This is a genomic window from Microbacterium sp. UBA7513, from assembly GCF_002478345.1.
Classification (GTDB): Bacteria; Actinomycetota; Actinomycetes; order Actinomycetales; family Microbacteriaceae; genus Microbacterium.
The window spans coordinates 68150-125820 of sequence record NZ_DLNJ01000008.1; the positions used below are offsets into that span (position 1 = coordinate 68150).

Consider the following 57671-nt stretch of genomic DNA (forward strand, 5'->3'; position numbering starts at 1 on the left):
GCTCGCCCCTTCGTCGTCTCCGGACAGCATGCCGGTTTCACCGGTATGAAGCAATTGCAGGCATGACGGCCTGGCGGACCGCTGAGCTATCTTCGCGACATGGCTTCCGCTACCCGATCCCGCCAACGCTCATCAACGCGTCACAAGCTCGCGCTCACGGCAATCGCGATCGTGTGCGCCGGAGCGCTCTCCCTTGCACACGCTCAAGCGGCCAACGCAGCCGTTTACCGGTACAACATCATCAACAAGTCCTCGACAGCGAATGTGACTGGTGCCGTCTTCGCGAGCTGCAAGATCACCACGACTGGTGGCCTCTGCAGCATCTCGAAGGGTAAGAGCGTGACACGAACTGTGCAGGTGAGCCTCGGCGCCAGCCGCGCGGATGTCGCCGCGGGGCTAAGCATCAGTTCGGCGAGCTCGGTGACAACGACCGTTGGCTGCAGTTCCCCTGCCCTCAGAGCAGGCCAAGTATGGAAGGCACGGGCGCTCGGCACCAGACACTCGTACAGGGTTCAGAAACAGGAGTCATACAGGCCGCGCATCGGCCCCACCTATTGGAAGACGGTAGGAACGAGTTCCGTTCTCACGGCTTACAACCCGTATTCCTCAGGGATCTCATGCGGGCTGTAGCGAGGTTATGTGCGTATACGGCGCTCGGCGTGGTCGTCTGCCTGAGCGGGTGTGCCCCATCGGGCCTTCAGATCGATGAGACGGTCGGGGTCTCGTTGGGAATTGTGTATGACCATGTGAGGGAAGAGGCCACGATCCTTATCCAGGACGTCTCCCCGCGGGTCGACCTCGAATCCTCGTTCGTCGATGGAGTAAGCGATCGGTCTGCTTGGGTGGTCGTGTCAAGCTGCGCGAACGATGCCGTCGTCGATGAGGCGTCAACGACGGAGGTAGCCGTGATCCCCAGAGACGCGTACGTGAAGAGTGTGAAGACCGCGATTGCCGCCGGAGGGTTCGCCGATGCCGTGAGTTGCGACGGACTGTCCTTCCGCTGAACCTTGCCCACCTTGCGACTCATTGGTGGCTGTCAGGGCTCGGCGAAAAGCTGGCTCCGGACGCTCGCATGGCGGCGCCGTATCCACCGGCCTCAGGCGCGGCGGAGCTGTGCCGCCGCCGGGCAGTCGAACGGGTCGCGCGCCGCCAGGCCGACGCGGTTGAGGTAGGCGATGACGATCGCGTACGACTGCCCGAGGGACGTCTCCGTGTACGGGATGCCGTTGGCGGCGCAGTAGTCGCGCACGATGCCGCGTGCCTTCGACAGGTGCAGCCGCGACATGTTCGGGAACAGGTGGTGCTCCACCTGGTGGTTAAGGCCGCCCATCAGCCCCGTCACCCACCATCCGCCGCGGATGTTGCGCGACGTGCGCACCTGCTTCGAGAAGAAGTCGAGCTTGGCGTCGGGAGCGATGACCGGCATGCCCTTGTGGTTGGGGGCGAAGGACGCGCCCATGTACACGCCGAAGACCGCGAGCTGCACGCCCAGGAACGCGAAGGCCATGCCGACGGGGAGCAGGAGGAACAGCGGCACGAGAAGGACGGCGAACCGGAGCACGATGAGTCCGAGCTCGATCCAGCGGCCCTTCACGTTCTTCCGCGTCGTCAGGTGCTTCAGGCCGAGGTAGTGCAGGTTGAGCCCCTCGAGCGTCAGGAGGGGGAAGAAGAGCCACCCCTGCTTGCGCGTGATGAGCCGGACGATGCCGCGCGACTGCGCCGCGTCCTCCTCCAGGAAGGAGATGGTATCGACCTGGATGTCTGGGTCCTTGCCGACCTGGTTCGGGTTGCCGTGGTGACGGGTGTGCTTGGAATCCCACCAGTGGTAGCTCATGCCGATGATGCCGGCGAGCACGCGGGCCAGGCGGAAGTTCGTCGGCCCGGTGGACAGGATCTGACGGTGCGCCGCCTCGTGGGCGAGGAAGGCGACCTGCGTGAAGACGACACCGAGGGCCGCGGCGATGAGGAGCTGGAACCAGCTGTCGCCGAGGAGGAGGAAGCCCGCGACGCAGCCGGCGAAGGCGACGACGAGGGCCGCGCCGACCAGTGTGTAGAACACGGGGGTGCGCTGCAGGAGCCCGGTCTCCTTCACGACCTGCTGCACATCGCGGTAGGCCCGCGTGAGCGGGGGGAACTCGGCGTTCCCGGCGTACGTCTGACGAACCGGCCCGAGGGTGGCGGTGACGGTCGGGGAGGATGTGCGGGAGATGATGCTCTCCTGTCGATCGGGAGCCCTTGAGCTGAAGAAGCCAAGGGCGGTTGCCGATCGCTGTGGCCACACTAACCGCGCTCGCATACGCGAGGCGGCATACGACTCAGGCCCGTGCTCGACGCGGCCGCCGACCGCGCGTGCGAGGGAGGGCCGGCGATGCCGCCGGCCGGGCGGGCTGCTGCGCGGCGTCGAGCGCGCGGAAGGCCTCGTCGAGGGACGGGAACGACCCGAGGTCGGCGCCGCGCTCGTCGCGCAGCCGGTGCGCGGATCCGTCGAACTCGACGAATCCGGCGAACTCGCCGTTGCGGGTGGCGACGTGCACGTCGACGTCGGCCTGTTTCCAGGTGAGAGGGATGGAGGAAGGGACGGTGGTGGTACTCATGCTCATTGCTCATTGCTGTGGGGCGGGCGCGCTCGCGCTCCGCACGTGAAGAGACCGAGGGCGGATTCCGCGCGCGTCGATGTGCGTGGTCCGTGGATGGCCCTGATCAGTGGCGACGAGGCGGCCGAGAGGGGGCGAAACGCACACGTTGCACGATCAGCTTAGCAGATCCACGAACCACGCGCCGAGAACCTCAGCTTCCGGGGGGACGACCACTGCCACCCGTGTGCGCGGCGCCGGCGCTCGGCGTGGTCGTCGTGTCGACACCGACCACGAGGGTCGCGGTGTATCCGCCGGTGACGCTCCCCGTCGTCGTGGCGAGCTGCGACACGCCACCGTCGTCCCCGAAGACGTTGTCGGAGGTGAGGGAGATCCGCGCCAGGTTGTCCGCCGATCCGGAGTAGGCAGTCTCCGCATACACCGCGCTGCACGCGTCCTCTGGTAGCGCGAGCTGGGACGTGGCGATCGCGTTCGACGCGTCGGTGATCGAGGCAACGTCCGGATACACCTCGAAGTGGATGTGAGGCCACCGACCCGAGTAGCACCCGGGGAAGACGGAGGTGAAGGACACCTTCCCGTCGTCGTCCGCGACCTGGACACCGCGGAGGTAGGAGACGTCCTCCAGTCCCGATGAGTACAGCGAGTACTCCCCCTGCGCGTTGCAGTGCCACGCGTAGACCGCGACGCCGGCGAACGGCACCCCTCCGTTCGCGAGGTCGAGGATCTGCAGTTCGAAGGAGAGCGGCACGCCGTCGGCTGTGGCGCCGCCGTCGATGGACGAGCGGATGTCCTGGCGGATGATTCCGGCTTCGTCGAGGATGTCAGGGCCGTTCGAGCCGTCGCCCGGGTAGGGACCGGCGGTCTCGTCCGGGATCTCGGCGACCGCGGCGTCCGTCGCGGTCGCGGTGGTGCTGGGGGTGGGAGCGGCCGTGCTCGATGACGACCCGGTGGCGGCAGGCGCGCAGGCGGCGAGCACGACGGCACCGAGGCCGAGCCCGCCGCCGATCAGCAGCCCGCGACGGCTCATCAACGTCCGGAGGTCGAAGGCGACGCCCTGGTCGACGACCTCTTCGTCCGCGCGGTCCAGCAGCCGTCCTTCGTACATGGGGCCCTGCGGGGTGGGGGTCGGTTCGGGGATGCGGCTCATGATGTGCTCCTCTCGAGCGTCGGCGGCGTTGCCCCATGCTCGACGGGTGAGCAATCAAGAAGCTATGCGTGATCCCTGCGGCTCCTGTGGAGTCAGGAGCAGAGCGGAGGATGCGGGGACATCGCTCCGCTCTGCGGCGCTGGCGCTCGAAGAACTCGGCGGACAACGCAGGGCCGGGGCGATGGGGGAATCGCGCGCGCGGCCACGAAGACGGCCATCATGCAGGGGACATGCACGGCCGTAGCCCATCCAGTGGAACACGCCGCTTGGCACCTGTCAAGTTTTTCCCGGACAGCTGTCCAGAGCGCGCGAGATGCCATAGCATTACCCGCACCGATTCCGAAGGGGACGAGACCAGGGGACAGCATGACGACAGCGGACAAGCGCGCGGAACGCGCAGGGGTGGACAAGTTCGCGCTGCGCCGACGGGCGCTGGCCGAAGCGGCTTTGGAGGCGATCGCCGAGCGGGGATTCGCGCGGACGGGCCTTCGGGAGATCGCGCAGCACTCAGAGCTCTCCCACGGGTCGCTGCACTATTACTTCACCGACAAGAACGACCTCATCGCAGAGGCCGTGCGGATATCCAAGGGAGGGCTCGGCGACCGCTACCTCGCCGTGCTGGAGAGGGCCGAGACCGCGGAGGAACTGGCGGCCGGGGCCGCCGAGGAGCTCGCCAGGAGCGTGCACGACGACGCCCGCCTGCACCGGCTCTGGTACGACCTCCGCAACCAGTCCCTGTTCGAGTCGGGCTTCGGCGACACGATCGCCGAAGTCGAGGCCGACCTGCAGGATGCCATCTGGCGCGTGGTCGAGCGCTACTCCGAGCTCTGCGGGCGCCCCTGTCGCTTCACGCCGCTCTTCGCGTACGCGCTCACGGACGGCATGCTCCAGCACGCCCTCATCCGGCACCTGCGCGGCGACGGCGAGGCGATCGCGCGCCTGCGCCGCGAGTGCCGGGAACTCTTTGCCGCCAGTGTGTGACGCCGCGGATCACTCATCCGTGACGACGGTTCCCCGAGCAACGGGCGGCCGGATGACCAGCACGATCACGATCGCGACCATCACCGCTGCCGTCAGCGCCACCGGCACGGGCACGAACGGGTCGAGCAGGACGAGCAGCGCCCCCACCGGGATGACGGTGTTGACGACCCTGTCGGCGTTGTCCCGGATGGCGACCCACCAGATGCCGATGAGGAACACGGCGATCGGCACGGACACTGTGAACGTGGCGGCCATCGGGGCGAGGTGGCTCTCCCCCGTCAGCACATCCAGCTCCACCTCGATGCCGGCGGAGAAGGCGGCAGCCGCCGCGAACACGAAGAAGTGGGTGTAGCCGTAGCGCAGGGAACGGCCGAGGGTGGTGATGGACCGGTGGTGGGGCGGCCAGAAGTAGATCCACCACAGGGCCGCCGTCACGACGAATGCGAGGGCCGAGATCGCCAGGAGCGACCCAAGGGCCTCGACCTCATCCACCGCATCGATGATCGCGTTGGCAGAGGCGAGAAGGCTCTCACCGAGCACGATGAGGGTGAACAGACCGTAGCGCTCGGTGATGTGGTGCGGATGCCACGGCGTCTGGTCGCGGCGCTCGGCGATCACGGGGACGGCGATCTCGATGAGGGCGAAGACGACGAAGGCCGCGAGCTGGACGGGCCCTGAGGGGATGAGCAGGAACAGTATCCACAGCACCTGCACGGCGGCGATGCCGCCGGCGTATCGCAGCGCGACGGAACGGAGCGGCCCCGCGGTCCGGGACGCACGCAGCCACTGCGCGACCACGGCGATGCGCATCACGACGTAGCCGATCACCGGGAGGGTGAAGTCTCCCTCGTTGAAGGCCCCGGGGATCCCTGCGGCCAGGACGAGGACGCCCGCCATCTGGACGAAGGTGGCGATCCGGTACGGCCAGTCGTCGGTGTCGAAGGACGTGGCGAACCAGGTGAAGTTCATCCACGCCCACCAGATCGCGAAGAAGAGCATCGCGTACGAGGTGATCCCGTGGAGGAAGTCGCCGTGACTCAGGGTGTGATGCAGTTGCGCCGACGCGATGCTCACCGCTACCACGAAGACGAGATCGAAGAAGAGCTCCAGCGGACTCGCGGCGCGGTGCGGCTGACCGGGGTCGCGCGGCCGCATGGGCTGCAGACGGAAGCGAGGAGTCGAAGTCGGATGCGCAGTCACCGCGACAGACTAGCTCCCGGCTTCTTCTCCCCGGGCGGTATGCCGGAACGGATCCCCCTCCTGCGCGGCATGCGCTTCCATCCGGCGGCCGAATCCGCTACAGTGATCACCGTCTGCAGTGCCTGCTGCACGCCTCGTCGGTTTGGGACGACGAGGACACCTTCTCGATGTGGGATCGGGAAGCACCAGCAGGACCCGAGGGGTCGGGACGCAGACATGTCCGTGAACGTGGGGTTCACGGTCTGGGGAAAACTGGGGAAACGATGGCGCACTGGGGTTATTTGCGTACATTCACGGCTCAAGGGGCCTCGGCATGACTTCCGTCGAGGATGCTCTGAGCATCGCTCGTACGGGTTTCACGCCGATCACGGCTCCGCGGGCGACCGCGTCGGTGACGCATGCGGCGAGCACGCCGCGTGTCTCGGCGACGCTCGAACGACGCCGTCAGTGGGAGCGTCGCTATCGGATGCGGCTGCGGATCACGGATGCGGCTGTCATCCTGATCGCCGTCGCGCTGACGGCAGCAGTCCAGCTGATCAACGGGGTCGCGGTGATCGAGACCGTGCGCAACGCCGCATTGCTGGGTCTCGCCTGGTACCTGATGCTGTCGGCGCTCAACAGCCGAGCCGCCGCCATCTTCGGGTCAGGGGCCACCGAGTACCGCCGCGTCGCACACGCGGCCGGGCTCGCCTTCGGCATCACCGCCATCGCGGGCGTGCTCCTGGAGTGGGAAGGGCTGCAGCCGCTGTTCTTCATCGCGCTCCCCGTGGGCATGCTCGGTCTCCTCTTCGCCCGCTGGACCTGGCGTCGCTGGCTGCAGCGGCAGCGCCTGTCCGGGCGGTTCGCGTCGAGGACGATGGTGGTCGGCGCCACCGAGGACGTCGAGTATGTGATCGACTCCCTGCAGAAGGGCGGGGAGAACGGCTATCACGTCGTGGGGACGACGCTGCTGGATCGCAATGCCGGCGCGCTCAGGATCGGGGAGAGCATCTACCCGGTCGTGGGCGATCTCGACACCGTCGCCGCCGCGGCGGCACAGCTCGGGGCGGACACCATCATCGTGGCGAGCCGCCCCGAGGGGTCCCCCGACTTCGTCAAGCAGCTCAGCTGGCAGCTCGAGGGCACCGCCGCCGAGCTCATCCTCTCGAGCCGTCTGACGGATGTCGCAGGCCCTCGCATCTCTCTGCGCCAGGTCGACGGTCTGCCGCTGATCCAGGTGAAGATCCCGACCTACGAGGGCGGCGTCCACCTGCTCAAGCGCGCCCTCGATGTCGTCGTCGCCACGATCGCACTGATCCCGATCGCGCTGCTCACCCCGGTGCTCAGCGCGCTCATCAAGCTCGACTCGCCCGGCCCGGTGTTCTTCTTCCAGGAGCGCGTGGGACGGGACGGCCGCCGGTTCAAGATGGTCAAGTTCCGGTCGATGCGCACCGACGCGGAGAAGCAGCTCGCGGCGCTCAAGGACCACAACGAGGGCGCCGGCCTGCTCTTCAAGATGAAGGACGACCCGCGCGTGACCCGCGTCGGGAAGGTGCTGCGCAAGCTGTCGCTGGATGAGCTTCCGCAGTTCTGGAACGTGCTGGTCGGGGACATGAGCGTCGTCGGCCCGCGTCCGCCGCTGCCGAGCGAGGTCACCGCCTACGACGGCACTGTGTTCCGCCGTCTTTACATCAAGCCCGGTATCACCGGCCTGTGGCAGGTCTCCGGACGCAGCGACCTCTCGTGGGACGAGAGCGTGCGGCTCGACCTGCGCTATGTGGAGAACTGGTCCGTCATGAACGACCTTCAGATCATGTGGCGCACGGCGAAGGTCATGGCGCAGCCGAGCGGGGCATACTGAGCGGATGAGCACTACGACACCCCTCACGATCGCGATGGTGGGGACCCGAGGCGTGCCTGCCGCCTACGGCGGGTTCGAGACGGCCATCGAGGAGGTCGGCCGCCGCCTGGCCGACCGTGGGCACGACGTCGTCGTGTACACCCGCGGTTCCGAGCACCGGGAAAAGGAGTACCTCGGCATGCGGGTGGTGCACCTCCCCGCCGTCCCCGTGAAGCAGGTCGAGACGCTCAGCCACACCGGGCTCTCGGCCCTGCACCTGCTCGTCCACCGCCGCCCCGATGCGACCTTCGTCTTCAATGCCGCGAACTCGCCGTTCCTGCCCCTGCTCCGGCTGCGCCGGGCGCCCGTCGCCCTGCACATGGACGGTCTCGAGTGGCGTCGTTCGAAGTGGGGTCCGCGCGGCAAGGCCTACTACCGCTGGGCCGAGCAGTTCGGCGTCCGCACCGCCGACGCGCTCATCGCCGATGCCCCCGGCATCTCCGACTACTACCGTCACCAGTTCGACGTGCCGACGGAGCTGATCCGCTACGGCGCGCCGATCCTCGAGGAGCCGCCGACGCATCGTCTGGCCGAGATGGACCTCGCTCCCGGCGGCTACCACCTCGTCGTCGCGCGGTTCGAGCCGGAGAACCACGTGCTCGAGATCGTCCGCGGCTACCGGGCCAGCGCCGCGCGCCTGCCGCTCGTGGTCGTCGGGTCCGCGCCGTACGCGGCCGGGTACATCCAGGAGATCCGGAACGCCGCCGAGGGCGACGAGCGGATCCACCTGGTCGGCGGCGTCTACAACCAGGAGCTCCTCGACGCGCTCTACGCCCACGCCGCCACCTACCTGCACGGTCACTCGGTCGGCGGCACCAACCCGTCGCTCCTCCGTGCCATGGGAGCGGGCACGGCGGTGATCGGCTACGAGGTGCCCTTCAACCGCGAGGTGCTCGACGGCAACGGGTGGTTCTTCACCGATGCGGACGACGTCGCCGCGCATGTGACCGCCGCCGAGGCTGATGTGGCCACGCGCGACGCGCATGCCGCAGCCGTGCAGGAGATCGCCCGGACCCGATTCCGGTGGGACGACGTGGCCGACGAGTACGAAGACCTCGCTCGCCGCCTCGCCGAGGGCTCCAGCATCCATTCCTCCGCCCGGCGGGCACGTCGACGGAGCACGGACTGGGTCCCCACCCCCGCGGACGCGGCCCGATGATCGCGGGAGATAACCGCAAGACCGTCCTCCTGGTGCATCCGGGCGCGGAGATGTTCGGGTCCGACCGCATGCTCCTCGAGAGCGCGACCGGCCTCGTCGAGGCGGGAGCCCGCGTCGTGGTCGCCCTGCCGAGCACGGGTCTCCTCGTCGCGCCGCTGCGAGAGGCCGGCGCGGAGGTCGTCATCCTGCCGATGCTCGTGCTGCGCAAGGTCCTGCTCACCCCGCGGGGACTGCCGCGCCTCTTCCGCGACACGTTCCGCGGTCTCGGCTCCGCGTGGCGGCTGATCGGACGCCTCCGCCCCGACGCGGTCTACGTGTCGACCATCATCATTCCGCAGTGGCCTCTTGTCGCCCGGCTCCGGGGCACGCGCGCGGTCAGCCATGTGCACGAGGCCGAAGCGTCCGGCAACCCGCTGGTGAACCGGCTTCTCTATGCGCCGCATCTCGCCTCCGCCCGGACCCTGGTGAACAGCCGCTTCAGCCTGGACACGATCCGGCGCGCGCTGCCGACTCTCGCCGACCGGACCCGCGTGGTGGCCAACGGCGTCGCATCACCCGAGCACCCTGCTCGGCCGCGTCCCCGCCTCGATGGTCCCCTCCGGGTGCTCTACGTGGGCCGGCTGTCGCCGCGGAAGGGTCCCGACCTCGTCATCGACGCCGCCGCCGCGCTTCAGGCGGCGGGCCGTCCGGTCGAGGTCACGCTGCTCGGCGCGGTCTTCGAGGGGTACGAGTGGTTCGAGCGCGATCTGCGCGCACGCGCCGCCGCGACCGGCGTCCCCGTCACCTTCGCCGGCTTCCACCCCGACATCTGGCCCTTCCTCGCCGACGCCGACGTCCTGGTCGTGCCGTCCCGGGTGGACGAGCCGTTCGGCAACACGGCCGTCGAGGGCGTGCTCGGTCTCCGCCCGGTCATCGCGAGCGACAGCAGCGGCCTGCGAGAGGCCGCGGGCGGATACGCGACGGCGCACCTGGTCGCTCCGGACGATGCCGACGCGATCGCGACCGCGCTCGAGGAGGTCCGCGAGCGCTGGGACGACCACGTGGCCGGCGTCGCGGCGAGTCGCGACGAAGCCCTGCGTCGGCACGCTCCCGCGGTCTACCGCGCCGGCGTCACCGCCGGCGTCCTGGACTGACCCCCGCGGATCACACCGATGCGGGGGTGTCGGCGGTCAGCCGCGCCCGGTTGCGCACGATGTAGATCGAGAACGGGATCAGCTGGCAGACCAGCAGCGCGAACGCGACCCCGATCAGCGGTCCGACGATGCCGAGGATCGGCGTGAGCACGAACGCGAGGATGATGCCGACCGCGGCCATGCTGAGCGTCGGGATCACTTGGAAACGGATCCCGGGCTTGTCCATGATGAACATCCCCAGCGGGTACACGGCCGCGGTGAGCATGATCATGAGCCCGAACGCGAAGATCGTGGTCGGCCGCACCTCCAGCTCCCCCTGGGTGATGAATCCGAACAGCCACGGACCGACGAGCCACACCACGACGGTCGCGAGGGCGACCGCCGTGGCGAACAGCGCGGACAGCAGGAATGGCCCGCGGCGCAGGTCGCCCTGGTGCCGCATCCGCGCGAAGTGCGGCCAGAGGGCGAGTCCGCCGGCCATCACGAGGCCGTTGAGCGCGAAGAACACCTGGCCCGCCACCCCGTACTCCGCGACGTCGGTCGGGCCGCCGAGCTGGGCGATCACATAGCGCTGCGACCCCACCGCGATGGGGTAGGTCACCATCTGCGCCAGCATCGGCCAGCCGACGTCCATGACCCGGACGCCCGGGAACCGTCGCGGCCGCAGCACCATGCGTGCGGCCTCGGGGATCAGCGGAGAGGTGGTGCGTGCGGTGATGAGCACGCCCAGGATCGAGACGATGAGAGACGCCGCGAAGGACGCCATCGCCGCATAGGAGTGGAGGTCGTCGCCGCCGAACGTGAGGAGCAGCCAGACGCCGGCGAGGGTGAGTGGCGAGATGAGGCCCTGCAGCAGGATCACGATGTGGTTCTTCCGCTGCCCGAGCATGATCCGCGCCCAGATCCCGAGCGGGATCCCGAGGCAGAAGATGGTCACGCAGAAGAACGCCGCGAGCGACGCCCCCGGCTGCTGCCCGGCGTCGCCGAAGATGAGCTCCCAGGCTCCGGTGGCGAGGAGCACGGTGTTGATCGCCATCGCGGAGGCGGCGAACAGCAGCAGCACCCGACCGACGGAGGTCAGCTGGTAGCGCAGCCTCTCGTCCGTCCGGACGTCGTCGCTCGTGGCCACGGCGTTCACGAGCACGGCGCCGCTGCCCAGGTCGGTGAAGGTCAGCAGCGACGGGATCGTGGTGAGCAGCGTGTAGAGGGCGAAGCTGCCGACGCCCGCGTCCCCGATAATCATCCGTGTCGTGAGAACGCCGCAGACCAGCGCGATGACCATCGTCAGCGCGCGGGCGCCGACAGCGAGAAGAGAACCCATACCTAGATCGTCACCGCGGCAGGGCTCCCAGCGTCGCGCTGTTGCCGGGGAGTCGCGATACCGAGGCGATATCCGCCGGAACCGGCACTGCCACTGCGGCCTGCCGCTGCGCCTGTGCGGGGACCAGTGCGTATGTCGCGGACACCACGGAGGCTCCCTGTACGAACTGCGAGCGGCGGTCCTGGCCCGTCGCCGCCGTGAAGGCCGCGAGGGTGTCGGCCACCGCCGGATCCCGCGAGACGGATCCCTTCGACCACGCCGAGAACCATCGGGGTGTGCCCGGGGCGGTGCGGTGGTAGAGGTTGCCGTTCACGCTCGACATCATCTGCGCACCCGTGAAGGTGGTCGAGTAGTCCTGCACGCAGACCAGGCAGTTGCCGGCGCTCTCCGCCATGACGTTGTTCGACATCACGGTGTTGCGCACGATCCACGGCGCCAGCGGCGCGTACCGCGTGCGTGGATCATGGCCGGCCGCGTTCGGGTCGGAGGCTCGACGAGCGTCCTGACCGATGCTGATGTTCCGGTTGGCATTGCCCACGAAGGTGTTGTTCCAGATCTTCACGTTTCCGGAGTTCAGGACGAACAGTCCGAAATCGCCGTTGCGCGCGATGATGTTGTCCGCGACGACCGCCCGCTCGGAGAGTTCGACCATGACGCCGTGGCCGGTGTTGCCGATCACGTCGTTGCCCGTGAAGACGATGTCGATCACCGACTCGTCGAACCAGGGACCACGCCCGGCGTTCCCGGTGAAGGCGCTGTCGGAGACGGTCACACCCCGCGTCCGGGTGACCTTGAACGCCCCGGATACCGGGGAGTGGTTGAAGCGCTCGGCGTTGTTGCCGACGGAGAGCATCTGCTTCACCTTCAAGCCGTCGGCCTGGCTGGCCCCACCGCCGAGAAGCCCGTTGCCGATCAACGAGACCCGCGTCAGCGTCGTCCGGGGCGCCCAGGAGTAGAAGCCGGTCGTCGAGTTGTCCCGGATGGTCACGTCGGCCAGTGTGATGTCGCTCGCCGCGGCGATGACCGTCCCCATCTGGGGCACGCTGGTGGCATATCGCCGCACGCCGATGCCACGCACCTCGGATCCGGCGGAGCGGATCGAGAGGGCCTGCGTGAGGACGCTCGCCTCCACGGACTTGCCGGTGGGATCCGTGCCGATCACGAGCCGCTTCGCCTTGTCGTCGACGAAGAACGTCCCGGCGACCACCTGTGCGGCAGAACCGACCTCCCGCAGCTGCACGCCCGCGACCCACACCTGGTCCGGATGCGCGGCCATGGGGTACGCGGGATCGACGAAGCGCCACTCCGCCTGGGCATTGTCCGGCGCGCCCTTCGTGTACGTGGGGCTCGAGTCGAGCGCCGTCCCCCACCCGTCCACCGTCCAGGTGTTCCCTGTGGCCTTCCAGCCGGTGACGGCCTTCGCCCCATCCATCCAGACCGCCTCGTTCGGAGCCGGCTGGATCGTGACCCGCTTCTGCGGCGGCACGATGACCTCTTCGTGGTAGGTCCCGCCCCGGAGCACGATGGTGCCTCCGTTCGGCACGAGCCGCAGCGCTGCGGCGATCGTGCGCACCGGCGCCTTCTGCGTACCGGCGGCGGCGTCGGATCCGCCCGGCGCCGCGTAGATCGCGGTCGCGGGAGCCGGGTACGACAGCGCGCCGGGGGCAGCAGCACCTGGCTTTCCGCGGACGCCGGCCGGAGTCGCCGGCGGGGCGGGCGTGACCGGGTTCGTCGGGTTCGCCGGCGGAGCCGGGTTCGGTGCGGGCGCAGGGGTCGGCGTCGGCGCAGGAGTCGGAGTCGGCGCAGGAGTCGGCGTCGGCGTCGGCGCAGGAGTGGGAGTCGGCGCGGTGACCAGGAGGTCGTCGAGCGCCAGCGGAGCGGCTGCCCTCGCCCCGGACGAGGTGTACAGCGCGAAGCCGTAACCCCCCGCGGTGGTGATCCGGGCCGCCGAGGAATCGGCGTGCGTCACCTGCCACGCGGAGGGCTCGGCGCCCCCTGCCACCCACGCCTTGGCCGCGAGCGTCACCGGGCTGGTCCCGGTCACATCGAGGGCGACGCGCAGCGACATGCCCTTCGTCACGGCGAATGGGAGTCGCCGCTCACTCAGATTCTGCACCGTCGTGAGATCGGTCATCCGGACGACGGAGACGTAGGCGGAGCCGTCGGGGTGCACCCGGAGCCGCACGCCGTACGAGTCCTTGCCCACGATGCGGACGGCTTGGGCGAGGTACAGAGGGCCACCGACGGGGAGGGCCGGGACGGTCACCGTGTAGCGGCTGGACACGTCCGCCGCAGTCACCCCAGCCACGGTCGCCCGCGCCGTGATCCCGGGCTTCCGGCTGGCGAGCATCCCCCGCCCGTTCGTGACGCTCGACGTGCCCTCGACCACGCGCCACGCGCCGACGGGGGCCGCGCCCCAGCCGGAGGCTACGGTGCGGTTCATGTCGTCCGAGAGCAGAGGCGCCGCAGACGTGGCTGCCGGCCGGACGGACGGTGAGGCGGCGACCGCCGCGGACGCCGGTGCGGCGACCAGCGCTCCGGAGAGCGCGACGGCGACGCCGAGGACGCCAGCGAGCAGGCGATGGCGACGCCGCGGCGCGGCGTCAGACGAGAGACGAACAGGGAACGGAAAGGACACGATGTCACCGTTTCTGGGGCAGACTGCACGATCAACCCACGCTTCGCCGCAGTTTCAACCCCGGCGACAAAGAGCGAGCCCCCCTCGCAACCCATGAAGAATAACCGCCTCTCCAGGCGATGGCAAACCTTTCGAGCCCCTCCACCGATATGCTGCGTGCCCGCGCACAGCGGACCGCGGGTCGGTCACTCGCTGTAGTACTCGCTGCGGTGACGATCAGGACGTGCGCGGTTGAGGACGGTGCCGAGGATGCGTGCGCCGCCCGATTCCAGCGACTTGATGCTCTTCTCCAACGCTGCGCGCCTCGTCTTCGTGGCGTCGACGACGAGGATCACGCCGTCCGTCTGGGTGGCCAGGAGATTGGCGTCCGCGACGCTGAGCGTCGGGGGCGAGTCGATCACGACGTAGTCGTAGTCCGCGGCCGCGAAGTCGAGAAGCTGCGCCATGCGAGCCGACGTGAGCAGCTCGGCAGGGTTCGGCGGGATGGTACCGGCCGGAAGGATGTCGAGCGTGGTGTCCGCGACACGATGCTTCGCCACCTCGAACTCGACCTCGTCGAGCAGCACGCTGGTGAGTCCGACCGAACCGTCGATACCGGCGTGCTCGTGGGCGCGCGGACGCCGCATGTCCGCGTCGATCAGGAGGACGGAGTTGCGGAGCGCCGCAAGGGTCATCGCGAGGTTCACCGACACGGTCGACTTGCCCTCGGCAGGCATGCCGGAGGTCACCAGCAGCACCTTCACCCGGGACGAGACGTTCGCATACGCGAGCGCCGACCGGATGCGCCGGAACTCCTCGGACGTGTGGCCGAGCGGCTCCTGGGAGACGGCGATTCCCCGCGCCTCCAGCAACGGCGACTTGGAGACGACGCCGAGCACGGGATCTCCCCCGGCCTGCGTCAGCGCCTCCTCGTTGCGGACCCGCGTGTCCAGCACTCCGATGATCAGAGCGGCCGCGAGGCCCAGCACGCCACCGAGGAACCCGCCGAGCGCTGCATCCCTCGGCTTGCTCGGGGTGAACTGGAACTCCGGGACCACGGCGTCGTCGATGACCTCGGCCGTGATCGTGGACTCGCCCTGCGGGTCCTTCGGGGCGACGTCTTTCACGACCGTGATGAGCTGTTCGGCGACCGCGTTCGCGAGATCGGCGGCGGATTCCGAGTCGTCGGTGATGCCGGTGACGCGCAGGGTGACCGTGCTCTGCGGGATGGTGACCTCGATGTCTCTGGCGAGCGCGCGGGGTGTCGTGTCGAGACCGAGCTCCTCGATCACCGGGTCGAGCACCCGCGAGCTCGTCGCCAGCTGGGCGAAGGAGAGCATCTGGCTCTGGGTGTACACGGACCCCTGGTTGAGATCCGAGGCGCTCGTGCCCTGGTTGAGCGCGAAGTAGAGCGAGGTGGTCGCCTGGAACAACGGCGTCTGCAGCGACGCGTATCCGTATGACCCTGCGGCGCCCACGACGCCGCACAGCACGATCAACCACCAGAACTTACGCAGTGAGCCCGCGATGACACGCAGGCTGACCCGGCTCTCGGCCATGACTCCCCATTCCCCCTGAGGTCTCGATTCTAGAGGAGCCATCTGCACGTCTCCCTCACGTTTGCCGCACCTGTGGAGCGGCTGGGGTCGGCGGCGGTGCCGACGTGTCCAGATCGCGCAGGAATGCCGTATCGGCCGCGGTGGATCGTGTCCCCGCGTCTCGCGCCCAGGTCACCGCGAGCCCCACGCAGAACCACAGGAACATGCTGTACTGCGTGATGAGGGCGACGACGACCAGGCTCGGAAGCTGCCCGACGACAGCGAGGGCGGCAGGACTCCGTGTCGACCGCCGCACGGCCAGGAGCGCCGCGCAGACGACGGCCGCCATGATGAGCAGCGTCGGCACGTAGCCGTACCGGAGCAGCGTGAGCACGAGGGCGTTGTCCACCGAGCGCGCGAAGTACCCCAGGTAGTAGTCGCCGGAGACGAGGGAATGCCAGTCGCCGGGGTTGCCGAACAGCTGCACCTGCTCCAGGAGGACCAGGAGATCGGTGCGGTAGTCGGCGCTGCCCCCGGCTTCCTCCCCCGCCGCACCGAACACGGAATCGATGACGGGGATGACGATCGCGGCGCCGATCACTCCGGCCACCGCCACCGTCACCCGGAAGCGTGTCGAGACGCCGACGATGAGGAAGGTGGACAGGACCAGGGTGAGCACCAGGGTGAGCAGGCCGGCACGACTGAAGGTGAAGACCGTGGCGGTGGCGATGAGCACGATGCCGGTGATCTTCGGGAACAGCCGCCACCTGGTCGCCACGACGAACGCGGAGGACATCGCCAATGCCGCGCCGAGCGCGATCGAATGCCCCCACGCCCCTTCCGCACGCAGCACCCCACCGCGCTCCTGGAGCGGACTCCACGTCTCGTACACCACACCCGACCCGGGGATGAGGACGAAGGGGTTGAAGGACGTGAGGAACTCCACCACCGCAAGCGCCGCTGCCACGATGGCCACGACCGCGATCGTCGACGTGATCCAGTCGGTCGTCACGCGCGCAAGCACCACGCGCCCCCAGATGTACGGGATCACCCACTCCAGGAGCGATGCGACGAGGGAGGCGAGGTCGACAGTGCCGAACCCGTACAGGCCGACCACGACGAGGACGAACGCCGCGACCCAGGCGTCGGCGGCGCGCAGCGGCACGACCGACCAGTTCACGATGATCAGCAGGACGGTGAGCAGGGTGATCCCCGCCCAGTAGAACCCGAGGTTGACACCCACCCAGAGCGGTACGAAGAACAGCACGACGGCCCACACCGCGAAGGCGACGCGCGGAAGCAGCCGGAGGGCGAACACGACGATGGCCACTGCCGCGATTCCGCCGAAGGCGAGGAGCGCGATCGGGACAGCAGTGGCCATGCGTCAGGATCTTACTGCGGTGCGGTGACGCGGAACGAATCGAACGACACGCCCAGCGGCGCGGTCGCGCTGCCGGAGCGGTTGCCGCTCAGACCCACCGCGCCGGCACCCAGGGGCGCCGCGTCGGTCGTGGTGATCTGCCAGGCTGCCGGCTTCGTGGTGTCCGTCGGCCAGAACTTGGCGGACAGCGTCGCCGACGTCGTCCCGGTCACGGACACCTCGAGGTTGTACGAGGTGTTCGCCGCCCAGACCAGCCCGGGTACAGCCTGCGTGCGCAGGACGGTCCCTTCGCGGTGCACGACGAGCCAGACCGTGCCGTCGGGACGCAGCCAGGCGCGGACGAAGTACTTTCCGGCCGCCGACTGCCGCGCGATCACGCCGATGTAGGCGCCGCCCGCCGCAGGGGCCTGGTCGACCCGGAACTGTGTCTCGAGCACCGTGTCGGCGGCCGACGTCGTGTTGAGCGTCGCGTGGCGGGTGTCCCCGGCGATGAGGTTCAGCTTCGCCTGACCGTCGGCCACCGTCGCCGCCGCCTGCGAACCGCCCGCGATCGTCCACGCCCCGCCGACCGTGGCGGTGCCCCACCCGGGTCCCGCAGTACGGTCGAAGCCGTCGTCGGCCACCGGAGCCGGCTGCGGCTCGGGCTGCGGCTCGGGCTCGACGGGAGGCGCCGTCACGGTCACCGGCTTGCTGGTGGTGTGCGTGGCCCCCTTGTCGTCCTTCACCGTGAGGGTGACGGTGTAGGTCCCCGCCGCGGTGTAGGTGCGGCTGCTCGTCGCACCCGTCCCGGTCGTCCCGTCGCCGAAGTTCCATGCGTACGAGGCGATGGTGCCGTCGGAGTCGGTCGAGGCGCTGCCGTCCACGGCGACCGTGAGGTTCGTCGCGGTCGCGGTGAAGGCAGCCACCGGAGCGACATTCGCGGGCTCCGGTTCGGGCTGCGGCTCGGGCTCCGGGGCCGGCGTGCCGAGGTTCTTCAGCGTGAAGTCGTCGAAGCTGGCGAGGTTGGTGCCCGTGGCGCTGCCCGCGCGGTAAGAGAACACGGTCGGGGCGCCGGCGACCTGGAGGGCCGGAGTCGCATCCGTCGTGGTGAGCTGCCAGTTCGCGGGCTCTGCCGACCCCGACGCCCACAGCTTGGCGCGGATGGTCGTCGTGGACGACCCGGTCGTCTCCATGAGAAGCGTGAACGAGCTGCCCGCGCTCCAGGTGAGCCCGGAGACGGCGGTGCTGGCGATCGCGGTGCCGTTGCGGTGGATCACGAGCCAGGTCGCGCCGTCGGCCCGGTGCCAGGCGAGGGCCCGGTAGCCGGCGGACCCGGAACGGCGAGCGCCCAGTCCTTCGTACGCCACCCCGGTGGAAGGACCGGAGGCGAGGGTGTAGCTGATGCGCGCGGAGGAGTCGAGGACCGACGTGCCCTGCAGCAGCATCTCCCTCGTCTCACCCGGCGTCAGGTTCACCTTGCCCACGCCGTCGCCGACGGAGAGCACCGCGGCGGAGCCGCTCACCGGCGCCCAGGTGCCACCCTTGTCGGCAGCACCCCAGCCGCTCGAGACGACACGGCCGAAGGCATCGGATGCCGCGAACACCTGAGCGGTCAGCGTCACCGTCTTGGTGGCCGTCGCCGTCGACCCGAGGCTGTCGGTCACCGTCAGGGTGATCTCGCGCGCCCCGGCGCTCGCGTAGGTGTGGCCGGCGGAGGCTCCGGAGCCCGCGGGGGATCCGTCGCCCCAGTTCCACGAGTAGGTCAGAGTCGCGCCGTCGGACGCGCTCGAACCCGCGGCGGAGACGTCGACGTTCAGCCCCGACGCTGTCGCCGTGAAGGCAGCCACCGGGTCGGCATGCGTGGTCGTCACCTGTCGAGTGGTGGAGGCGCTGCCGCCGCGATCGTCGGTGACGGTCAGAGTCACCGTGCGGGTGCCGGCCGTGGCGTACACGTGGGTGGCCACCTGCCCGGTCGACGTCGTGCCGTCCCCCCAGTTCCAGGCATAGGAGGCGAGAGAGCCGTCCGAGTCCGCCGAGGCGGACGCGTCGGCCGAGACCGTCAGGCCGTTCGCGGTCGTCTCGAAGGCAGCCGTCGGGAGGATGTTCGGCGCCTGCACCACGACCTGCTTCTCCGCCGTGCTGGCGAGCCCGTTGCTGTCCGTCACCGTCAGCGTCACCGTGTAGGTGCCGGACTTCTCGTACGTGTGGCTCGTCGTCTTGCCGGTCGCCGTGGCCGAGTCGTCGCCGAAGTCCCACTTGTAGCCGGCGATCGTCGCCGACCCCGCGGGCGCCGAGGCCTCCGCGTCGAACGCGACGGCGAGGTCGGTCGGAGTGGCGGAGAAGGCCGCGGCGGGTGCCTGGAAGCCCTTGCCGATGCCGTAGTGCGTCTTCACCTGCGTCGGGGTGAGCGCGAACGGGTAGACCGCGACCTCGTCCAGGGATCCCTTGAAGTACTTGGAACTGGGCTCGGACGGCCATCCGGCGAGGTTGTCCCCGCCGATACGCCAATATCCCGTGTAGTTCTCCGCGGTCGTGGCCCCGGCGAGCGACGAAACGAGCTGGCCGTCGACGTAGAGCTTCATCCCGTCCGCACTCTGCGTCGCGACGGCATGGTGCCACTGGTTGTCGTTGAGCGCCGCGCCGTTCTGCACCGTCTGCGTGCTGCCGTTGTAGGTACCGAAGACGAGGCGGCCGTTGTTGGTCATGTAGATGTGACGGTCGTAGCTGGTCGACTCACCCGACGCCGCGGCGCCGTAGCCCAGCAACTTGCCACCGCTGGTGGTGTTGGTCTTGAACCACAGTTCGGTCGAGAACTCGGAAGGCGCGGCGATCTTGCTTCCGGAGGCCACACGGCCCGTGTTCGTCCCGGTGAAGGTCGAGGCGCCGGTCGCGGTGTTCTCCACACCGGACGTCGATGCGGTCACTCCCGTGCCGAACACGGGGGTGTTGGATCCGGCCCAGTCCTGCGCGACGGTGCCGAGCGGGTAGTAGAGCTGCGGGCCGTCCGCCGTGACGGCGTTGACGTAGTTCGACACCGCACCGGCCGCGATGGTCACGCTCATCGCCTGGCTGGAGACGGAGTTGCCCGCACTGTCCTTCGCGACGACGGTGTACTCCTGCGTCGACCCGGGAGCTGCGGTCTTGTCCTCGAGGTTCACCGAGGGGCGGTCCCACCAGGTGCCGCGGGCGGTGGCGGTGGCCACCGGTGCGGTGGTCCCCGTCCGGCGCAGCTCGTAGGTCAGGGTGAGGTCGTCACGATCCCAGTTCGCTGGGATCGAGATCCGCGCACGCCCGGGGATGAACGACTGCGCCGTGCCGGTCCAGTTGGCACCCGACAGCCGAGGGCCGTCCTTCGCGCCGCCGGGCGGGTTGGTGGAGAAGCGCACGAGCCCCTCGAATCGACCGTTGTTCACGGAGCGGAACTCACCGCCGATCGAGATCATGTTCCCGGCACCGGTGATGGAGAGACCGGCCTGCCCCATTCCCGTGGTCACGCCGACAGCCCAGTCCGGTGTCCAGGCGTAGGCCGAGGGCGCCGGAGTACCGGCCCAGTTCTTGTACGTGCCGCCGGCCGCCGGCTGGTTGCCGAGCAGACCGCGGGCGTCCGCGGTGTACGCCTCCGAGTAGCGGTGCGTACGCGGGTTCTGCTCCGGGTGCATGCCCATCGTGCTGCAGGCATGGGTGTGGCTGGTCGTGTAGACCGTCTTGCCGGTCGAGTAGACGCCGTAGTGGTCGCCGAGGCAGTCCGCGATCCAGCGGACCTTGCCGCTTCCGGCCTCTGCCGCGAAGGTGCCCTCGAGGTTGCCCGTGGCCGCGTCCGCATACACCCACCCGGTGCCGTAGACGGCGCCGGCGTCGGCCGCGAGTCCGAAGATCCCCGCCTTGCCCGAGGTCGCCCCGGTGTTCGAGCCGTTCTTCACCGTCTGCGGCAGCGCCCATCCGCTGTCCACCGCACCGGTCGTCTTGTCGAGCGCGACGGTGCCGCGCATCGTCAGGTCGCCGTTGACTTGAGAGAAACGACCGGCGGCGATGACGTTCTGACCCGCCGGGTCCATCACCATGGCGTCGACCTGAAGGTCCGTCTGCGGCGCCCAGCTGAGCAGCGCGCCGTTCGTCGAGGAGAAGGCCGCGAGGTTCTTGCGCGGGGTCGCGTTGCCCTGTGTGAAGAGACCGCCGACGTAGACGCTCGAGCCCGAGGTGGCGAGGGCGTACACGCCGCTGCCGCCGATCGAGGGCGAGAAGCCGGGCACGAGCTGTCCGGTCACGGCGTCCAGCGCGGCGAAGTTCCAGCGCGTCTGTCCGTTGACGGCGTTGAAGGAGCCGCCGATGTAGATGCGGCTGCCGTCCGGCGAAGCGGCCACGGCCTTGATCACGCCGTTCACCTGCGGTGCGAAGGAGAGCAGCTGACCCGTGTTGATGTCATACGCGAGGACGTTGGAACGGGCGGTCAGGCTCGTCCCCGGTGCGGCGAGCGGTGCCCGGGCGTTGTCGAACTTGCCCACCGCGTAGACGGTCGAGCCGATCGTCGTCTGCGCCCACACATACCCGTTGTCGATCTGCACGGTCGGGATCGGGTCCGACGTCACCACGTCGTCGTTCCGCTGCAGAAGCGGCGGTGGCGTCGACGGTGCATCGGCCGCTGCCGCCCCGGTCGCCCCCAGCGTGGTCATGCCCGTGATCAGCAGCGCCGCCGTCACGACCGACGCGAGTGCGCTCAGCGCCCGCCTCGAAGTGGATGTCTTACCCATGTTGCTCCCCAGCCCCAGATTTCTTCTTTGAAAGTGTCACGCACGAGACGCGGCGGAAGTCGTCGCGTCCACAGCTCAGGAGAGCTCGCCCGCGAAGGTCGCCACCGGCTCACCGGCGGCATAGTTCACACTGATCTTCACGGCGCGGCCCTTCGTGGGGTCGAGCATGAAGACGTAGGTTCCCGTGGCGTCGTCGCCGGCGGCCAGTTCCCCGTGGAGCGGCTCGTTCGGACCCGCGGTGGTGGCCACCCCCACGTCGCCGTCGTCGGTGACGAGGCTGACGACGGCGGAGTCGATGCTCTGCGCCCGCTTCGACTCGTTCGCGACCTTCACGGTCACCACCACGGCGGAGCCGGCATACTCGCCCGGCGTCTCGGGCGTGATCTCGGTGGTCGAGATGTCGTCGACGGTCACGACCATGTCGGTGGACAGGGCGATCTCCGCGTCCAGCGCGCCGCTCTCCTCGGTCAGCGCAGGGGCCTCGGTGGGCCCTTGCGCCTCGGGATCGGCCGGCGGCGTCCAGTCGGTCGTGCTCGTGCCCTCGGGCTCCGGCGACGCCGCGGTGTCCGGTGCCGCCGTGCACCCGGCGAAGGCGAGCGCGAGCGCCACGACGGGCGCGATGAACAGCGCACGTCGTGCGCGAGATGAGCCGTCCCCAGAACGGCATGCTGAAACAGTGAACACTGCAGCTCCCCAGAACCCAGATTCCCCAGCCAGAGCCCCCTCGGCTCCGGTTTCCCCCCAGCCGTGCAGAACACGGCGTCGGCTAATGCTAGTGCGGTCCGTGGAAAACCACAACCCTCCGCTCAGGAGGAATGTCGGCGGTGCCCGCCGAGCTGCCCGGCGATCGCATCGACGGCCTGCTCGACCTCGGTGATGGTGTCGGAGTGGCCCCGACTCCCATGCCGATCGGCGATGGACGCCGGGTCCTGGGCGGAGCGCCGGTCGAGGAGACGACGGAGCGCACCGCCGCGACGCGGCGGGCCGCCGAGCGGCACGGCGCGTGTCCGCGCCCGATCGAGGTACGCGAGGTAGTCGGCGACCACGTCGGACCCCCCGGATGGGAAGCCGACCCCGAGGTGCGCCGCCTCGCGCAGCGTGAACATCCGGTCGCGGTGCTCGGGCGCCGCTCGCACCAGCTCCCCCCGGACATCGCGCGAGGCGGTCAGCACGAGGTCCGCCTCGGCGAGCATCTCTGGCGTGACCTCCTGGGCTCGATGCGCCCGCGACTGCGCCTGCCAGCCCTCGTCGGTGTGCCGCGCGGCGACATCGGCGCAGATCGGGTCGCCGTCGTGGGCGCGCACGCCGGCGCTGCGCACCGAGAACGCGGACCCCTCCCCCAGCCCGCGCCGCAGCGCCAGCTCGGCCAAGGGGGAGCGGCAGACGTTGGCCGCGCACACGATGAGGATCGAGCCGCCGGTCATGCCGCGTCACCGAGCCTTCCGATCTCGCGGAACCACTTCACCGCGGCGAGCGCGAGGAACAGGACCGCAGCGGCACAGAGCGCGGTGTAGGCGACGAGGAACACCGGCGTCCAGCCCCAGAGCACGAAGACGAGGCAGACCAGCCCGAAGTCGGTCGGCAGCAGCACGAGCGAGCGCCGGAGGGTGCCTCCGCCGCGCTCGTGCGTGGACGCGACGGCGTGCTTGCCCTTGAGGAGGTCGTTCAGAAGCATGCCCGAGAACGTGGTCGTGGCGACGATGCTGAACACGATGGGGATCAGCAGCAGCGACGGCGTCTCCGGGAGGACCCGGTACAGGCCGATCAGCACCGCCAGATGCAGCGACGCGATCTTGAGCGTGTCGATGAAGTGGTCCAGCCACTCGCCCTGCGGGCTCCCCCCGCCGCGGAGCCGGGCGACCTGACCGTCCGCGGAGTCCCACGCGTAGCCGAGGACGAGGAGGAGCGCGATGAGCAGCCCGAACGGCACGGTGACCGGGGCGAAGGCGATGAGACCGATCGCCGCAAACGAATGGACGGCGCTGATGATCGACACCTGGTTCGGCGTGAGACCGAGCCGGAACGCCACCGCGGCGAGTACGCGTCCGAGCCGGCGGTTCACGTAGACCGAGTAGGCCGGTGCACCACGCGCGTGCCCCTTCTGCGCCCGTGCGAGCTGTCGGTAGGCGTCTACGACCATGTCGTTCCCTTCGAGTCCGTGCCGGAGAGTCGCGAGATCCGCCGGGCCTCGCGCACCCCGCGGACGTAGGCGCGGAGCGGAGCGGCGGAGTGCAGCAGCTGTCGGCGGCCGCCGCGGAGGATCACCTCGCGGGCGGTACGGGGTATCGACCGGCGCCAGCGATGCACGGTCTCGTCGTCGAGGTGCCGGACCGCGTACAGCATCCGGTTGCGGATGTTGTAGAAGTAGTAGCCCTCCGACTTCGCCCTCGCGAGCTGGGGCTCGGCGCGTTGCGTGCCGCCTTCGTCGTGCACGGCCGTCGCGTCCTCGACGAGGAGGAGCGTGCCTCCGGCCGAGACCACGCGGCGGGAGAAGTCGACGTCCTCCCAGTAGAGGAAGTACTCGTCGTCGAAGCCTCCCGAGAGCGCCCACACCTCGCGGGTGATCCACAGGCAGGCGCCGCTCAGCCACGCCTCATACGGGCGCACGTCGTCCGCCCGGCGTTTGCGGCGCGCGCGCATCGTGCCGTCCTCGAGCAGGAGGTCGATGCCGGCGAACCACGTGCGTCCGTCGGAGTCGGTGATCACCGGCGAGGCGAGGGTCGTGCGCGAGGCCGCGGTGACCGCGGCCAGGCGCGCGAGCGATGCACGGTCGATATGGGCGTCCGGGTTGATCACGAGGACGTCGGTCGCACCGTCGGCGAGCGCTCGGGCGACCCCGATGTTGACGCCGCCGCCGAATCCGCTGTTCGTCTCGGGGGTGAGGAGGGTCCATCCATGCGCCTGTGCGACGGCGACGGCGGCCTCGCGCTCCGCGGTACCCGCCCAGTTGTCGACGACGACGATCAGCGTCTCCTCGTCGACGGCTCGGGCCTCGCGCTCCACGAGCACCAGATTGCGCTCGAGCAGCCGCGCCGAGGCGTAGTTCACGACGACGACGGCCAGCCGTCCGTGCACGATTGACACGCGATCCTCCCCCCGGATCCGCCCTCACGGTCCGCTCGGGTCGCCGGTCGAATTCCCCAGAGTCGCGACCGGCGTCGACTCCCAGGACACCGACTATACGCCAGAGGCGGCTCGGCGCACCCGCCGTTCACGGTACGATGAGCCGGCGCGGGGACACAGGCGCACGACTGCCATGGGGATGAGGCGGATGACGAGGGGACCGGGGACGGGCGACGCGATCGCCGTGACGATCGGCGTGCCCACCTACCGACGGCCGGAGCTGCTGGCGGCGCTGCTGCGTGCACTCCCCGACCGGATCGCGGAGTGCACGCATCTCGGCGTGGACGTGGACGTGGAGGTGCTGGTCGTCGACAACGACGCCGCCGGCTCCGCGCGCGAGGTGGCCGCGAGCGCCGCCCTGCCCGTCCGCTACGTCGTCGAGCCGACGCCGGGCATCGTCGCGGCCCGGAACCGGCTGCTCGACGAGTGCGCCGACCGCGATCTGCTGGCTTTCATCGATGACGACGAGGTTCCGCGCCCCGGCTGGCTCGCGGAGCTGATCGCGACGTGGCGCGCCTTCGACGCCGACGCCGTCATGGGCCGCGTCATCTCCGTGTTCGACGACGACGTCGATCCGTGGCTGCTCGCCTCGGGAACGTTCCGCCGTCCACCGCGTCCGACCGGCACCGTGCTCCCGGTCGCCGCCGCGGGGAACCTCCTTCTCGATCTCCGCGCGGTGCGTCGCTTCGGAGTGCGATTCGACCCGTCTCTCGGGCTCGGCGGCGGCGAGGACACGCTCTTCACCCGCGAACTCGTCGATCGCGGCGGCCGCATCGTCTGGTGCAACGAGTCCGAGACGGAAGACCTCGTCGTCGCCGCCCGACTCACCCGAGCGTGGGCGGCCCAGCGGGCGTTCAGCTCGGCGAACGCCGGCACCCGCATCGCGGTGAAGCTCACGCACGGGAGGATGCGCCGCGGGGTGCTCCGCGTGCGCGCCGTCCTCGGCGGCATCGCCCGGATCGTCGTCGGTGCGGCGCGCCGGGCCCTCGGCGCCGTCACCTCGAACATCACCCATCACGCCCGCGGCACCCGCCTGATCCATCGCGGTCGCGGCACCATCGCGGCCGCCTTCGGCCGCCGCTACGACGAGTACCGTCGCCCTTCGGAGGACAACACGATGACCGAATCCGCGTCGAGCATCCGCGTGATGCAGTCCCTGGGCGCGCCGCGCCCCACGACGAATCCGTACAACAAGATGCTCGACGAGGCTCTGGGGACGACGGAAGGCCTGGAACACCTCCGGTTTTCCTGGAAGACCGCGCTCTTCGGCCGTTACGACGCCTTCCACTGGCACTGGCCGGAGGCGAAGCTCCACGGATCCACCTGGTGGAAGTCCGCGGGGAAGTTCGCGCTCACGACCGCGCTCGCCTTCCGGCACCGGTTGTCGCGGCGGATCGCCGTGGTGCGCACGGTGCACAACCTGGAGCTCCCCGACGACAACGCACCGCGGCTCTGGCTGCTGCGGTTCATCGATCGCCACACCGACTACCGGATCGTCATCAACGAGACCACACCCCTGCCGGCCGGGACCCCGCACAGTCTCATCCTGCACGGGCACTACCGCGACTGGTACGCGGTCTACCCGTCCGCGGAGCGCGTGCACGGACGGCTGGGGTCGTTCGGCGGGATCCGGAGGTACAAGGGCCTCGACGGGTTCATCGACGCCTACGGCGAGGCCGTCGCGATCGAGCCGGCGCTGAGCCTGCGCATCGGCGGGCGTCCGTCCACTCCGGAACTCGCCGACGACCTCCGCGCACGCACCGCCGCGCTCCCCGGAGTCGACCTCCACCTCGACTTCCTCAGTGACGCAGAGCTCGTGGAGCTCGCGACGTCGTCCGAGCTGATCGTGCTCGCGTACCGCTTCATGCACAACTCGGGCAGCGTCCTGGCCGCCCTGTCGATGGGCCGCCCGGTGCTGGTGCCGCGGAACCAGGCGAACGAGGCCCTCGCCCGCGAGGTGGGCACCGAGTGGGTGCACATGTACGACGGGGACGACCTCGACGCCGAGACGCTCGTCTCGTCCTGGCGGGCGGCGTCCGCCCTCGCGGGGACCCCCGACCTCTCCCGTCGCGAGTGGGCGGATGCGGGTCGCGCGCACCGCGACGCCTTCCGAGCCGCCGTGCGCGTCAAGCGCCGGGGACGGGACTGATCCGCCCCCTCAGCCGTCAGCTATGAGACCGCGGACGAGCGCGTCGACCATCGTCCTCGTCGTGAACCGCCGCTCGACCTCGATCCGCCCCTGCCGCCCGAGCGCGGCCGCGCGGTCGGGATCGTCGAGCATCCCGATCAGCGCTTCCGCCAGAGCCTCCGGGTCCCGCGGTGGGACGAGGTCACCGGTGCGGGTGCTGACGTAGTCACGCATGCCCGGGGTGTCCGAGACGACGACGGGGCGGGCGGTGGACAGTGCCTCGAGGGCGACCGTCATCCCGGATGCGTGCAGGTTCGGGCGGGTCGCGGTCACCACGACACTCGCTGTCGCATAGAGATCGCGGAGCTCGGTGTGCGGCAGTCGGCGCACGAGCCGGACGCCCTCCGGAGGCGGCAACGCGGAGGGCGACTGCACGACGACGTCGACGCCCGGGCGTGCGGCGAGGACCAGGGCGAGCGCGGCGTACAGCGTCGCGGGATCCCGGTCCCTGTCGTTGCCCGCGCTGACGATCCGGGGTCGGGCAGCGGGCGGCTGCGCGCCGAAGAACTCGTGGTCGATCCCGAACGGCACGACGAAGATGCGGGGCCCGCCGGTCCCGAGGAGCCGCTGCAGGGGCACGACCTGTGCCTCGCTCAGCACCCAGAGCGCCGTGGCCGCCCGCAGCATCGTCACCAAGCGACCGGGCGCGGCACCGGCCGCCGCCATGTCGGTGAGCCAGATGACCCCCGCGGCGTATCGCGTCCGCGGCCGCAGGATCTGGAGGCGGTAGGCGGTGTTCTCGTCCCAGGCGATGGCGAGCCCCGCGCGGGGTCGGGGGCCGAGGCCGGCACGTGCGCGGAGCCGTGCGATCCGACCGGGATCGGGCAGCTCGTCCACCTCCACCACGGCATGGTCGCGGAGAGCGTCCAGCCCGTACGGCCACACGCTCGGAACCTCTCCCCTGGCGTGTGCGCGCGCCCAGACGGAGGCCGACTGCTCGGCACGATGCGCCCAGGTGACGGACAGCGCCGGGCTGTCCTGGGATCCCACGAGGCCCACTATGGCCCTCGGTCCGGGGGGTGTAAAGGGCGACTTCTCCGCTAGAGTCGAGCGTACGACTGTGGGGGTCGTCGGACGGCAGGGGATGGCCGTCCTCTCAGTGACGCCGCCACGAGCATCGATGTTTCACAAGGGGGATACATGAAGGGCATCATTCTGGCGGGCGGCTCGGGGACGCGGCTGCACCCCATCACGCTGGGGGTCTCGAAGCAGCTGATCCCGGTCTACGACAAGCCGATGGTGTACTACCCGCTGTCGACGCTGATGCTCGCCGGGATCCGCGAGATCCTGGTCATCACGACGCCGCACGACGCCGCGCACTTCGAGCGTCTGCTCGGAGACGGCTCGCAGTTCGGCGTCTCCCTCTCGTTCGCTCAGCAGGAATCGCCGGACGGTCTCGCACAGGCCTTCACGATCGGCGCGGACTTCATCGGGGACGACAGTGTCGCCCTGGTCCTCGGGGACAACCTGCTCTATGGGCCGGGCCTGGGCACGCAGCTCAAGCGCTTCGCCGACATCGACGGCGGCGCGGTCTTCGCCTACTGGGTGGCGGAGCCGGAGGCCTATGGGGTCGTGGCGTTCGACGCCGGTGGCCAAGCCATCTCCCTGGAGGAGAAGCCCGCCGCGCCGCAGAGCAACTACGCCGTACCCGGCCTGTACTTCTACGACAACGATGTCATCGAGATCGCCCGCAACCTGGCGCCGAGTGCCCGTGGGGAGTACGAGATCACGGACGTGAACCGGGCCTACCTCGAGCGCGGCAAGCTCCAGGTCGAGGTCCTTCCGCGCGGGACCGCGTGGCTGGACACCGGGACATTCGACCAGATGACCGACGCCGCCGACTATGTGCGCACGATGGAGCGCCGCACGGGAATGAAGATCGGTGTGCCGGAGGAGGTCGCCTGGCGTCAGGGCTTCCTCGACGACGAGGCCCTGCGCACGCGCGCGGAAGCCCTCGTCAAGTCGGGCTACGGAACCTACCTGCTCGGACTGCTCGAAAGGGGCGCTCGATGACCCGCCTGCTCGTGACCGGCGGTGCCGGCTTCATCGGATCGAACTTCGTCCACCACGTCGTCGCGCACACGGACGCGCAGGTGACGGTGCTGGACAAGCTCACCTATGCCGGCAACCGCGCCTCGCTCGCGGGCCTGCCCGCCGACCGGGTCGAGCTCGTGGAGGGGGACATCGCCGACGCCGCGCTCGTCGACAGCCTGTTCGCCCGGACCGACGCCGTCGTCCACTACGCCGCCGAGTCCCACAACGACAACTCGCTGCACGACCCGCGTCCGTTCCTCGACACGAACATCATCGGTACCTACACACTGCTCGAGGCCGCCCGTCGGCACGATCGCCGGTTCCACCACATCTCCACCGACGAGGTCTACGGAGATCTGGAGCTGGACGACCCGGCACGATTCACGGAGCAGACGCCGTACAACCCCTCGTCGCCGTACTCGTCCACGAAGGCCGGCAGCGACCTGCTCGTTCGCGCCTGGGTGCGCTCGTTCGGTGTGCAGGCGACGATCTCGAACTGCTCGAACAACTACGGCCCGTACCAGCACGTGGAGAAGTTCATCCCGCGCCAGATCACGAACGTGCTGCGCGGGATCCGGCCCAAGCTGTACGGCGCCGGACAGAACGTGCGCGACTGGATCCACGCCGACGACCACTCCTCGGCCGTCCTCACGATCCTGGAGAAGGGCGAGATCGGCCAGACGTACCTGATCGGCGCCGACGGCGAGAAGGACAACAAGTCCGTCGTCGAGCTGATCCTCACGCAGATGGGGCAGCCGGCCGACGCCTACGACCATGTCACCGACCGCGCCGGTCACGACCTGCGCTACGCGATCGACTCCACGAAGCTGCGCACCGAGCTCGGTTGGGCACCGCGGTTCTCCGACTTCGAATCGGGCCTGGCCTCGACCATCGAGTGGTACCGCGAGAACGAGGACTGGTGGGCGCCGGCCAAGGACGCTACGGAGTCGTTCTACGCCGCCAGGGGGCAGTGATGACCGCGTTCGGCAAGGCGCTCACGATCACGGAGACGCCGATCCCCGGCCTGCTCCTCGTCGACCTCCCCGTGCACGGCGATACCCGCGGCTGGTTCAAGGAGAACTGGCAGCGCGAGAAGATGGTCGCCGCCGGTCTTCCGGACTTCGGCCCCGTGCAGAACAACATCTCGTTCAACGACGCCGTCGGCACGACCCGCGGCATCCACGCGGAACCCTGGGACAAATGGGTCTCCGTCGCCACCGGCCGCATCTTCGGCGCCTGGGTCGACCTTCGTGAAGGAGAGAGCTTCGGCCGCGTCTTCACGGCGGAGATCGATCCGTCGCGCGCGATCCTCGTCCCGCGCGGCGTCGGCAACTCGTACCAGACGCTCGAAGCGGACACCGCCTACACGTACCTGGTGAACGACCATTGGTCCCCCGACGCGGCCTACTCGTTCCTGAACCTCGCCGACGAGACGGCGGCGATCGCGTGGCCGATCCCCCTCGACCAGGTCGAGATCTCCCCGAAGGATCGGGCGCATCCTCGACTGGCCGAGGTGACCCCGATCGGCCCGCGGAAGATCCTCGTCGTCGGGGCATCCGGTCAGCTCGGCCTGGCGCTGCGCAGGGCCTTCGGCGACGCGGAGCACGTCGAGTACACGACCCGCGAGACGCTGGATCTCCGCGACCCTGGGCTGACCCGCGCACGGCGCTGGCGCGACTACGGAGCGATCATCAACGCGGCCGCGTACACGGCCGTCGACCGTGCCGAGACGGCGGAGGGCCGGGCAGAAGCCTGGGCGGCGAACGTCACCGGGGTGTCCGCGCTCGCCCGGGTCGCGACCGAGAACGGCCTCACGCTCGTGCACGTGTCCAGCGACTACGTGTTCGACGGCACGAAAGACGAGCCGTACACCGAGACGGACGGGGTCCGCCCGCTGGGTGTGTACGGCCAGACGAAGGCCGCCGGAGACGCGATCGTCGCGACCGTGCCCCGCCACTACATCCTGCGCACCTCCTGGGTGATCGGCGACGGTCACAACTTCGTGCGCACGATGGCCTCGCTGGCCGGGCGGGGCGTCGCCCCGCGTGTGGTGGGCGACCAGGTCGGACGACTCACGTTCACGGCAGACCTCGCGGAGGCCATCCGGCATCTGCTCGACGCCTCGGCGCCGTTCGGGCTCTACAACGTGACCGGGGGCGGCGAACCGCACTCCTGGGCCGACATCGCGCGCGCGGTCTACCGGCTGACCGGGCACGACCCCGCCGCGGTCACCTCGGTGACGACGGAGGAGTACTTCGCCGACCAGGCCGGACCGATCGCGCCGCGTCCGCGCAACAGCGTCCTGGACCTCGCCCGGATCACGGCCACCGGCTGGACGCCGCGGGACGCGGATGCCGCCCTCGCCGACTACCTGTCCGCGGACGCCTAGAGCTCGCCCGGCTTCATCGCCTCCGCGTCAATGGCGCGGATGATGCGCAGGGTCGCGGTGTCCGGCTCCGGCTCGCCCGCGGCCCGCCGCTCCTCCCGACGCCGACGGGGCGCGTACACGACGAGCGAGTGGAACAGGAACCGGGCGAAGAACGCCACGACGAGAGACAGGGCCGTCGCGAGCACGCTGGAGATGTGCCACGTCTCGACCATGAGCGCCATCACCGGGATGCGCAGCGCCGCCTCGACGTTGTTGAACGTGAACGAGGCCGCGAAGCGCACGGCGGCGCTGCGAGCATCGGTGCGCATGTCGGCGAAGACGAAACGCTCCTGCAGCAGGAAGTTGCCGATGATCGTGACCTCGGCGCCGATGATCGCCGCCCACACGTAGGGCACGCCCGCGGCGGTCAGCGCCCACATGATCGCGAGGTTCGCGATGGCCCCGAGGACGCCGATCGCCGCGAAGAGGGACATCTTGCCGAAGCGCAGCCGGGCCAGGTGCGCGATGAACGTGGCCCCCTGCCGGAGGCTCGCCTTCGAGGTGCCGTGCCGACGCTCGGCGAACTCCATCGGGACCTCCGCGATCCGCAGATCGGTCCGGGCGAGGATCTCCAGGAGGATCTTGAACCCCTGCGGCCGCAGGGTGGCCAGGTCGAGCCGGCGCCGGTCGACGAGGAAGAAACCGGTCATCGGATCGGTGCTGCGGGCGAGCCGTCGGGGGAACATCGCGCGGGTCAGCCAGGTGGCCGCGCGGGACACCCCGAACCGCACGGCCGTGCCGAGGCCGCTGGTGTCGCCGCCGCCGATGTAGCGGGAGGCCGCGACCACGTCCGCGTCCCCCGCCGCATAGCGGTCGAGCAGAGCCGGCAGGAGCTCGGGCGGATGCTGGAGGTCGCCGTCCATCACGATGCAGACATCGGCGTCCGCGGCTCCCAGGCCGACCACGACCGCCCCGCCGAGGCCACCGACGTTGTCCGCGCGGTGGATCACCCGCACCGGGATCGGGGCATCGACCGCGACGCGCTCCACCTCGGCCGTGGTGTCGTCGGTGCTGTCGTCGACGAAGAGGATCTCGGCGTCCCGCCCCGCCAACGCCGCAGCTGTCCGCTCCACGAGTTCGGCGACGTTGTCGCGCTCGTTGTACGTCGGCACGATGACCGTGACCCCTGCCCCCAACGTGGTCCCCTTCGTTCCGCAGCCCCATCGGCTCCGGCATCCATCGTTCCATGGGTTCCTATGGGCCGCAGGACATGTTCCTGCTAGAGTGTCGTCTGCGGCTGTGGGAGTCGCGCCGAACGGGTGGGGATCCGTTCGACTGGGGAATGATCGATCTGGGGAGATCATGGGGACGCGTATCGGCTATGCCGTCGGAGCTTTCGACCTGTTTCACGTCGGGCACCTCAATCTGCTGAGGCACGCCAAACAACACTGCGACATCCTGATCGCCGGTGTCGTGAGCGACGAGATGCTGCGTCAGGTCAAGGGGATCGAGCCGGTCATCCCGACCGCCGAGCGTGCCGAGATCGTCCGGCACATCTCCTTCGTCGACGACGTCTACGTCGAGACGACGCCGTCGAAGATGGACTCCTGGCGCGACGTGCGCTTCACGCACTTCTTCAAGGGCGACGACTGGCGCGGCACCGAGAAGGGCCTGCGGCTGGAGAGCGAGTTCGCGGAGGTGGGTGTCGAGGTCGTCTACTTCCCGTACACCGCGCACACGTCGAGCTCGGCGCTCCGCCGCGCGCTCGACGCGATCACCGCGGGCGCCACGGCATCCGCGATCGGCGCGACCCGCTGAGACGGGCTCAGCTCGCGACGCCGAGGAGGCTGCGCGCCATCCGCGCCACGTGGGGCGGCGTGTGCGGGCCGAGCCACACCGTCCAGTGCTCCGGGGGCTCGCTGCACGTCCACTCCAGGCACCACGCGTAGACGGCGTTCGCGAGTCGCTCGCCACGCGCGTGGGCGCGCGCCCCCTCGGCCCGCACGAGCCAGCGGACCGACACCCCCGCGGGGACATCGATGTGCCGGAACGGGATCCGGGCCGCCGCCTCGATGAGGATGACGCCGTGCGCATCCCACGGGAGCCGCGACGCGACGCGCGCGATGGCTCCGACATCGGCCGCATCGCCGGCGATCAGCACCGCTCCTTCCATCGCTTCCCAGTCCGGATCCTCCAGGTGCTCGCACGCGCTGCTCATGTCTCCACTATAGGTAAGGCTACCCTTACCTATAAGGGTGACTAGCCTTCCCCGGCGGCGCTCGTCAACGCCGTTGCCCGGTGACGACGCCGCGGGCCACCCTTGCGCCGTGAGCAGCAACAGGATTCGACGGATCTCCGCCGGACGACGCCTGATCGGCGCCCTGGCCGGCCTCGTCGTGGCCACAGCCCTCGGCGGATGCGGGATGACGGTCCCCGCGGACCCGAATGGCACCCTGGACCGGGTCACGGGTGGGGAGCTGCGGGTCGGCACCTCGCCCGAGCCCGGCCTCGTCGAGATCGACGGCGGCGAGCCGCGCGGGCCGGTCGTGGATCTCGTCGACGCCTTCGCCGCGAGCATCGACGCGGATGTCACGTGGACGGTCGCGACCGAGGAGAGCCTGGTGGGCATGCTGGAGGCGAGCGACCTCGACCTCGCGGCCGGCGGACTGACGTCGGACACCCCGTGGATCGACAAGGTGGGCGTGACCCGTGGCTATCCCGGCATCGAGGGCGCGGGCGATCGGGAGCTCGTCATGCTCGTGCCCCTCGGCGAGAACGCCTTCCTCTCGACCCTCGAGACCTCTCTCGACGAGGAGGTCGATCGATGACCGGGACGAAGCAGTTCGGGCGCACCGAGCTCCCCGAGGAACAGCAGCAGGCCACGCGCAAGGCCGTGCGCTGGGAGATCATCACGATCGTCTACACCTCGATCACGATCACCGTGATCGCTCTGGTCGTGGGCGAGTCCCAGGCCATGCGCACGGCGTGGATCGAGGACATGCTGTCGCTCATCCCGCAGTTCGCATTCCTCTTCGCGCTCCTGTTCGTGCGGCGGCGCCCCACCCGGAAGCACCCCTACGGCCTCCACCGCGCGATGGGCGTCGGCCACCTCGTCGCCGGTGTCGCGCTCCTCGCGGTCGGCCTGAACCTCGCTGTCGAGGCCGTCGCCGGCCTCATCCGCGGGGAGCATCCGACCATCGGCACGGTGCAGGTGTTCGGCCAGACGATCTGGCTCGGCTGGCTGATGGTAGCCGTCATGGCCGTCGTGATCGTCGGGCCGGTGTTCTTCTACGGTCCGGCCAAGGCCAAGCTCGCCCCCGTCCTGCACAACAAGCTGCTCTACGCCGACGCCGACATGGCGAAGGCGGACTGGCAGACGACGGTCGCCTCCATCGTCGGCGTGCTGGGCGTGGGCGCCGGCGTCTGGTGGCTCGACGGTGCCGCGGCGCTCTTCATCTCGCTCGGCATCGTCGGGGACGGCTTCCGCAACACGAAGACCGCGATCGTCGACCTCATGGACCAGCGGGCCCGAACCTTCGACAGCGCGGAGCCGCATCCGCTGGCCCGCGATGTCGTCTCTTACCTGCGCAGCCGCCCCTGGGTGGATCAGGCTGCCGTGCGCATGCGGGATCAGGGCCAGGTGTTCCACATCGAGGCGTTCGTCGTGCCGCATCACCGTGGCGTCCGCACGGCCGATCTGACCGCCGCGTCCGAGGGGATCGCCGACCTGGACTGGAAGGTGCAGGACGTGGTGATCGTCCCGGTCGAGAAGCTGCCGGACGAAGCGGACCCCGGTCGATGAGCAGCTCCGACGAGGCACTGTTCCCCGGCTTCACGACCACGCGGATCCGGACTGCGGAGGCGGACATCCTCGTGCGCCACGGCGGCTCGGGGCCGCCCGAGACATCCGCACCGTCGCCGAGCGACTCGGCCATGAGCGCTTCCGCCTGGGTGGCACTGGTTCTTCTTCGCCCAGCCGGACGTCCCGGAGCGCGTCATCGGCGCGGACCCGGAGGCGCCGGAGGCCCTCGCCGCTGCTCTCACAGGTTTCTTCGGAGCCACCCGCCCCTCGCGGACGTAGGCTGGACGCATGACCAACCCCGCCTCCGACACCATCACGATGTTCGGCGCCGACTGGTGCCGCGACTGCATCCGCACGAAGAAGCAGCTCGACGAGCTCGGCGTCGCGTACACCTACGTCGACCTGGTCGCCGACCCCGATGCCGCGGACATCGCGAAGGACATCTCCGGCCGCACGAACATCCCCGTGGTCGTCTACCCCGACGCCTCGCACCACGTCGAGCCGTCGAACGCCGACGTGGAGTCGAAGCTGCGCGAGCTCTCGCTCATCTGATCGTCCTCGCACTCGGCGGATCTCCGCGCGGACGCCTAAGCTGAAAGCCCGTTCGAAGGAGACGCCGATGACTTCTGCGCCCACGACAGCGCCTGCCACCCCCGCCCTCGGCGAGGGCGAGGCGGAACGTCTCGACGCCGCCGTCGCCGACCTGCAGACGGGGACGGCGGTGTGGACCGCGCTCACCGTGGCGCAGCGCGCGACATTGCTCCGGCAGGTGCGCACGAGCGTCGCCGCAACAGCCGAGGACTGGGCGACGATCGCCGCCGCCTCCAAGGGCCTGGACGCGCGGCATCCGCTCCGCGGCGAGGAGTGGCTGAGCGGTCCGTACAGCGTCCTCGGAGCACTGGACGCCTCGATCGCCACGCTCACCCGGATCGCGAACGGTGCGAATCCGCTCGACGGCATCCGGGTCGACCGCGCACCCGGCGGCCGCGCGCGCGTGCATGCCTTCCCCCTCACCGGCCTCGACCGGTTCCTGCTGTCCGGCTTCACCGGCGAGGTCTGGCTCGAACCGGGGACCACTCCGAACACCGCCCGCGCGAAGGCCGGTCTGGCGCAGCGCACGCCGACGGTGTCCGGAGGCGTCGGACTCGTGCTCGGCGCCGGGAACGTGACCTCCATCCCCGTGCTGGACGTGCTGTACGAACTCCTCGCCCACAACCGCACCGCCCTGCTGAAGGTGAACCCCACGCAGGATGCCCTGGTCCCCGTCTACAAGCGCGCGCTCGCCCCGCTCATCGAGCCGGGACTGCTGCGGATCGTGCGCGGGGGCCCCGCCGCCGGCGCCTACCTCACCCAGCACCCCGGCATCGCCCACGTGCACATCACCGGCTCGGCGGCGACCTTCGACACCATCGTCTGGGGACCGTCGACCGGCGAGGGGGCAGCCGCGACGAAGCGTCGCCGTCGCGAGAACCGCCCGCTGCTGAAGAAGCCCATCACGGCGGAGCTCGGCGGGGTCTCCCCCATCATCGTCGTGCCGGGGAAGTGGACGGCCGCCGACCTCACGTATCAGGCCGAGCACATCGCGACCATGCGCCTGCAGAACAGCGGTCACAACTGCATCGCGGGGCAGGTCGTCATCCTCTCCGCCGACTGGGACCAGGCCGACGACTTCCGCGCCGCGCTGCGCCGCGCCTACGCCACCGCTCCGGAGCGCCCCATCTGGTACCCCGGTGCCCCCTCCCGCATGCAGACCGCTGCGGACGACTACCCGGACGCCCTCGTGCTCGGCGACCGGCTCCTCGTCGAGATCGGTGCCGACGACGACCCCTCAGCCCTGGAGAACACGGAGTACTTCGCCCCGGTCCTCGGCGTGGTGACCCTGCCAGGGACGGGCCAGGAGTTCCTCGATGCCGCGGTCGCCCACGCGAACGAGAAGCTGCAGGGCACGCTCGGCGCGAACCTGCTCATCGACCCGGCGACCGAGAAGGCGCTCGGCAGCGGGTTCGAGCGCGCACTCACCGCCCTGCACTACGGCTCGATCGCGATCAACGGCTGGACCGCCTTCGGATTCATCACACCGACGCTCACCTGGGGCGCGTTCCCCGGGGGCACGATCGACGACGTCGGCAGCGGCATCGGCATCGTCCACAACGCCCTGCTCCTGGACCAGGTGGAGCGCTCCGTGCTGCGTGGCCCCTTCCGGCCGTTCCCGCGCTCGCTTCCCGTCGCGAACGGCGGAGGGCGGATGACCATCCTCCCGAAACCGCCGTGGTTCGCCTCCTCCCGCACCGGTGCCGCCGTGAGCGAGGGTCTCACCCGGCATCGTGCGGACGGCGGCGCCCTCGGCCTCGTGAAGACCCTGATGCGCGCGCTCCGCGCCTGAGGGGGGGGAACGCGTCAGTCCTCGGGGCGGAACCGATCGGTCGCGGCGCGGAGAGCCGCGCGGATACCGGGTTCGGCGGCGGAATGCCCCGCGTCGTCGACCACCTGGAAGTCGGCTTCCGGCCAGGCACGGTGCAGGTCCCACGCCGTCATCATCGGGGTGACCACGTCGTGGCGGCCCTGCACGATCACGGCCGGGATGTGCCGGATGGCGTCGATCCCCGCGAGCAACTGCCCTTCGGCCCACCAGCCGCGGTGCACGAAGAAGTGGTTCTCGATGCGTGCGAAAGCGACGGCCCGGCGGGGATCGGCCATCGCCGCGATCTGCTCCGGGTCGGGGCGCAGCGTGATGGTCGCCGCCTCCCACGCCGCCCACGCGAGGGCCGCCGGTTCATGGACCGCCGGGTCCGGGTCGAACAGCCGCCGGTGGTACGCCTCAATCATCCGGGAGCGCTCCAGGACCGGGATCGGCGCGATGAAGTCCTCCCACAGGTCCGGGAAGAGCGCCGCCGCCCCGCCCTCGTAGAACCACTCGAGCTCGGCGCGACGGAGCGTGAAGATCCCGCGCAGGATCAGCTCGGAGACCACGTCGGGGTGGGCCTGGGCGTAGGCGAGCGCGAGGGCGCTGCCCCAGGACCCGCCGAACACCTGCCACGTCTCGATGCCGAGATTCTTGCGCAGCAGCTCGAGGTCGGCGATGAGGTGCGCGGTGGTGATGTGCCGGAGATCGGCCTCCGGCTCCGCGGCGGACGGCGTGCTCCGACCGCATCCGCGCTGATCGAGAAGGATGATCCGGTAGGCATCGGGGTCGAAGAACTGCCGCTGCCACGGCGAGGTGCCGCTGCCGGGGCCGCCATGGAGGAACACGACGGGCTTGCCGTCGGGGTTGCCGCTGATCTCCCAGGCCACGCGGTGCCCGTCGCCGACGAGCAGCACTCCGGTCTCGTGCGGCTCGATGGGCGGATACAGCCCCTCGGTGTTCGTCATGTTCGGTCCCCCAACCGGTCGTGCGGTCCTGCCGAGTCCACGTTATCTGACAACGGCGAGAGCGCCGGGTCTACGGGTCGAGCTGATCGGCGGGGAGGGTGAACACCTGCCCGCACGCATCGAGCCCGTTCTGGTAGCCCTCCGCGAACCAGCGCTGACGCTGCTCGCTGGAGCCGTGGGTCCAGGTCTCCGGGTTCACCTGTCCGGACTGCTCCTGGATGTGATCGTCGCCGACGGTCGACGCCGCGTTCAGGGCGTCGCGGATCTGCTCCTCCGTCGGCTTCTCGAGGTACGGGTCGCCGTCGGCGTCGGTCTGCTCGGTCGCGCGGCCGAGCCAGCCGCCGGAATAGCAGTCGGCCTGCAGCTCCATGCGCACGCCGTTGCTGCCGGGACCCGTCCCGTTGTTCGGGTACTTCTCCATGGTCCCGAGGAGGTTCTGGATGTGGTGACCCCACTCGTGCCCGACGATGTAGAGCTGCGCGAGGTTCCCCGCCGAGGCCCCGAACTGCTCCTGCATGAGCTGGAAGAACGTGGGGTCGATGTAGACGGTCTCCTCCGGCGGGCAGTAGAACGGGCCGACCGCGTTGGAGGCGGTGCCGCACTGCGTGGAGGTCGCTCCATCGACGACGATGAGCTGCGGAGCCTGGTAGCCCTCCACGTTGTCCTCCCAGAAGGCGTCGAGCGCGACCTGCGCCCCCGCCATGCGGCAGTCGACGTTCGCGTTCGCGTCCGCGCCGCTGTCGCAGTTCTGGATGGCCGAACCGCCGGCGGGCTCGCTCCCGCCCCCGGGCGCGCCCCCGACGAGTCCGCTCAGGTCGATGCCCAGCAGGGGGCCGGCGATGAGGGCGAGGAGGGCGAGCACGCCGACGCCGGAGCCGCCCGCGATCGCCGCCGTGCGTCCGCGGCGGCGCGTGGTGTTGCGGGAGAGGTCGGCGTCGGGATTGAACGTCATGCGTCGAGGGTACTCCGCGCGCCGACACCGCGACGGACGTAGGCTCGTGACATGGCCACCACGATCACCATCACCGGCGCGGGCGGACAGATCGGCTACGCGCTCCTCTTCCGCATCGCCGCCGGCGACATGCTCGGTCCGGATGAGAAGGTACGGCTGCGGCTGCTGGAGATCCCGCAGGGGCTCGGCGCGGCGGAAGGTGCGGCGCTCGAACTGCAGGACGGCGCTTTCGACCTGCTCGAGCACGTGGAGGTGACCGACGACGCCGCGGTTGGCTTCGACGGCTGCGACCTCGCCCTGCTCGTGGGCGCGCGCCCCCGCGGTCCCGGCATGGAGCGCGGCGACCTGCTCGCAGCGAACGGCGGCATCTTCGGGCCGCAGGGCGCCGCCATCGCCGCGAACGCCGCCCCCGGCGTCCGCGTGACCGTGGTGGGCAACCCCGCCAACACGAACGCCCTGATCGCCTCGGCGGCCGCCGACGGCGTCCCCGCCGACCGTTTCACCGCCCTCACGCGGTTGGACGAGAACCGGGCACGGGCCCAGCTCGCCCAGACGCTCGGCGCCCCCGTGCACACGGTGCGACGGGTGCCCATCTGGGGCAACCACTCGGCCACGCAGTTCCCCGACGTGTCGCATGCGACCGTCGGCGGGAAGCCCGTGCAGGAGGCCCTGGAACAGATCGTCGGCGACGTCCCGGCGTGGCTGGAGCAGACGTTCATCCCCCGGGTCGCCAAGCGCGGGGCCGAGATCATCGAGGTCCGCGGGTCGTCCTCCGTCGCCTCCGCGGCGAGCGCGACGATCGACCATGTGCGCGACTGGGTCCGCGGGACCGACGACTGGACCTCCGCGGCCGTCGTCTCGCGCGGAGAATACGGCGTTCCGGAGGGCCTCGTCTCCTCGTTCCCCGTGCAGTCCGTCGACGGCGAGTGGCGCATCGTGGAGGGCCTCGAGATCGACGACTGGGCCCGCGAGCGCATCGACACCTCGGTCGCGGAGCTCTTGGAGGAGCGGGAGGCGGTCCGCGCCCTCGAACTGCTCTGATCCGGTCGCCGCGGGGCGCCTCGGCAGGGCAGAATAGAGGGCGGAGGTGCGGGATGAGCGACACGATGGACCCGGCGGGCACGACGCCGTCTCTCGACGATGCGCTGACGAGCCCGCTCCATCTCCCGCACGACGCGGCGACGTGCCCGAAGTGCTTCACGGAGCTGCAGCAGAACCGCAACTTCTGGACCGCGCGCCCCGCGGGCTCCCGCCTGGTCGGCCTCGTCGTCTCTCGTGAGGGCATGCCGTCGGTCGTCGAGCAGCGCGCCGACCTCACCCGTTTCGGTGTGCCCATCGAGGGCTTCCGGCACCCGGCGCCGGACATCCTGGAGAGCTGGAACGACCGCCTCGCGCGGCTCATCTCGACGCTCCGGACCGGAGACGTGGTCGTCGTGGCGAACATCCGGGCCCTGGGGCTCGGCGCCGAAGAGGGCGCGCGCACGGTCGCCGAGCTCCGGCGCCACGGGATCATCGTGAAGGTGCTCGGCCACGAGGCGCGTCATCTCGCCGACGCCGCCGGCGCCCGCTGAGCCACCGGTATACAGCGTCGCGGTTCTCTTCACCGTCGTCCTCCTCCTCGTTAGCCTGAATCCGGGGCGGGGGTCTCCGGGGGAACAGTGCGCAACGGTCTTCACATCGACGTCAGTGGCATGCGCGGAGTGGCGCGCTCGCTCCATGACATCTCGCACGGCAAAGCCCGTCTCGATGGCGGGTTCGACCTCACGGAAGCGCTCAGCGACCTGGTCTCTTCCGGTGCGGAGATGTTCGTGTCTACGTGGTTCGAAGCGCATGGCGTTCTCACGCTCACCGGTCGAAGCCTGGCGAGCGGAGTGGACGACACGTGCGACAGGGCGAAGCAGTGGACGGACACGCAGGCGTCGGACCTCGCGGACGCGAGATCGGCCGTGTCCGCCATTCTCCGCGACCTCGACGACATCTGGACCGGGGAGAGCGCCGACGCGTTCCGCGCCCGCATCCTCGAGTTCCACGACAGTCTGGAGGCCTCCGAGGAGGCGATGCGGATCGCCGGTAAAGGGATCCTCGCCTACGCTGATGCGGTGGCCGAGATCGCTCGCCGAGCCGCACCTTTGAAGCACCGCCTCGAAGCTGCCGAGCTCATCCTCAACGGTGTCCACAGCGAGGCCCTCTTCGGCACAGACCCCGAGGGACTCGCGCGGCGGTTCGATGCCGAACACCAGGCGACGATCGACGCACAGGACGCAGCCGACGAGCTCGCCCGCCTCGCCGATGAGCGGAGGGAAGCTGACCGGATACTTGCGGGCCTGCTCGCCCGAACCGCGGCGGAAGCCTGGGGAGGCCTCGGCTGCACTGCCACCCCATCCGACAGGAGCCCACGGGAACTCGCTAACAGGAGGGTAAGCGAACTGCTCGACGACTTCTTCAGTGGCCGTGACGGTGCACGCGGGGTCGTCCTCGGACCCGACGATCCCTTCGTCACCGCCCTGATGCACAGCAACCACATCAACGGTGCTCGCGTGCGCGTACTCGATGCGCTCCGCGGTGCGAGATTAGTCGAGGGCGGGAACCCCCTCTTCTACGACCGGGTCATCAGCGACAACCCCTCGGTTCTCGTTCAGGACGGTTTCAACGTCATCACGAGCGGGATTCCCAGCTCCCTACTCGGAGGCCAAAACCTGCCCGAGTCCTTTCTCGGCTCATATGAGCTGGAGGTGCACGCCGGAGAGTCCCAGCCAGACGGAGGCGTGGCAGTGACTTACATCATCAACAACGACACGACCATCGACTCCGCAACGCGCATCCCCGGCACAGGTGGCGCCCACGTGCCCCTCGTGGAGGCTGCCATGACATCGGCCTACGCTAGCAACGGAGAGTTCGCCCCCCAGTATCAGACCATCGTCTGGACCGAAACGGTGTACCCATGACATTCATCCTCCGCGCCCGCTCAGCAATCGCGGCGGTTGCTCTTGTCCTTGCCACGATACTCACCCTCGTCAGTTGCGCTCCTGCCCCCGCCGTCACCTCTCCCATCGGCCTCTGGGAAGCGGTCGGCGACGACAACGGCACCCTCACGATCAACCGCGACGGCACATTCACCATGACCGACACCTCGTTCAACCCCCTCCAGCACCGAGACACGCAAGACGACTTCCGCGGCTCCGGTGTCTGGGAAACCTTCTCGGACGACCCCCCGCTTGTCCTACGGTTCGACGAGGCCACGAACGACGGCTTCCCCGTCGACCCCGCAGACCTACAAGTCGATTTCACCTCCGGAACAATTCGGTTCGAGGACCCGGAACAGACCGCGAGCATCGAGTTCCGCCTCACGGATTGACACCTTATGACTCAACGTCGAGGCTCAACCGCGTTCGCCGCACCATCAGCCGTACTCGCCCTCTTCGTGATGCTCGGCCTCACCGGCTGCACCCACGCCCCACACATCACCTCTCCCATCGGCCTCTGGGAAGCGGTCGGCGACGACAACGGCACGCTCACGATCAACCGCGACGGCACATTCACGATGACCGATGCCTCCTTCAACCCCCTCCAGTACCGAGACACGCAAAGCGACTTCCGCGGCTCCGGTGCCTGGCGCCTCTCCAGCGACGGTGAAGAGGTCATCTTGCGCTTCCTCGAAGCAACAAACGCTGGATTCGTTGTCGAACCCAGCGCACGTCGTCCGAACTTCACCTCCGGCACGATCCGGTTCGAGGACCCGGAACAGACCGCGAGCATCGAGTTCCGCCTTACGGATTGACGCTCTGGCGACGACCCCCGGGGATCACACCGTCGAACCCTCGCGTGTACGGAAAGGTCTTCCTAGAACTCCCCGGACCGCAGACGGGCGAGCGTGCCCGCGCCGATCTCGGCACGGGCGTCGGGATGGTTCGCGTAGAAGGTGACGAGCTCGGCCAGGAGCACTGGGTCGCTGGCAAGGTCGGCCGCCGCCCACGAGGACGGCGGCGCGGTCGCCGTCCGCAGCACCACGCGGTTGCTCTCCAGAGCGGCCCCGACGACCTCGTCCCATTCCACGGCCGCGTTGTTGCGCGGGATCCGGAGCTGCAACCCGTCCGGGCGCAGCGTCAGGCGATGGGCGGAGGGAGCCCGGAACCACGACCTGATGCCGGCGACCGTCATGATCAGCGCGACCACGGGAAGGAGGAGCAGGGTGAGGAGCGGCAGTCGATCTGCGGGCACTGTGAAGATGCTCCATGCCCACGCCGCGAGAAGCAGGGCTCCCACGGGCGCGAGGGCGCGCAACGGCCAGACGATCCCCGCGGCGGCGCCGAACGCGATCGCCGGACCGTCGACGACCGGCCGGACGACTCGGACCCGGGAGACACGGGCGTGCGCCACCATCAGCCAGACGCCCACGGCGACGGCCGCGAGCACGCCGATCGCCAAGGCCTTCATCGCCGGAGCCGGATCGGCGAACAGGATCAGGCTGAACAGCAGGACCACGATGGCGAACACGACGCCGAACACGGTGAGCGCCGTGGTCGCGCGCTGCTGCCCCTGCCACCCCGGATGACCCGGTACCCAGATCGTCTCCGGAGACGTCGACTGCTGCTGACCTGTCACCCGAACAGTCCCTTCCACGCCTTGCCGATGTTGTGCCCGGCGTCGCCCACGAAGTCGGTCGTGTTCTCCCAGGCGTCCTCCGCGAAGTCCGTCGTGGCGTCCCATGCATCTGCCATGCCGGCGTCGATCGACTCCCGGACGTCCTGCGGGACCCAGTTCTCGTACGCCCACACCGCACCGGCACCGACCGCCACCGCGGCCCCGCCGACGACCACCGCCGTACCCCAGACGGGGAGCGTGACGACACCGGCCGCCGCGAGCGCGGCGACCCCGGCGGCCGCAGCCGCGCCACCCGCCGCACCGCCGATGATCTCCACCGCGGTGGACGAGGGGTCGTCGCCCGACGACATCGCCGAGCCCAGGTTCCAGGCGTCGACGCCCCAGCCGATGAACGGCACCGCCCGACTCGCGCGTGAGAGTCCGCGGGCCAGATCCTCGGCCTCGTCCGCCGCCCACCGCATGCCGGTGGGGTTGGCGGCCTCGGCAGCGGCCTTGACGGCAGGGTTGCCGGAGCGCAGCTCGCGAACGAAGTCCGATGCTCCGAGACGCAGATCTTCCGCGTGGGAGGTGAGCTCGGCCGCCGTCTCCGCCCACGCCAGGCCCTGGCCCTCGAGGTAGATCTTCGGGACCTCGCCGCTCGCCTCCCGCAGACCGGACAGGATCTTGTCCGCCGTGGACTGGCTCGGCATGGTCCCGAGGAAGCCGTCGAGGTTCTCGCTGATCCAGACCTCGAGCTCGCCCCACCAGGAGCCGACGTCGGCGGCGATCTCGTTGTACAGCTCGATCCGGTCGAGGTGTTCCTGCCATTCGTCCCAGTAGGGGTCGTCCCGCGAGGTGGGGCACACCGGGATCAGGGACACCGGCCGGCCGATGATCATGCCGTTGACCGGGAGCCCCGCCGCCCGCGCATTGTCGCGGTGCGTCGCGAAGTCCTCCTTCATGCGCCGCAGCTGCCCGGCATACGACCGGAGCTTCTCGGCGGCGTCCCGGGCGAGGTCCTTGATCTCCTTCGCGGCGTCGGTCGTGCGCGAGAGGATCGTGACGTAGTCGTCCGCCGACTCGCCGTACCAGTGCCCGCGCACGCCGGTGGGGATGAAGGTCGTGACGTTGGAGGAGACGTCTGCGGCGTCCTTCAGGTCGGGGTCGAGCCAGTCCGCGGCCGCCTGCACCTGGTCGGCGTCGCCGTACGTGGTCGTGTCGATCGTCATCAGAGGTCCTCGACGATGGCCGCGACCGGGTCGAGCTGGTCGATCACGTCCTGCTCGTTCGTCTCCGCGTCGTCGGCGATGGCGCGAACGATCTCCCCCAGGGTGCCGTTGATCCGGTAGAGGGCATCGACGCCCTCCCCCACCCGCTGCATGATGGCGGCGACCGTGTCGGAGGCGAGTCCGCCGTCGACGGCCGTCGGAATGCCGGAGAGCTTCGTCTCGATGAGCTCGACCGCCTCCTCGTGCATGTCCGCATGGACGGCCATCACCTCCGGGTCCATCGCGATGCGGCTCATGCGATGGCTCCGTTCCGGCGGTAGGACGCGGGCACGTCGAGGTCGAAGATCACGACGTCGTAGGGCTGCGCCTCCTTGATCTGACCGAGGTCCTCGGTGCGCACCAGGACCCAGGGCTGCCGCTCGCCGGCGAGGTCCAGGAGCCGGTCGAGGGCGGTATAGGCGAGCAGTGCGCGCCGCCCGTCCTTCAGCTCCCGGATCTCGACGAGCTGCTCCTCCGGCGTCGACGTCACGCTCAGGGGCAGGTACAGCACGGGTGGGACCATCGGCGCTGCGGCCGGCATCGGTTCGAAGGTCATCTCGGTCTCTCCTCGATTGTCACTCGTAGCTCGGCGGCACCCACAGCAGCTGCGCGGAGACGAGGCCCCGATCGCGGCTGACGATCTGCGCACGGCCGGGGATCGCGGGAACGGCCTTCACCTTGCCGATGAGCTGGCCCTCCTCGGGGCTGCCCGAGAGCAGGATGCCGGTCGCGCCCAGGTCGGTCATGCGCTGGATGATCGGATCGTACGCGGCGCGGCTCGCCCCGCCGGTGCGGCGGGTGAGGATCACGTGGAGACCGAGATCGGCCGCCTGCGCGAGCAGCGGCGCGAGGACCGCGACCGGGTTGCCCTGCGAGGTCGCCACGAGGTCGTAGTCGTCGATGAGGACGAACCCTTCCGCGCCCTTCCACCACGACCGGCTGCGGAGCTGGTCGGGCGTGACGTCCGGTCCGGGGATGCGGCTCCGGAAGAACTGCGCGAGCTCGCTCATCCCGCCCTCGGTCATCTCGTGCGAGGTGAGGTACGCGCCGAGGTACTCCTGCGGGATCTCGCCCAGCAGGGCACGACGGTAGTCGACGACGAAGATCTTGGCCTCGGTCGGCCCGTACAGGCGCGTGATCTCGTGCACGACGCCGCGGAGCATGGACGACTTGCCGGAGTCCGCGTCGCCGTACAGGTACAGCAGCGGTTCGGCGACCGGATCGATCGAGAACGGGGCGAGGTTCGCCTCGTCGATGCCCAGCAGCAGTTCGCGGGGCTCCGTGCCGTCCGGCGACTGCGCGGCCGCCACGGCGCGCAGGTCGGCATGGCTGATGCGCGAGGGCAGCAGCCGCAGCTTGGGCCCTGCCGGTCCGTGCCACGCCGCCGCGACGCGAGCCACGAGGTCGTCGATCCCGTCGGCGAGGCTCGACGCGTCGTCCACCCCATCGACGCGGGGCAGCGCCGTGAGCATCTGCAAGCCGCGGTCGTTGAGGCCGCGGCCAGGGATAGCCGTGACGTTCTCCGCGGCTTTGCGGTTGACCTCGGAGTCGGTCGGGTCGCCCAGGCGCAGCTCGATGCGGGTGCCGATGAGGTCTTTGATGTTCGCCCGGATCTCCATCCACCGCGCCGCGGTGATGACCACGTGGACGCCGTAGGTGAGACCGCGCGCGGCGATCGCCTGGATCTGCGGCTCGAGCATCTCGAACTCGGCGCGCAGCGTGCCCCAGCCGTCGACGATGAGGAAGATGTCGCCGTAGCCGTCGTCGGTGAGGCCCTGCGCGCGGCGCTGGCGATACGCGTCGATCGAGTCGATGCCGTGCTGCCGGAAGTACACCTCGCGGGCGTTCAGCAGGCTGGTGACCTCGGCCACCGTGCGGCGGACCACGTCCGGCTCGGAGCGGGTCGCGACGCCGCTGATGTGCGTGAAGTCCTGCAGGCCGGTGAAACTGCCGCCGCCGAAGTCGATGACGAAGAACTGCACCTCCTGGGGCGTGTGCGTGAGAGCCAGGGCGGCCACCGTCGTCCGCGCGAGCGTGCTCTTGCCGCTCAGCGGCGCTCCGACGATCGCCATGTGGCCGGCCGCGCCGCCGAGGGAGACCGCGAGGTTCTCGCGGCGCTGCTCCAGCGGCACGTCGACGATGCCGAGCGGGACCGTGAGCGCTCCCGCCTTCCGCCAGCGCGGGGAGACGAGACCGAGCGACGGGTCCTCGACGAGGTCGCCGAAGAGCTGGTCGAGGGTGGCCGGTGTCACCAGCGGCGGCAGCCACACCTGATGCGCCGCGGGGCCGCGTCCCTTCATGGACTCGACCGCGATCTCGAAGGTGTTGCGCTTCTCCTCCGGCTCGGCGTCGACCACGACCTCCGGCTCGTCCACCGGCGCCTCCGCCCGCCACACCGGCGCGGCGGTGAACAGCTCGACCGCGGTCGAACCCGTGCTCTGGCCGGAGCCGGACGAGGCCCGACGACGACGACGCGGCGGTGGTCCGGACACGTACGCGGCGCGGAACTGGGTCATCGTCTCGGTGTCGGACTTCAGGATGCCGGCGCCCGGCTGCGTGGGCAGGTGATAGGCGTCCGGCACGCCGAGGACCGTGCGGGACTCGGCCGCCGAGAACGTCCGAAGACCGATGCGGTAGGAGAGGTGCGTGTCGAGGCCGCGCAGCTTGCCCTCCTCCAGCCGCTGGGAGGACAGCAGCAGGTGCACCTGCAGCGAGCGGCCGAGCCGGCCGATGTTGACGAACGTGTCGACGAACTCCGGCTTGGCCGAAAGGAGCTCGGAGAACTCGTCGGCGACGATGAGCAGGGCGGGCAGCGGCGCCAGGTCGGTGCGTCCGCCGCGACGCGCCTTCTCGTAGTCGGCCACGTTCGCGAACGGACCGGTGGCCCGCAGCAGCTCCTGTCGGCGCACCATCTCGCCCTGGAGCGCGTCCTGCATGCGGTCGACGAGGGAGATCTCCTCGCCGAGGTTCGTGATGATGGCCGAGACGTGCGGCATGTCGGCCATGCCGGCGAACGTCGCGCCACCCTTGAAGTCGACGAGCACGAAGTTGAGCTGCTCCGGCGAGTGGGTCATCGCGAGCGCGAGCACGAGTGTGCGGAGCACCTCCGACTTCCCCGAGCCGGTGGCACCGATGATGAGGCCGTGCGGGCCCATACCCTGCTGCGCCGATTCCTTGATGTCGAGGATGAGCGGGCTGCCGTCCTCGGTCTGGCCGATCGGCACGCGGAGCCGGTCGCGCTCCAGTCGCGGTGCCCACGCGGCGTCGAGGTCGAGGTCGCGCACATCGGGAAGACCGAGGAGCTCGACGAGCTCGGCCTGGCCGGTCGCGCTCTTCCTGCTCGCGATCGCGGTGCCGCCCGAGTACAGGGCGATGAGCCGACGGGCGGTCGCCTCCGCCTCGACGATGGTGATCGCATCGGCCTCGAACGGCCGTGCGGGCACCTGCAGGCTGACGAGCTCGGCGCGCGTGCCGGCACCACCGGTCTCGAACGCGATGCGCAGGGCGTTCGGGTCGTCGAGATCGCCCCACCGAGCGGGCAGGTCGATCACGGTCACACCCTGGACGCCGTCGCCGGTGACGAGCGCGTCGTTGAACGACGTCGTGGCGCCGTCCGTGACGATGACGATGTGCGGCGTCTTCGGTCCGGAGCCGTCGCGGGCGAAGCGCGAGCGCTCGCGCACCTCGGGCGGCAGCATGTCCTCGAGCTCGGACAGCTGCGAACCGATCATGCGGGCGGCACCGAGGCCGTCGCGGACGGTGCGCGAGTGCGTGTGCGGCAGCCACTTCGCCCACTCCCACTGCGGGAGCACGCCGGCGTCCGCGGCGATGACGATCTGCAGCACGTCCGGGTCGTGCATAGTGGCCGCGTGCAGCAGCATGGCCCTGGCCAGCGCCCTGGTCTCGTCCTCATCACCGGTGATCTCGATCCGGGCGTAGTCGCGGAGGGTGACCCCGAGCGGGAGGTTCTTCTGGACCTCGTGCGTCAGCATGAAGCGGTGCGCGGCCGAGGCGGCGACCGGGTCGAGCTGCGCCAGCGGCGGGAGCTCTGGGGCTTCGAGCGTGACGCACAGCGGCTGATCGGTGACGCCCACCCGGACCGACAGGAAGTCGGGGTCGTTCACGCCGCGCTCCCAGACGCGGGTGCGCTCCTCCGCGAGGTACGGCAGGGTCGACGGCGCCGGCAGGTGCCAGTTCGCGGAGCGGCGCTGCTGGCGGGCGGCGACGCGGACGGTCTGCCGCAGCTCGGTGAGGTACGCCAGGTACTCGCGGCGGGCACCGAGCGTGGCCGCCTGCCGCTGGGAGCGTTGCCGCCAGCCGTTGACGGCGACGAAGCCGAGCGAGGACAGCAGGAACATGCCGCCGGTGAGCAGACCCGTGACGGACTGGTTCGACATGGTGACCATGACGATCGCGCCGACGCTGCCGAGCATCGGCAGCAGCGACCCGAGGATCCCGATGCCGCCGTCGTTCGGCTGCAGCTCCGGCGGGGCCTGGACCGGGAGCCTCCCGGAGGGGACGCGGGGCGGGGCGAGACGGGGTCCTGTCATGCTCTCTCTCCGGCGCTGCTGTCTGTACCTAGCAGGAGGCTGATGGTGAAGCTGCGGTTGCCCATGCGGACACGGTCGGCGTCGTCGAGCAGCACGCGCTCGCCGGCGACCAGCTCGGTCGTCTGGCCGTCGTCGCTGCGGACGTCGGAGCCGTTCGTGGAACCGAAGTCGGTCACCCAGGTGCGGCCGCGGGAGTGCTCGATGCGCAGATGGGTCTTCGAGACCGACGCGTCGGGGTCGGTGACGATGATGAGACGGTCGTCGTGGGCGCTGGCGATGGGGCCGCGCCCGAGGTTCGCGGCCACGGGGAGGGCGAGCTGCACCCGCTGGCCGGTGTCGAAGATGAGCAGCAGCGCCCCGGTCTCCGGCGCGGGAGCCTCGGCACCCGTCTGCGGCGCCGGGGCGGGGGCGACGGTGAAGAGCGGCCGATCCGATCCGGGTGTCGCCGGTTCCGGGGTCTCGGTGCGGCGGGAGGCCGCGCGGGCGTCGGTGGGCTGGGAGTCCTCGTCCACGACGGACGGCGACGCCACCAGCGGCACGACCTGCGGCGGAGCGAGCGGAGCGGCCTCCACCGCGGCGGGAGTCGGCGGAGCCTCGACGGCCGCCTTGGCGGGCACGGCGACCACGACGGTGCCGGCGACGCGGTCGGCCCAGGACTGCCGTCTGCCGCCGCGATCCCAGGCGCTGGAGGCGACGACCACCCAGCTGCCGACGGCCACGAGGAAGCCGGCGCCGGTGATGATGCCGCGGACGAACTGGCGCCCGATCCCCGGCGACCACGGCCGGTCGGCGCGGGCGCTGCGCAGGCGCAGCACCGCGTTGCCGAGAGTGAGGCCGGTCCGGGCTTCCAGCACCCAGAGGAACAGGGCGAGCTCGAAGACGGTGAGGCCGGCGAGCAGCACGCTCTGCGTCAACACGAGGACGAGGGCGGAGGCGAGGAACACGGCGGCCGCGTCGAGCGTGAAGGCCGCGATCCGCTGGATGGTGCCGGCGGGGGCTCCGCGGAAGGCGGGGCCGAGTCCCTCGGCAGGGCGAGGGAGTGTACGTCGCGACGAGGCGATCGGCGTGGGCGGCGCGGGCGTCTGGCGCAGCGGCGTGCCGTCGACGCCCGGGGGCGCCGCGATCAGGGCGGGCGGCAGCGCGGGGATCTCCCCTGGACGGTCTCCGCCGGGCGCCATCGGCGGGATCGGACCCCCGCTCGGCCAGGACTGTGATGGGCCGTTCCCGCTCATCCGGCCATCATTCCACGAACCAGGGAGAGCGCATTCGCGTACAGCAGGGCCGACGGCAGGGCGAGCGCGACGGCGAGCCATTCGAACGCGTCTCCGACCCGCGACCACACCAGCGACTTCGCGCCCTTGGACACCGGGATGACGACGGCGACCGCCGCCAACCCGACGAGGAACAGCATGGCCGCTCCCAGCAGATGGAAGCCGCTCCCGAGGGCCGCCGCGATCTGGATGCCGGCGACGAGGCAGACCACCGCGGCCGCGGCACGGGGGAACCACCGGAGGAGGCGCGAGGTGGTGTGCCGCGGCGTGAGCAGCAGGGCGAGCGCGAGGCAGCAGAGCAGGGCGATCCCGCCGGAGACCACGAACGCGTCGTCGGGCCAGGGCCGCAGGAACGCGACCGGAGCCATCACCGCGGCCACGATGCTCAGCACGGCGGTGCCCGCGATGAGCCGTGCGGAGGATTCGTCGACGACCGCGGTGATGCGCTCCGGACGCAGCAGCCCGACCGAGTCGGGGATGGCCCCGCGCACGGTCCACCGGCTGGTCATGAAGTGCTTGTAGTCGATGAAGTAGCCCTCGGGCAGGTTGACGAGGCTGCTCGGGAGGGCACGCAGGCCCAGTGGCACGAGGCCGAGCGAGAGGGCGGCGGCCTCCGCCTCCCCCCACCGCAGCAGCAGGGCGAGGCCCCAGACGGCGGCGAGGCCCACGAGCAGCACCGTCGCCGTCCCCGCCGCGGCGCGCATCGGCCGAGCCCTGGCCGTGACGGCGATGATCGCGGTGGTGATGCCGGCCGCGAGGAACCCGGTGGCAGTCGACAGGTGCGACGCGTCCTCCAGCCCGGCCGGGATGAGGAGCGCGCCGGCAGCGAACGACAGCAGCACGGGCGCGAGCACCCCGAGGATGCCGCGCACTCCCGCCGCGGAGTCGCGTCGCGCCCACGCGACGGCGCCACCGACCGCGCCCGCGGCGACGAGGAGGGCGACGAGCAGCCGGATCAGGGGGTCGACGGCGCCCTGGGCGAAGACCGCCACGAGCAGCATCCCGCTCACGGCCAGCAGCCACCACCGTGCGCCGTGGTCGACGCGCGTCGGGCCCGTCGCCTTCTCCACCGGGCGCGCCTGCGGAGCCAGAGCCGTGCGGTCGATGAGCGCGTAGAGGCCGCCGTCGACGAGGTCTTCGCACTCGGTGTCGCCGGGGATCTCGTATCCCCCGGGGCCGATCGTGACGAACCGGTCCGCGTCGGGGATCCCGCTCAGAGTGAGCGCGTCCTCCAGCGTCTCGTCGAGCGGCAGGGAGAGGTCGATGCGGCGGTCTTCGCTCTGGAGGACGATCCGACGCCGCTCTACGATCTCGACTGACACACCTGCACCCTATCCACTGCGCACGACTCTCGCTGCGGGGCACCGCCTCCGGCGTTCCCGGGGTTCACGATGCCCCCGCGTCGACCCTCGTACCGCGCCTTCTCGAACCGGAGCGGCGTCATTCAGTCGGTGGGTTCGTCGCGGGATCCGGCGCGAGCGCCCTTGGCGCGGGGGCCAGCTTCCTCGTCGTCCTCCAGCTTCGGCGCGATAGGACCACCGAGGCCCGAACGCTTCGCCTTCTCCTCCTCGTCGGCGCCACCGGCGCCGCCCATCATGCCCATGCCGGGTCGGCCACCGGCACCTGCCGCGGCGGAGGACCCGGTGCCCGAGGCACCCGCCCCGCCGACGCCGCCGGCACCGGCCATACCGCCAGGGCCTCCTGCTCCACCGACGCCGCCGACGCCGCCGACCGCGGAGTTTCCGAGCAGACCGCCACCGGCCTTGAGCCCAGCGCCTGCGCCCGGCCCCAAGCCGGCACCGCCGAGTCCGCCCATGCTGCCGAAGCCGGCGATCTTCGAGCTCGCCGCGATCGCCGCCGCACCGGCGCCACCGCCCACGATGCCGCCGAGGCCGCCGCCGCCCGCACCGCCGGGGACATAGCCCCCGGGACTGGTCGGGTATCCGCCGCCGCCGCCCGTGCCGCCAGGGCCGCCGGGAAGCAGACCACCGCCGGGAGAGTCGATCGAAGGATCCTTCCCGCCGGGAAGCCCGGGGCCCTCGCCACCCGGCACGACCGGGTCCCATCCGATCCCCGGTCCGCTCGGATTCGTCGGCGGAGTGGGGAAGGTGGGGTGCACGGGAGGGGTCGGAACGGGCGGCTGATAGGTGCCGATGCCGCCGCTGGGCGGCGGAGTACCGCCGACACCGGGGGCGGAGCCGGACGGCACGCCGCCGATTCCCGGGGAACCGATCCTCGGGGCATCGATCTCTGGGCCACCCGTGGGCCCGTCGTCGATCCTCTCGTCGGAGGACTCAACGAAGCCGACGCCCGAGAGCTCTTTGGACGCGGCGCTCAAATCCCTCGTGGGGCGGACCAGGGACCTTTCGACGGCCTCGACGATCTTCCGTGCCGCCTCCTCGCGCTGGTTCCCGAGGAAGTCTCCGATCACGTCCAAGGCCTTGTCGGCGGCGAGCGGTCCCAGCACGGGGTGGACCACGAAGGAAGCGCCCTTCGCTGCGTTGGCCCAGAACGGATCGACTGCGGCTGAGGGAAGTTCCGCTGAGGCCGCCGTGCGCCGTGCTTCGTTGCCCTCGCCGACGGCCGAATCGATCACGGTCACGATGTTCCGGATTCGGGTGAACTTCTCCCGGATCTCGTCGACAGCGGCCGTAGCGGCTTCCGCCGAGCTCCCCGTCCAGAATTCCGACTTTCGGGCCTTCGCGAGCGCACCGTCCAGCGACTCCAGCGCGTGGATCAGCGCCGACGTCTTCGGGATGATCGAATCCGACAGGGCTCGAATGCGATTCAGCTCCGCCTCGTACCCGCCGCTCTGCTTACCGGCCATGGTTGCCCCCTTGTTCCGTTGTCCGTCGACGTGATGATCGTGTCAAGACGATCGCGAGAGTGATGCCGCCCACGACCAGCACGGCAACGATGACACCGCCGATCACCCACGGCATCGCCGACACATCCGATGGTTGCTCAGCCCCGCCGGGCGCGGAAGAGGGTCGTGGACTCGCTGTCGCATTCTCCCGATCCTGTGCCGCCTTGACCTCGTTCACCATCGCGAGTGACGGGGAGGCGTTCGGATCATCAGTATCGAAGATCGGATTCTCATCCGGATACTTCGTCGGATCCACCGCCAGCATCCCGGTGAGAGACGCAGCGCCGTATCCCGTGCCGGAGTTCCACTCGGGGTCGTGTTCGCCCTTCGTGCCCGTGTTGTGAATCAGGCTCTGTATGAGCTGTCCCGCCGACGCTTCGGGGTACTTCTGCTTCACGACTGCCAGCATTCCCGCCACGATCGGCGTCGCGTACGACGTCCCGGACCCGAGCGACTGCGCCTCCCACGAATCCGACGCGCCCTGCAACAACAGACCGATACCCGGTCCTGCCGTGACGACGTAGTCGCTGACATTGGGCTTCCCGTACTGCCCGTTCTGGATCTTGCCGTCCTCGCCGAACGCCTGCACAGCGACCACACCGTTCAACGCGGCCGGCAACACGTCGATGCCATCGTCGTTGCCCATGCCGGCGACAACCACCACGTCGTTGGCGTACGCCTCCGCGATGCCCTTCGAAGCGTCGGTACCGAACGAGGAAATGGAGATGATGTCCGCCCCATCCGCCACCGCATCCGAGATCGCGTGATCCAGCCCTTCCCAACCGTCCTCGTCGAAACTGGTGCCGTCCTCCTGGAGACACTCGGCATCTTCGCCGCGTTCGTTCGCCACGCCGTCAAGGACTGGCGCGGTGTAGAACAGCAACTCCACCCCGGGCGCGACGCCCTTCACCGGGGCACCCCCGGGCGGCGCCTCCCCCGTCCCCACGATCATCGACGCCACTCTCGTCGCATGCGACGCGGCGACGTAATCGGTCGAGATCGCCGGATACGGCGCTCCTGAGGGATCCAGACAGTACGACGGCTCTCGCACTGTCACGTCGGCGCCGCGAAGACCGATCACGTCGGGGTTGATCTGACTGTCGATCACGGCCACCTTCACCCCGGATCCGTCGAAACCCGCATCGTGAGCCGCCTGGATGTTGCCCCGATCAAACCACCACAAACCGGATTCCGCCGTTCCGGCGGCAGCAACCGACGGCGCCAGGACAGCCAACGCAAGCCCAGTGATACCGACAGTCGCGGCGAACCCGCGGTACACGCGCCGCATCAGTAATCGGCGTCCTGGGGCTCGGTGGAGGAATCGCCAGCATCGACCTTCACGCCGTCGCTCAACCCGCCGTCGACCGGAGACGACGACGCCGCCTGCTCGACCGCGGAGTCCAGGAGGGACACGATGAGCTTCGTCTCATCCGCGAGGGCGGCATCCTGCTCGGCCAATTGGAGGACAGCAGCCCGGATGGCGTCATGCGTACTCTGCAGGTTCTCAAGGGCCCGCTCGGTCGCAGCTCCCATCTCTCTAGCGGCGTCCGAGACGGCCTGATGGAATTCACGCGTCGTGTTCGACACATCACCTTCGGCGACAGCCACCTCTGCAGGGCTCGGAAACTCCTGCAGTTCGCGCAGAAGCCGCTTCAGCTCGGCGAACACTCCATCGAAGTCGACTGCGATGCTCATCGACGCCCCCTCTTCCTTCCTCCGGCGATTCCGTCACGCCTGCTGTACCGTCCGGCGTCTCACCGAAAAGCACAGCAGACGGCGCGGGCCCGACGCATCGCTGCGCCAGACCCGCGCCCCGGGTTCACGCGCCGAAGCGCCCCGCAGCCGACTTGTCGGTCTGCACGTACTGACCCGAGATCTCCTCGGTCTTCCCGGCGATCTGCGTGAGCAGCTGCTGCATCTCGCTCAGCGAACGGTTCCACTTGGCCTGCGCCTGGTCGTAGGCCTGCTGCGCGGCACCATCCCACGCCGCACGCAGCTTGCTGACCTCGGACTCGAGGCGGTCCAGCTCGGAACGAATACCCTGCGACCCGCTGCGGATCTGCGCCGCGAGAGCGTTGACCTGCTCCGGGCGAACGGACATCGACTGCATCATGTTCTCCTTGAAATCTCTGCGGTCTGCGCTCAGGCGCCCATCATCGAGCCGAGGCCCGCGATGGTCTGCTGGTGGGATTCTTCGGTCGCGGCCTGGTCGCGCTCGGTGCCCGCGAGGGCATCCTCGAGCGTCACGAGGACCTCGTTGAGCTGACGAGCCTGCTCGTCCCACCGCGACATCAGCGTGGTGAAGGATGCGGCAGCCGCACCCGTCCAGAACCCGCGCAGCTGCTCGATCTCACCGCGGACCTTCTTGGTCTGCTGATCGATCCCGGACTTCGTCTCCCGCACGGCCTGGGCTCCGCGACGCAGAGCCCCCTCTTCTGCGGAGATGACATCAGTCATTTCTCACTCCCTCCGGTCCCCATGAGGACACACGCGGGGGAGCGCCTTCCCGATACGGGACGACTTCGGAACAACCCCCGACAATCTGTTTCCGCACATAGGCTAAGGCAGGTCGGTGCCCATTTCCAACGGTCTGGACGGATCCGTATCGAAATTTCCACGGTGTATCGATAAATGAGTTTCGCAACCACGGGTGTGCGTGGTGCCTCAGTCGAGGTCGACGACGATCGCACCGGAGGCGTCCCGCCGCACGGTGCCCTCGACGTCAACCGTCTCCTCCTGCGGACCACTCGGCCGACCGAAGCTGACCGCATACGGAGCGGACACGCGCACTTCCTGGCCGGCGGCCAGGGCGAGCGGCTCCTGCCGGTTCCAGACTACAGATCCCCCGTCGACCGTCCCCCTGTAGCCTTCGTTCGCGACGCCATCTGCCACGATCGACGGGCAGTCGTCGCCGACGAGCCCAGAGGCGGTGCACGAGGCCAGCAGGTCGTCGATGCCGGCCTCGATATCGACCGCCGCATCGGCGCGGAGCACCGGATGAAGGATCAGGATCTTCGAGAGCATCTCGGCTCCCGGCGGCGGCTGGATCATCTCCGGGTCCACGGGGTACTCCACGGCGAACGGCTCGCCCTCGCCCCCGTCGGGATCGATCGTGGTGAGACCCTGCTCTCCGGGGTAGTCGAGCTCATAGACTCCCGGCAGAAGCCGCAAGGCCTCCGTCGTCGCGAGATCGAAGACGCCCGACTCCTCGATCGCGATGTCCCCGGGGATACCCTGCCCGTCGAAGTAGAGTCCCAGATCCGCCCACTGCTCTACCCGTGCCTCGCCCCCGACCGTCGTCGTACTGACGGTCAGGGTGCGAGGCTCGTCGTCGCCGTCGAGGCGGTACTCGACGGTCACCGACGCCGCCGAATCCGACCCCGTGACCGACGTCACCCGAGCATCCACAGGGCGCACAGCGTCGGCGTATACGTCGTCATCGAGCGCGACGGGGCTCACCACGGACGGATCACTGAGCAATGCGCCCGCGCCCTGGGCGTCCCCTTCGATGAGACGCTGGAAGAAGGTCGACACCACCTGCTCCGCGCCCGTCTTCGCCACGTTGCCGAACGAGCACCCCGCCACCGACAGCGTGAGCACAGCCACCGCGAGGCCCGCACCC

General features: G+C 69.9%; 50 protein-coding genes (1 of these 50 cut by a window edge). 19 read left to right on the plus strand and 31 right to left on the minus strand.

Annotated features, from left to right (window positions below; all coding sequences use genetic code 11):
* Positions 1 to 659 precede the first annotated feature (659 nt).
* Positions 660 to 1004 carry a hypothetical protein gene (locus tag B2W79_RS04725; RefSeq protein ID WP_292787516.1) on the plus strand — a complete coding sequence of 115 codons (345 nt, stop codon included), beginning with the start codon at positions 660 to 662 and terminating at the stop codon, positions 1002 to 1004.
* Positions 1005 to 1096: 92 nt separating this feature from the next.
* Here B2W79_RS04725 and B2W79_RS04730 read toward each other — a convergent pair whose 3' ends face one another.
* The 3 genes from B2W79_RS04730 to B2W79_RS04740 form a co-directional block, all read right to left on the minus strand.
* A complete protein-coding gene (locus B2W79_RS04730; RefSeq protein WP_396654740.1) occupies positions 1097 to 2209 on the minus strand; it encodes a fatty acid desaturase family protein in 1113 nt (370 codons plus the stop codon).
* A 106-nt stretch (positions 2210 to 2315) separates the two neighbouring features.
* Complete coding sequence (locus B2W79_RS04735; RefSeq protein ID WP_071327695.1) at positions 2316 to 2594, minus strand: hypothetical protein; 279 nt, start codon at positions 2592 to 2594, stop codon at positions 2316 to 2318.
* Between the two features lie 193 nt (positions 2595 to 2787).
* Positions 2788 to 3741: an intradiol ring-cleavage dioxygenase gene (locus tag B2W79_RS04740; protein WP_292787518.1), complete on the minus strand. Its 954-nt coding sequence runs from the start codon at positions 3739 to 3741 to the stop codon at positions 2788 to 2790.
* Between the two features lie 366 nt (positions 3742 to 4107).
* On the opposite strand from B2W79_RS04740, the gene B2W79_RS04745 reads away from it, so the two are divergent.
* Entirely contained in the window at positions 4108 to 4722 is a 615-nt protein-coding gene (locus tag B2W79_RS04745; RefSeq protein ID WP_025104606.1) for a TetR/AcrR family transcriptional regulator, read from the plus strand.
* 9 nt (positions 4723 to 4731) lie between these two features.
* Here B2W79_RS04745 and B2W79_RS04750 read toward each other — a convergent pair whose 3' ends face one another.
* Positions 4732 to 5877 carry a low temperature requirement protein A gene (locus tag B2W79_RS04750; protein ID WP_071327697.1) on the minus strand — a complete coding sequence of 382 codons (1146 nt, stop codon included), beginning with the start codon at positions 5875 to 5877 and terminating at the stop codon, positions 4732 to 4734.
* 358 nt (positions 5878 to 6235) lie between these two features.
* Between B2W79_RS04750 and B2W79_RS04755 the strand changes: the two genes are divergently transcribed.
* The 3 genes from B2W79_RS04755 to B2W79_RS04765 are packed head-to-tail and all read left to right on the plus strand — an operon-like array spanning position 6236 to position 10093.
* The gene (locus B2W79_RS04755; RefSeq protein WP_071327698.1) at positions 6236 to 7762 is read left to right on the plus strand and encodes a sugar transferase; all 1527 of its coding nucleotides are present in this window, start codon (positions 6236 to 6238) and stop codon (positions 7760 to 7762) included.
* 4 nt (positions 7763 to 7766) lie between these two features.
* On the plus strand, positions 7767 to 8960 hold the full coding sequence (locus tag B2W79_RS04760; protein ID WP_292787521.1) for a DUF1972 domain-containing protein: 1194 nt from the start codon (positions 7767 to 7769) through the stop codon (positions 8958 to 8960).
* A complete protein-coding gene (locus B2W79_RS04765; RefSeq protein ID WP_071327700.1) occupies positions 8957 to 10093 on the plus strand; it encodes a glycosyltransferase in 1137 nt (378 codons plus the stop codon). The genes B2W79_RS04760 and B2W79_RS04765 overlap by 4 nt, the downstream gene beginning before the upstream one ends.
* A gap of 10 nt (positions 10094 to 10103) precedes the next feature.
* Here the strand turns inward: B2W79_RS04765 and B2W79_RS04770 are convergent, their stop codons facing one another.
* From B2W79_RS04770 to B2W79_RS04810, 9 genes are all read right to left on the minus strand, one after another.
* Positions 10104 to 11414, minus strand: a complete 1311-nt coding sequence (locus tag B2W79_RS04770) for a hypothetical protein (protein ID WP_292787523.1) — start codon at positions 11412 to 11414, stop codon at positions 10104 to 10106.
* A gap of 10 nt (positions 11415 to 11424) precedes the next feature.
* Entirely contained in the window at positions 11425 to 14052 is a 2628-nt protein-coding gene (locus B2W79_RS04775; RefSeq protein WP_292787525.1) for a right-handed parallel beta-helix repeat-containing protein, read from the minus strand.
* A 185-nt stretch (positions 14053 to 14237) separates the two neighbouring features.
* The gene (locus B2W79_RS04780) at positions 14238 to 15590 is read right to left on the minus strand and encodes a polysaccharide biosynthesis tyrosine autokinase (protein ID WP_292787527.1); all 1353 of its coding nucleotides are present in this window, start codon (positions 15588 to 15590) and stop codon (positions 14238 to 14240) included.
* Between the two features lie 55 nt (positions 15591 to 15645).
* Positions 15646 to 16950: a hypothetical protein gene (locus B2W79_RS04785; RefSeq protein ID WP_292787529.1), complete on the minus strand. Its 1305-nt coding sequence runs from the start codon at positions 16948 to 16950 to the stop codon at positions 15646 to 15648.
* Positions 16951 to 16961: 11 nt separating this feature from the next.
* A complete protein-coding gene (locus tag B2W79_RS04790; protein WP_292787531.1) occupies positions 16962 to 21677 on the minus strand; it encodes a PKD domain-containing protein in 4716 nt (1571 codons plus the stop codon).
* Between the two features lie 75 nt (positions 21678 to 21752).
* A complete protein-coding gene (locus tag B2W79_RS04795) occupies positions 21753 to 22286 on the minus strand; it encodes a DUF4352 domain-containing protein (RefSeq protein WP_071327706.1) in 534 nt (177 codons plus the stop codon).
* 197 nt (positions 22287 to 22483) lie between these two features.
* On the minus strand, positions 22484 to 23101 hold the full coding sequence (locus B2W79_RS04800; protein ID WP_071327707.1) for a hypothetical protein: 618 nt from the start codon (positions 23099 to 23101) through the stop codon (positions 22484 to 22486).
* Positions 23098 to 23817 carry a CDP-alcohol phosphatidyltransferase family protein gene (locus B2W79_RS04805; RefSeq protein ID WP_071327708.1) on the minus strand — a complete coding sequence of 240 codons (720 nt, stop codon included), beginning with the start codon at positions 23815 to 23817 and terminating at the stop codon, positions 23098 to 23100. Before B2W79_RS04805 ends, B2W79_RS04800 begins: the two co-directional genes overlap by 4 nt.
* The gene (locus B2W79_RS04810; protein WP_292787535.1) at positions 23808 to 24761 is read right to left on the minus strand and encodes a glycosyltransferase family 2 protein; all 954 of its coding nucleotides are present in this window, start codon (positions 24759 to 24761) and stop codon (positions 23808 to 23810) included. Before B2W79_RS04810 ends, B2W79_RS04805 begins: the two co-directional genes overlap by 10 nt.
* A gap of 187 nt (positions 24762 to 24948) precedes the next feature.
* On the opposite strand from B2W79_RS04810, the gene B2W79_RS04815 reads away from it, so the two are divergent.
* Entirely contained in the window at positions 24949 to 26949 is a 2001-nt protein-coding gene (locus tag B2W79_RS04815) for a glycosyltransferase (RefSeq protein WP_292787537.1), read from the plus strand.
* Between the two features lie 9 nt (positions 26950 to 26958).
* Here B2W79_RS04815 and B2W79_RS04820 read toward each other — a convergent pair whose 3' ends face one another.
* Complete coding sequence (locus B2W79_RS04820; RefSeq protein ID WP_071328063.1) at positions 26959 to 27978, minus strand: glycosyltransferase family 4 protein; 1020 nt, start codon at positions 27976 to 27978, stop codon at positions 26959 to 26961.
* Between the two features lie 150 nt (positions 27979 to 28128).
* Between B2W79_RS04820 and rfbA the strand changes: the two genes are divergently transcribed.
* The 3 genes from rfbA to B2W79_RS04835 are packed head-to-tail and all read left to right on the plus strand — an operon-like array spanning position 28129 to position 31411.
* Positions 28129 to 29001 (plus strand): glucose-1-phosphate thymidylyltransferase RfbA, encoded by an 873-nt coding sequence (rfbA, locus tag B2W79_RS04825; RefSeq protein ID WP_071327709.1) that lies wholly within the window; start codon positions 28129 to 28131, stop codon positions 28999 to 29001.
* The gene (gene rfbB / locus B2W79_RS04830; RefSeq protein WP_060922256.1) at positions 28998 to 29996 is read left to right on the plus strand and encodes a dTDP-glucose 4,6-dehydratase; all 999 of its coding nucleotides are present in this window, start codon (positions 28998 to 29000) and stop codon (positions 29994 to 29996) included. Before rfbA ends, rfbB begins: the two co-directional genes overlap by 4 nt.
* Positions 29996 to 31411: a sugar nucleotide-binding protein gene (locus B2W79_RS04835; protein ID WP_071327710.1), complete on the plus strand. Its 1416-nt coding sequence runs from the start codon at positions 29996 to 29998 to the stop codon at positions 31409 to 31411. Before rfbB ends, B2W79_RS04835 begins: the two co-directional genes overlap by 1 nt.
* On the opposite strand, the gene B2W79_RS04840 is transcribed toward B2W79_RS04835, so the two are convergent.
* Positions 31408 to 32586: a glycosyltransferase gene (locus tag B2W79_RS04840; RefSeq protein WP_256209349.1), complete on the minus strand. Its 1179-nt coding sequence runs from the start codon at positions 32584 to 32586 to the stop codon at positions 31408 to 31410. The two genes, B2W79_RS04835 and B2W79_RS04840, sit on opposite strands and share 4 nt — an antisense overlap.
* A gap of 166 nt (positions 32587 to 32752) precedes the next feature.
* Between B2W79_RS04840 and B2W79_RS04845 the strand changes: the two genes are divergently transcribed.
* Positions 32753 to 33208: an adenylyltransferase/cytidyltransferase family protein gene (locus tag B2W79_RS04845; protein ID WP_292787542.1), complete on the plus strand. Its 456-nt coding sequence runs from the start codon at positions 32753 to 32755 to the stop codon at positions 33206 to 33208.
* A gap of 7 nt (positions 33209 to 33215) precedes the next feature.
* Here the strand turns inward: B2W79_RS04845 and B2W79_RS04850 are convergent, their stop codons facing one another.
* Entirely contained in the window at positions 33216 to 33608 is a 393-nt protein-coding gene (locus B2W79_RS04850; RefSeq protein WP_292787544.1) for an SIP domain-containing protein, read from the minus strand.
* Positions 33609 to 33717: 109 nt separating this feature from the next.
* On the opposite strand from B2W79_RS04850, the gene B2W79_RS04855 reads away from it, so the two are divergent.
* The 4 genes from B2W79_RS04855 to B2W79_RS04870 all read left to right on the plus strand — a co-directional run bounded on the left by B2W79_RS04855 (position 33718) and on the right by B2W79_RS04870 (position 37575).
* On the plus strand, positions 33718 to 34218 hold the full coding sequence (locus B2W79_RS04855) for a hypothetical protein (RefSeq protein ID WP_292787546.1): 501 nt from the start codon (positions 33718 to 33720) through the stop codon (positions 34216 to 34218).
* Positions 34215 to 35192, plus strand: coding sequence for a cation transporter (locus B2W79_RS04860; RefSeq protein WP_292787548.1), 978 nt, complete (start codon positions 34215 to 34217; stop codon positions 35190 to 35192). Before B2W79_RS04855 ends, B2W79_RS04860 begins: the two co-directional genes overlap by 4 nt.
* Positions 35193 to 35480: 288 nt before the next feature.
* Positions 35481 to 35744 (plus strand): glutaredoxin family protein, encoded by a 264-nt coding sequence (locus tag B2W79_RS04865; RefSeq protein WP_071327714.1) that lies wholly within the window; start codon positions 35481 to 35483, stop codon positions 35742 to 35744.
* Positions 35745 to 35811: 67 nt separating this feature from the next.
* Positions 35812 to 37575, plus strand: coding sequence for an aldehyde dehydrogenase family protein (locus B2W79_RS04870; protein WP_071327715.1), 1764 nt, complete (start codon positions 35812 to 35814; stop codon positions 37573 to 37575).
* Between the two features lie 14 nt (positions 37576 to 37589).
* Here B2W79_RS04870 and pip read toward each other — a convergent pair whose 3' ends face one another.
* Together pip and ypfJ are read right to left on the minus strand one after the other, a co-directional pair.
* The gene (pip, locus tag B2W79_RS04875) at positions 37590 to 38561 is read right to left on the minus strand and encodes a prolyl aminopeptidase (protein WP_292787550.1); all 972 of its coding nucleotides are present in this window, start codon (positions 38559 to 38561) and stop codon (positions 37590 to 37592) included.
* 70 nt (positions 38562 to 38631) lie between these two features.
* The gene (ypfJ, locus tag B2W79_RS04880) at positions 38632 to 39513 is read right to left on the minus strand and encodes a KPN_02809 family neutral zinc metallopeptidase (RefSeq protein WP_292787552.1); all 882 of its coding nucleotides are present in this window, start codon (positions 39511 to 39513) and stop codon (positions 38632 to 38634) included.
* A gap of 51 nt (positions 39514 to 39564) precedes the next feature.
* Between ypfJ and B2W79_RS04885 the strand changes: the two genes are divergently transcribed.
* From B2W79_RS04885 to B2W79_RS04905, 5 genes are all read left to right on the plus strand, one after another.
* On the plus strand, positions 39565 to 40554 hold the full coding sequence (locus B2W79_RS04885) for a malate dehydrogenase (protein ID WP_292787554.1): 990 nt from the start codon (positions 39565 to 39567) through the stop codon (positions 40552 to 40554).
* Between the two features lie 53 nt (positions 40555 to 40607).
* Positions 40608 to 41084, plus strand: a complete 477-nt coding sequence (locus tag B2W79_RS04890) for a dehydrogenase (protein WP_292787556.1) — start codon at positions 40608 to 40610, stop codon at positions 41082 to 41084.
* A gap of 129 nt (positions 41085 to 41213) precedes the next feature.
* Positions 41214 to 42458, plus strand: coding sequence for a WXG100 family type VII secretion target (locus B2W79_RS04895; protein WP_292787558.1), 1245 nt, complete (start codon positions 41214 to 41216; stop codon positions 42456 to 42458).
* Complete coding sequence (locus B2W79_RS04900; protein WP_071327721.1) at positions 42455 to 42868, plus strand: hypothetical protein; 414 nt, start codon at positions 42455 to 42457, stop codon at positions 42866 to 42868. Before B2W79_RS04895 ends, B2W79_RS04900 begins: the two co-directional genes overlap by 4 nt.
* A gap of 69 nt (positions 42869 to 42937) precedes the next feature.
* The gene (locus tag B2W79_RS04905; protein ID WP_292787561.1) at positions 42938 to 43291 is read left to right on the plus strand and encodes a hypothetical protein; all 354 of its coding nucleotides are present in this window, start codon (positions 42938 to 42940) and stop codon (positions 43289 to 43291) included.
* 62 nt (positions 43292 to 43353) lie between these two features.
* Here B2W79_RS04905 and B2W79_RS04910 read toward each other — a convergent pair whose 3' ends face one another.
* From B2W79_RS04910 to B2W79_RS04970, 13 genes are all read right to left on the minus strand, one after another.
* Positions 43354 to 44115, minus strand: coding sequence for a hypothetical protein (locus tag B2W79_RS04910; RefSeq protein WP_071327724.1), 762 nt, complete (start codon positions 44113 to 44115; stop codon positions 43354 to 43356).
* Positions 44112 to 45323 (minus strand): hypothetical protein, encoded by a 1212-nt coding sequence (locus B2W79_RS04915; RefSeq protein ID WP_025104634.1) that lies wholly within the window; start codon positions 45321 to 45323, stop codon positions 44112 to 44114. Before B2W79_RS04915 ends, B2W79_RS04910 begins: the two co-directional genes overlap by 4 nt.
* Positions 45323 to 45619, minus strand: a complete 297-nt coding sequence (locus B2W79_RS04920; RefSeq protein WP_062635420.1) for a hypothetical protein — start codon at positions 45617 to 45619, stop codon at positions 45323 to 45325. Before B2W79_RS04920 ends, B2W79_RS04915 begins: the two co-directional genes overlap by 1 nt.
* Positions 45616 to 45918 carry an SAV_915 family protein gene (locus B2W79_RS04925; RefSeq protein ID WP_071327725.1) on the minus strand — a complete coding sequence of 101 codons (303 nt, stop codon included), beginning with the start codon at positions 45916 to 45918 and terminating at the stop codon, positions 45616 to 45618. The genes B2W79_RS04920 and B2W79_RS04925 overlap by 4 nt, the downstream gene beginning before the upstream one ends.
* A 19-nt stretch (positions 45919 to 45937) precedes the next feature.
* A complete protein-coding gene (gene eccCa, locus B2W79_RS04930; protein ID WP_292787565.1) occupies positions 45938 to 49912 on the minus strand; it encodes a type VII secretion protein EccCa in 3975 nt (1324 codons plus the stop codon).
* The gene (locus tag B2W79_RS04935; protein WP_292787567.1) at positions 49909 to 51090 is read right to left on the minus strand and encodes an FHA domain-containing protein; all 1182 of its coding nucleotides are present in this window, start codon (positions 51088 to 51090) and stop codon (positions 49909 to 49911) included. The genes eccCa and B2W79_RS04935 overlap by 4 nt, the downstream gene beginning before the upstream one ends.
* A 50-nt stretch (positions 51091 to 51140) precedes the next feature.
* Positions 51141 to 52505, minus strand: coding sequence for a hypothetical protein (locus tag B2W79_RS04940; protein WP_071327728.1), 1365 nt, complete (start codon positions 52503 to 52505; stop codon positions 51141 to 51143).
* Positions 52506 to 52627: 122 nt separating this feature from the next.
* On the minus strand, positions 52628 to 54010 hold the full coding sequence (locus B2W79_RS04945; protein WP_292787569.1) for a hypothetical protein: 1383 nt from the start codon (positions 54008 to 54010) through the stop codon (positions 52628 to 52630).
* Positions 54000 to 55337 (minus strand): S8 family peptidase, encoded by a 1338-nt coding sequence (locus tag B2W79_RS04950; RefSeq protein WP_083391626.1) that lies wholly within the window; start codon positions 55335 to 55337, stop codon positions 54000 to 54002. The genes B2W79_RS04945 and B2W79_RS04950 overlap by 11 nt, the downstream gene beginning before the upstream one ends.
* Entirely contained in the window at positions 55337 to 55744 is a 408-nt protein-coding gene (locus B2W79_RS04955; RefSeq protein ID WP_071327731.1) for a hypothetical protein, read from the minus strand. The genes B2W79_RS04950 and B2W79_RS04955 overlap by 1 nt, the downstream gene beginning before the upstream one ends.
* 124 nt (positions 55745 to 55868) lie before the next feature.
* Positions 55869 to 56150 carry a WXG100 family type VII secretion target gene (locus B2W79_RS04960; RefSeq protein ID WP_081811619.1) on the minus strand — a complete coding sequence of 94 codons (282 nt, stop codon included), beginning with the start codon at positions 56148 to 56150 and terminating at the stop codon, positions 55869 to 55871.
* Positions 56151 to 56191: 41 nt separating this feature from the next.
* The gene (locus tag B2W79_RS04965) at positions 56192 to 56506 is read right to left on the minus strand and encodes a WXG100 family type VII secretion target (RefSeq protein ID WP_071327732.1); all 315 of its coding nucleotides are present in this window, start codon (positions 56504 to 56506) and stop codon (positions 56192 to 56194) included.
* 207 nt (positions 56507 to 56713) lie between these two features.
* On the minus strand, positions 56714 to 57671 hold the 3' portion of the coding sequence (locus tag B2W79_RS04970) for a hypothetical protein (RefSeq protein ID WP_292787573.1). It continues 23 nt past the right edge of the window; 958 of the gene's 981 nt are visible here — the last part of the coding sequence; the start codon falls outside the window, past its right edge; it ends in the stop codon at positions 56714 to 56716.

Coding starts and splice junctions, on each gene's coding strand:
- B2W79_RS04735 (WP_071327695.1), bottom strand. CDS start 2,594: ATGAGTACCACCACCGTCCCTTCCTCCATCCCTCTCACCTGGAAACAG.
- B2W79_RS04740 (WP_292787518.1), bottom strand. CDS start 3,741: ATGAGCCGCATCCCCGAACCGACCCCCACCCCGCAGGGCCCCATGTAC.
- B2W79_RS04745 (WP_025104606.1), top strand. CDS start 4,108: ATGACGACAGCGGACAAGCGCGCGGAACGCGCAGGGGTGGACAAGTTC.
- B2W79_RS04750 (WP_071327697.1), bottom strand. CDS start 5,877: ATGCGGCCGCGCGACCCCGGTCAGCCGCACCGCGCCGCGAGTCCGCTG.
- B2W79_RS04755 (WP_071327698.1), top strand. CDS start 6,236: ATGACTTCCGTCGAGGATGCTCTGAGCATCGCTCGTACGGGTTTCACG.
- B2W79_RS04760 (WP_292787521.1), top strand. CDS start 7,767: ATGAGCACTACGACACCCCTCACGATCGCGATGGTGGGGACCCGAGGC.
- B2W79_RS04765 (WP_071327700.1), top strand. CDS start 8,957: ATGATCGCGGGAGATAACCGCAAGACCGTCCTCCTGGTGCATCCGGGC.
- B2W79_RS04770 (WP_292787523.1), bottom strand. CDS start 11,414: ATGGGTTCTCTTCTCGCTGTCGGCGCCCGCGCGCTGACGATGGTCATC.
- B2W79_RS04780 (WP_292787527.1), bottom strand. CDS start 15,590: ATGGCCGAGAGCCGGGTCAGCCTGCGTGTCATCGCGGGCTCACTGCGT.
- B2W79_RS04785 (WP_292787529.1), bottom strand. CDS start 16,950: ATGGCCACTGCTGTCCCGATCGCGCTCCTCGCCTTCGGCGGAATCGCG.
- B2W79_RS04790 (WP_292787531.1), bottom strand. CDS start 21,677: ATGGGTAAGACATCCACTTCGAGGCGGGCGCTGAGCGCACTCGCGTCG.
- B2W79_RS04800 (WP_071327707.1), bottom strand. CDS start 23,101: ATGACCGGCGGCTCGATCCTCATCGTGTGCGCGGCCAACGTCTGCCGC.
- B2W79_RS04805 (WP_071327708.1), bottom strand. CDS start 23,817: ATGGTCGTAGACGCCTACCGACAGCTCGCACGGGCGCAGAAGGGGCAC.
- B2W79_RS04815 (WP_292787537.1), top strand. CDS start 24,949: ATGACGAGGGGACCGGGGACGGGCGACGCGATCGCCGTGACGATCGGC.
- rfbA (WP_071327709.1), top strand. CDS start 28,129: ATGAAGGGCATCATTCTGGCGGGCGGCTCGGGGACGCGGCTGCACCCC.
- rfbB (WP_060922256.1), top strand. CDS start 28,998: ATGACCCGCCTGCTCGTGACCGGCGGTGCCGGCTTCATCGGATCGAAC.
- B2W79_RS04835 (WP_071327710.1), top strand. CDS start 29,996: ATGACCGCGTTCGGCAAGGCGCTCACGATCACGGAGACGCCGATCCCC.
- B2W79_RS04845 (WP_292787542.1), top strand. CDS start 32,753: ATGGGGACGCGTATCGGCTATGCCGTCGGAGCTTTCGACCTGTTTCAC.
- B2W79_RS04850 (WP_292787544.1), bottom strand. CDS start 33,608: ATGAGCAGCGCGTGCGAGCACCTGGAGGATCCGGACTGGGAAGCGATG.
- B2W79_RS04860 (WP_292787548.1), top strand. CDS start 34,215: ATGACCGGGACGAAGCAGTTCGGGCGCACCGAGCTCCCCGAGGAACAG.
- B2W79_RS04865 (WP_071327714.1), top strand. CDS start 35,481: ATGACCAACCCCGCCTCCGACACCATCACGATGTTCGGCGCCGACTGG.
- B2W79_RS04870 (WP_071327715.1), top strand. CDS start 35,812: ATGACTTCTGCGCCCACGACAGCGCCTGCCACCCCCGCCCTCGGCGAG.
- pip (WP_292787550.1), bottom strand. CDS start 38,561: ATGACGAACACCGAGGGGCTGTATCCGCCCATCGAGCCGCACGAGACC.
- ypfJ (WP_292787552.1), bottom strand. CDS start 39,513: ATGACGTTCAATCCCGACGCCGACCTCTCCCGCAACACCACGCGCCGC.
- B2W79_RS04885 (WP_292787554.1), top strand. CDS start 39,565: ATGGCCACCACGATCACCATCACCGGCGCGGGCGGACAGATCGGCTAC.
- B2W79_RS04890 (WP_292787556.1), top strand. CDS start 40,608: ATGAGCGACACGATGGACCCGGCGGGCACGACGCCGTCTCTCGACGAT.
- B2W79_RS04900 (WP_071327721.1), top strand. CDS start 42,455: ATGACATTCATCCTCCGCGCCCGCTCAGCAATCGCGGCGGTTGCTCTT.
- B2W79_RS04905 (WP_292787561.1), top strand. CDS start 42,938: ATGCTCGGCCTCACCGGCTGCACCCACGCCCCACACATCACCTCTCCC.
- B2W79_RS04915 (WP_025104634.1), bottom strand. CDS start 45,323: ATGACGATCGACACGACCACGTACGGCGACGCCGACCAGGTGCAGGCG.
- B2W79_RS04920 (WP_062635420.1), bottom strand. CDS start 45,619: ATGAGCCGCATCGCGATGGACCCGGAGGTGATGGCCGTCCATGCGGAC.
- B2W79_RS04925 (WP_071327725.1), bottom strand. CDS start 45,918: ATGACCTTCGAACCGATGCCGGCCGCAGCGCCGATGGTCCCACCCGTG.
- eccCa (WP_292787565.1), bottom strand. CDS start 49,912: ATGACAGGACCCCGTCTCGCCCCGCCCCGCGTCCCCTCCGGGAGGCTC.
- B2W79_RS04935 (WP_292787567.1), bottom strand. CDS start 51,090: ATGGCGCCCGGCGGAGACCGTCCAGGGGAGATCCCCGCGCTGCCGCCC.
- B2W79_RS04945 (WP_292787569.1), bottom strand. CDS start 54,010: ATGGCCGGTAAGCAGAGCGGCGGGTACGAGGCGGAGCTGAATCGCATT.
- B2W79_RS04950 (WP_083391626.1), bottom strand. CDS start 55,337: ATGCGGCGCGTGTACCGCGGGTTCGCCGCGACTGTCGGTATCACTGGG.
- B2W79_RS04955 (WP_071327731.1), bottom strand. CDS start 55,744: ATGAGCATCGCAGTCGACTTCGATGGAGTGTTCGCCGAGCTGAAGCGG.
- B2W79_RS04960 (WP_081811619.1), bottom strand. CDS start 56,150: ATGTCCGTTCGCCCGGAGCAGGTCAACGCTCTCGCGGCGCAGATCCGC.
- B2W79_RS04965 (WP_071327732.1), bottom strand. CDS start 56,506: ATGACTGATGTCATCTCCGCAGAAGAGGGGGCTCTGCGTCGCGGAGCC.